General features: G+C 71.8%; 45 protein-coding genes (2 of these 45 cut by a window edge). 25 read left to right on the top strand and 20 right to left on the bottom strand.

Annotated features, from left to right (window positions below; genetic code table 11):
- Positions 1-2,070, top strand: partial view of a polynucleotide kinase-phosphatase gene (locus ACFY9V_RS30980; RefSeq protein WP_391163865.1) — the 3' portion only. The gene continues 474 nt to the left of window position 1, outside the view; the window shows 2,070 of its 2,544 coding nt (coding positions 475-2,544); its start codon lies off the left edge, out of view; it ends in the stop codon at positions 2,068-2,070.
- Between the two features lie 92 nt (positions 2,071-2,162).
- Here the strand turns inward: ACFY9V_RS30980 and ACFY9V_RS30985 are convergent, their stop codons facing one another.
- Positions 2,163-3,059: a hypothetical protein gene (locus ACFY9V_RS30985; protein WP_355338568.1), complete on the bottom strand. Its 897-nt coding sequence runs from the start codon at positions 3,057-3,059 to the stop codon at positions 2,163-2,165.
- Positions 3,056-4,090, bottom strand: coding sequence for an SPFH domain-containing protein (locus tag ACFY9V_RS30990; RefSeq protein WP_391163866.1), 1,035 nt, complete (start codon positions 4,088-4,090; stop codon positions 3,056-3,058). Before ACFY9V_RS30990 ends, ACFY9V_RS30985 begins: the two co-directional genes overlap by 4 nt.
- Before the next feature lie 178 nt (positions 4,091-4,268).
- On the opposite strand from ACFY9V_RS30990, the gene ACFY9V_RS30995 reads away from it, so the two are divergent.
- On the top strand, positions 4,269-5,492 hold the full coding sequence (locus tag ACFY9V_RS30995; protein ID WP_391163867.1) for an arginine deiminase: 1,224 nt from the start codon (positions 4,269-4,271) through the stop codon (positions 5,490-5,492).
- Positions 5,493-5,666: 174 nt separating this feature from the next.
- Positions 5,667-6,665 carry an ornithine carbamoyltransferase gene (argF, locus tag ACFY9V_RS31000; RefSeq protein ID WP_391163868.1) on the top strand — a complete coding sequence of 333 codons (999 nt, stop codon included), beginning with the start codon at positions 5,667-5,669 and terminating at the stop codon, positions 6,663-6,665.
- Between the two features lie 47 nt (positions 6,666-6,712).
- On the opposite strand, the gene ACFY9V_RS31005 is transcribed toward argF, so the two are convergent.
- Positions 6,713-7,162: an ATP-binding protein gene (locus ACFY9V_RS31005; protein WP_355338580.1), complete on the bottom strand. Its 450-nt coding sequence runs from the start codon at positions 7,160-7,162 to the stop codon at positions 6,713-6,715.
- 256 nt (positions 7,163-7,418) lie between these two features.
- On the opposite strand from ACFY9V_RS31005, the gene ACFY9V_RS31010 reads away from it, so the two are divergent.
- Both ACFY9V_RS31010 and ACFY9V_RS31015 read left to right on the top strand, forming a co-directional pair.
- On the top strand, positions 7,419-8,246 hold the full coding sequence (locus ACFY9V_RS31010; protein WP_391163869.1) for an enoyl-CoA hydratase family protein: 828 nt from the start codon (positions 7,419-7,421) through the stop codon (positions 8,244-8,246).
- Between the two features lie 2 nt (positions 8,247-8,248).
- Positions 8,249-10,753, top strand: a complete 2,505-nt coding sequence (locus ACFY9V_RS31015) for an FAD-dependent monooxygenase (protein ID WP_391163870.1) — start codon at positions 8,249-8,251, stop codon at positions 10,751-10,753.
- Positions 10,754-10,768: 15 nt separating this feature from the next.
- Here ACFY9V_RS31015 and ACFY9V_RS31020 read toward each other — a convergent pair whose 3' ends face one another.
- Together ACFY9V_RS31020 and ACFY9V_RS31025 are read right to left on the bottom strand one after the other, a co-directional pair.
- Positions 10,769-11,647 carry a PaaX family transcriptional regulator C-terminal domain-containing protein gene (locus tag ACFY9V_RS31020; RefSeq protein WP_391163872.1) on the bottom strand — a complete coding sequence of 293 codons (879 nt, stop codon included), beginning with the start codon at positions 11,645-11,647 and terminating at the stop codon, positions 10,769-10,771.
- Between the two features lie 19 nt (positions 11,648-11,666).
- Positions 11,667-13,328: an AMP-binding protein gene (locus ACFY9V_RS31025; RefSeq protein WP_391163874.1), complete on the bottom strand. Its 1,662-nt coding sequence runs from the start codon at positions 13,326-13,328 to the stop codon at positions 11,667-11,669.
- Between the two features lie 102 nt (positions 13,329-13,430).
- Here ACFY9V_RS31025 and ACFY9V_RS31030 point away from each other — a divergent pair, with 102 nt between their 5' ends.
- Both ACFY9V_RS31030 and ACFY9V_RS31035 read left to right on the top strand, forming a co-directional pair.
- Entirely contained in the window at positions 13,431-14,708 is a 1,278-nt protein-coding gene (locus tag ACFY9V_RS31030; RefSeq protein WP_391163875.1) for an acyl-CoA dehydrogenase family protein, read from the top strand.
- A complete protein-coding gene (locus tag ACFY9V_RS31035; protein WP_391163876.1) occupies positions 14,705-15,103 on the top strand; it encodes a Rid family hydrolase in 399 nt (132 codons plus the stop codon). Before ACFY9V_RS31030 ends, ACFY9V_RS31035 begins: the two co-directional genes overlap by 4 nt.
- A 64-nt stretch (positions 15,104-15,167) precedes the next feature.
- Here the strand turns inward: ACFY9V_RS31035 and ACFY9V_RS31040 are convergent, their stop codons facing one another.
- Positions 15,168-16,304: an enolase C-terminal domain-like protein gene (locus ACFY9V_RS31040; RefSeq protein WP_391163909.1), complete on the bottom strand. Its 1,137-nt coding sequence runs from the start codon at positions 16,302-16,304 to the stop codon at positions 15,168-15,170.
- 138 nt (positions 16,305-16,442) lie between these two features.
- On the bottom strand, positions 16,443-17,972 hold the full coding sequence (locus ACFY9V_RS31045) for a UDP-N-acetylglucosamine 1-carboxyvinyltransferase (RefSeq protein WP_355338602.1): 1,530 nt from the start codon (positions 17,970-17,972) through the stop codon (positions 16,443-16,445).
- A gap of 294 nt (positions 17,973-18,266) precedes the next feature.
- Here ACFY9V_RS31045 and ACFY9V_RS31050 point away from each other — a divergent pair, with 294 nt between their 5' ends.
- On the top strand, positions 18,267-18,785 hold the full coding sequence (locus ACFY9V_RS31050; RefSeq protein WP_391163877.1) for a hypothetical protein: 519 nt from the start codon (positions 18,267-18,269) through the stop codon (positions 18,783-18,785).
- A 15-nt stretch (positions 18,786-18,800) separates the two neighbouring features.
- Here ACFY9V_RS31050 and ACFY9V_RS31055 read toward each other — a convergent pair whose 3' ends face one another.
- The 3 genes from ACFY9V_RS31055 to ACFY9V_RS31065 all read right to left on the bottom strand — a co-directional run bounded on the left by ACFY9V_RS31055 (position 18,801) and on the right by ACFY9V_RS31065 (position 21,661).
- On the bottom strand, positions 18,801-20,030 hold the full coding sequence (locus tag ACFY9V_RS31055; RefSeq protein WP_391163878.1) for a hypothetical protein: 1,230 nt from the start codon (positions 20,028-20,030) through the stop codon (positions 18,801-18,803).
- Between the two features lie 44 nt (positions 20,031-20,074).
- Positions 20,075-20,932 (bottom strand): class I SAM-dependent methyltransferase, encoded by an 858-nt coding sequence (locus tag ACFY9V_RS31060; protein WP_391163879.1) that lies wholly within the window; start codon positions 20,930-20,932, stop codon positions 20,075-20,077.
- A 102-nt stretch (positions 20,933-21,034) separates the two neighbouring features.
- Positions 21,035-21,661: a hypothetical protein gene (locus ACFY9V_RS31065; RefSeq protein WP_391163880.1), complete on the bottom strand. Its 627-nt coding sequence runs from the start codon at positions 21,659-21,661 to the stop codon at positions 21,035-21,037.
- A 373-nt stretch (positions 21,662-22,034) separates the two neighbouring features.
- On the opposite strand from ACFY9V_RS31065, the gene acnA reads away from it, so the two are divergent.
- The 14 genes from acnA (at position 22,035) to ACFY9V_RS31135 (ending at position 42,497) form a co-directional block, all read left to right on the top strand.
- Positions 22,035-24,749 carry an aconitate hydratase AcnA gene (gene acnA, locus ACFY9V_RS31070; RefSeq protein WP_355338617.1) on the top strand — a complete coding sequence of 905 codons (2,715 nt, stop codon included), beginning with the start codon at positions 22,035-22,037 and terminating at the stop codon, positions 24,747-24,749.
- 485 nt (positions 24,750-25,234) lie between these two features.
- A complete protein-coding gene (gene ngcE, locus ACFY9V_RS31075; RefSeq protein WP_355338620.1) occupies positions 25,235-26,632 on the top strand; it encodes an N-acetylglucosamine/diacetylchitobiose ABC transporter substrate-binding protein in 1,398 nt (465 codons plus the stop codon).
- A gap of 81 nt (positions 26,633-26,713) precedes the next feature.
- A complete protein-coding gene (locus ACFY9V_RS31080; RefSeq protein ID WP_355338623.1) occupies positions 26,714-27,646 on the top strand; it encodes a sugar ABC transporter permease in 933 nt (310 codons plus the stop codon).
- 13 nt (positions 27,647-27,659) lie between these two features.
- A complete protein-coding gene (locus tag ACFY9V_RS31085; protein ID WP_355338626.1) occupies positions 27,660-28,616 on the top strand; it encodes a carbohydrate ABC transporter permease in 957 nt (318 codons plus the stop codon).
- A gap of 261 nt (positions 28,617-28,877) precedes the next feature.
- Positions 28,878-30,092, top strand: coding sequence for an ROK family transcriptional regulator (locus tag ACFY9V_RS31090; protein WP_355338629.1), 1,215 nt, complete (start codon positions 28,878-28,880; stop codon positions 30,090-30,092).
- 139 nt (positions 30,093-30,231) lie between these two features.
- Positions 30,232-31,314 carry a substrate-binding domain-containing protein gene (locus tag ACFY9V_RS31095; RefSeq protein ID WP_355338632.1) on the top strand — a complete coding sequence of 361 codons (1,083 nt, stop codon included), beginning with the start codon at positions 30,232-30,234 and terminating at the stop codon, positions 31,312-31,314.
- Positions 31,315-31,544: 230 nt separating this feature from the next.
- A complete protein-coding gene (locus ACFY9V_RS31100; protein WP_188282659.1) occupies positions 31,545-32,333 on the top strand; it encodes an ATP-binding cassette domain-containing protein in 789 nt (262 codons plus the stop codon).
- Positions 32,330-33,637, top strand: a complete 1,308-nt coding sequence (locus ACFY9V_RS31105; RefSeq protein WP_355338636.1) for a sugar ABC transporter permease — start codon at positions 32,330-32,332, stop codon at positions 33,635-33,637. The genes ACFY9V_RS31100 and ACFY9V_RS31105 overlap by 4 nt, the downstream gene beginning before the upstream one ends.
- A gap of 304 nt (positions 33,638-33,941) precedes the next feature.
- Positions 33,942-35,867 (top strand): 1-deoxy-D-xylulose-5-phosphate synthase, encoded by a 1,926-nt coding sequence (gene dxs / locus ACFY9V_RS31110; RefSeq protein WP_355338639.1) that lies wholly within the window; start codon positions 33,942-33,944, stop codon positions 35,865-35,867.
- Between the two features lie 219 nt (positions 35,868-36,086).
- A complete protein-coding gene (locus ACFY9V_RS31115) occupies positions 36,087-37,592 on the top strand; it encodes an amino acid permease (protein WP_391163881.1) in 1,506 nt (501 codons plus the stop codon).
- On the top strand, positions 37,593-39,152 hold the full coding sequence (locus ACFY9V_RS31120) for a glycosyltransferase (protein WP_391163882.1): 1,560 nt from the start codon (positions 37,593-37,595) through the stop codon (positions 39,150-39,152). It begins immediately after the preceding gene.
- Positions 39,153-39,195: 43 nt separating this feature from the next.
- Positions 39,196-40,062, top strand: a complete 867-nt coding sequence (locus ACFY9V_RS31125) for a thioredoxin domain-containing protein (RefSeq protein ID WP_391048769.1) — start codon at positions 39,196-39,198, stop codon at positions 40,060-40,062.
- 180 nt (positions 40,063-40,242) lie between these two features.
- Positions 40,243-41,508 carry a peptidoglycan-binding protein gene (locus ACFY9V_RS31130; RefSeq protein WP_355338648.1) on the top strand — a complete coding sequence of 422 codons (1,266 nt, stop codon included), beginning with the start codon at positions 40,243-40,245 and terminating at the stop codon, positions 41,506-41,508.
- The gene (locus ACFY9V_RS31135; RefSeq protein ID WP_355338651.1) at positions 41,505-42,497 is read left to right on the top strand and encodes an SPFH domain-containing protein; all 993 of its coding nucleotides are present in this window, start codon (positions 41,505-41,507) and stop codon (positions 42,495-42,497) included. Before ACFY9V_RS31130 ends, ACFY9V_RS31135 begins: the two co-directional genes overlap by 4 nt.
- Before the next feature lie 93 nt (positions 42,498-42,590).
- Here ACFY9V_RS31135 and ACFY9V_RS31140 read toward each other — a convergent pair whose 3' ends face one another.
- From ACFY9V_RS31140 to ACFY9V_RS31160, 5 genes are all read right to left on the bottom strand, one after another.
- Positions 42,591-44,717: a 3-hydroxyacyl-CoA dehydrogenase NAD-binding domain-containing protein gene (locus tag ACFY9V_RS31140; RefSeq protein WP_355338654.1), complete on the bottom strand. Its 2,127-nt coding sequence runs from the start codon at positions 44,715-44,717 to the stop codon at positions 42,591-42,593.
- Positions 44,714-45,934, bottom strand: coding sequence for an acetyl-CoA C-acyltransferase (locus ACFY9V_RS31145; protein ID WP_355338657.1), 1,221 nt, complete (start codon positions 45,932-45,934; stop codon positions 44,714-44,716). Before ACFY9V_RS31145 ends, ACFY9V_RS31140 begins: the two co-directional genes overlap by 4 nt.
- 284 nt (positions 45,935-46,218) lie before the next feature.
- Positions 46,219-47,475: an HRDC domain-containing protein gene (locus ACFY9V_RS31150; protein WP_391163883.1), complete on the bottom strand. Its 1,257-nt coding sequence runs from the start codon at positions 47,473-47,475 to the stop codon at positions 46,219-46,221.
- A 215-nt stretch (positions 47,476-47,690) separates the two neighbouring features.
- A complete protein-coding gene (locus ACFY9V_RS31155; protein WP_188280408.1) occupies positions 47,691-48,356 on the bottom strand; it encodes a LuxR C-terminal-related transcriptional regulator in 666 nt (221 codons plus the stop codon).
- A 247-nt stretch (positions 48,357-48,603) separates the two neighbouring features.
- Positions 48,604-49,236, bottom strand: coding sequence for a DUF3000 domain-containing protein (locus ACFY9V_RS31160; RefSeq protein ID WP_188280407.1), 633 nt, complete (start codon positions 49,234-49,236; stop codon positions 48,604-48,606).
- Positions 49,237-49,831: 595 nt separating this feature from the next.
- Here ACFY9V_RS31160 and hemE point away from each other — a divergent pair.
- Positions 49,832-50,872: a uroporphyrinogen decarboxylase gene (gene hemE / locus ACFY9V_RS31165; RefSeq protein ID WP_355338664.1), complete on the top strand. Its 1,041-nt coding sequence runs from the start codon at positions 49,832-49,834 to the stop codon at positions 50,870-50,872.
- A gap of 4 nt (positions 50,873-50,876) precedes the next feature.
- Here the strand turns inward: hemE and ACFY9V_RS31170 are convergent, their stop codons facing one another.
- Positions 50,877-52,004, bottom strand: coding sequence for a DUF4349 domain-containing protein (locus ACFY9V_RS31170; RefSeq protein WP_391163884.1), 1,128 nt, complete (start codon positions 52,002-52,004; stop codon positions 50,877-50,879).
- 148 nt (positions 52,005-52,152) lie between these two features.
- On the opposite strand from ACFY9V_RS31170, the gene hemG reads away from it, so the two are divergent.
- Positions 52,153-53,565: a protoporphyrinogen oxidase gene (gene hemG, locus ACFY9V_RS31175; RefSeq protein WP_391163885.1), complete on the top strand. Its 1,413-nt coding sequence runs from the start codon at positions 52,153-52,155 to the stop codon at positions 53,563-53,565.
- An 84-nt stretch (positions 53,566-53,649) separates the two neighbouring features.
- On the top strand, positions 53,650-54,402 hold the full coding sequence (gene hemQ / locus ACFY9V_RS31180) for a hydrogen peroxide-dependent heme synthase (RefSeq protein ID WP_355338673.1): 753 nt from the start codon (positions 53,650-53,652) through the stop codon (positions 54,400-54,402).
- Here hemQ and ACFY9V_RS31185 read toward each other — a convergent pair.
- From ACFY9V_RS31185 to murC, 4 genes are all read right to left on the bottom strand, one after another.
- Complete coding sequence (locus tag ACFY9V_RS31185) at positions 54,351-54,860, bottom strand: hypothetical protein (RefSeq protein ID WP_391163886.1); 510 nt, start codon at positions 54,858-54,860, stop codon at positions 54,351-54,353. The two genes, hemQ and ACFY9V_RS31185, sit on opposite strands and share 52 nt — an antisense overlap.
- Before the next feature lie 162 nt (positions 54,861-55,022).
- A complete protein-coding gene (locus ACFY9V_RS31190; RefSeq protein WP_391163910.1) occupies positions 55,023-55,820 on the bottom strand; it encodes a peptidyl-tRNA hydrolase in 798 nt (265 codons plus the stop codon).
- A 360-nt stretch (positions 55,821-56,180) separates the two neighbouring features.
- A complete protein-coding gene (msrB, locus tag ACFY9V_RS31195) occupies positions 56,181-56,585 on the bottom strand; it encodes a peptide-methionine (R)-S-oxide reductase MsrB (RefSeq protein WP_355338679.1) in 405 nt (134 codons plus the stop codon).
- A 10-nt stretch (positions 56,586-56,595) separates the two neighbouring features.
- Positions 56,596-57,671, bottom strand: partial view of a UDP-N-acetylmuramate--L-alanine ligase gene (gene murC / locus ACFY9V_RS31200; protein ID WP_355338682.1) — the 3' portion only. It continues 319 nt past the right edge of the window; the window shows 1,076 of its 1,395 coding nt (coding positions 320-1,395); its start codon lies beyond the right edge, outside the window — the gene reads right to left on this strand; its stop codon occupies positions 56,596-56,598.

The following is a 57,671-nucleotide window of genomic DNA, read 5'->3' on the forward strand; positions in this document are numbered from 1 at the left end:
GTCCTGCGCGGCACCGAGGAGATCGACTCCGCCGAGATCGTCACCGAGCGCCGTTACAACGACCTGACGCACCTCACCGGGCCGTTCGACATCATCGGCGACATCCACGGGTGCAGTTCCGAACTGGAGACGCTGCTGGCCGAGTTGGGCTACGCCGACGGCACGCACCCCGAGGGGCGCACCGCCGTCTTCGTCGGCGACCTCGTCGACCGCGGCCCGGACAGCCCCGGTGTGCTGCGCCGCGTCATGGGCATGGTCGAGGCGGGCACCGCGCTGTGCGTGCCCGGCAACCACGAGAACAAGCTCGGCCGCTACCTCAAGGGCCGCCAGGTGCAGCAGACCCACGGACTGGCCGAGACCATCGAGCAGTTGGAGCGCGAGGACGCCCGCGACCCGGAGTTCCGCAAGCGGGTCGCGGCCTTCATCGACGGTCTGATCAGCCACTACGTGCTGGACGGCGGCAGGCTGGTGGTCTGCCACGCGGGTCTGCCCGAGAAGTACCACGGCCGCACCTCGGGCCGGGTCCGCTCGCACGCGCTGTACGGCGACACGACCGGCGAGACCGACGAGTTCGGCCTGCCGGTGCGCTACCCGTGGGCCGAGGACTACCGCGGGCGCGCCGCCGTGGTCTACGGCCACACCCCGGTTCCGAACACGTCCTGGATCAACAACACCATCTGCCTCGACACCGGGGCGGTCTTCGGCGGCAAGATGACCGCGCTGCGCTGGCCCGAGCGCGAGATCGTGGACGTACCGGCCGAGCGGGTCTGGTACGAGCCGGCCAAGCCGCTCGTGGTCGAGGCGCCCGGTGGCCATGACGGGCGCCCGCTCGACCTCGCCGACGTCACCGGGCGGCGGATCGTGGAGACCGGGCAGATGGGACGGCTCGCCGTCCGCGAGGAGAACGCGGCGGCGGCCCTTGAGGTGATGAGCCGCTTCGCCGTCGACCCGCGCCTGCTCGCCTACCTGCCGCCGACGATGTCGCCCTGCGCGACCTCGCGGCAGGAGGGCTGGCTGGAGCACCCGGCGGACGCCTTCGCCGACTACCGCGAGAGCGGTGTCGCCCAGGTCGTCTGCGAGGAGAAGCACATGGGCTCCCGCGCGGTCGTCCTGGTCTGCCGTGACGAGGCCGCCGCGCGGAGGCGCTTCGACGTGCCCGAGGGCACGACCGGCGCGGTGCACACCCGTACCGGGCGGCCGTTCTTCGACGACGGGGCCGTCACCGAGGAGGTGCTGGCCCGGCTGCGCGCGGCCGTCACGGCGGCCGGACTGTGGGACGAGCTGTCCACGGACTGGCTGCTGCTCGACGCCGAACTGCTGCCCTGGTCGCTGAAGGCGTCCGGCCTGCTGCGCAAGCAGTACGCGGCCGTCGGCGCCGCGGGCGGCGCGGTCTTCCCCGCCGCCCTGAGCGCACTCGAAGCCGCGGCGGCTCGCGGCACCGACGTCGCGGACCTGCTGGGCAGACAGCGCGAACGGGCGTCGGACGCGGCGGCGTTCACCGACGCCTACCGCCGGTACTGCTGGACCACCGACGGGCTCGACGGCGTACGGCTGGCGCCGTTCCAGCTCCTCGCCGTCCAGGGCCGCAGCCTCGCCGCGCTCCCGCACGACGAGCAGTTGGCGCTCATCGACCGGCTGGTCGAGGCCGACCCCACCGGGCTGCTCAGGACCACCGGGCGGCTGCTGGTCGACACCACGGACGAGGAGTCGGTCGCGGCCGGAGTGCGCTGGTGGCTCGAACTGACCGGCGCGGGCGGCGAAGGCATGGTCGTCAAGCCGCTCGCCGCGCTGGTCCGCACCGAGAAGGGGCGGCTGGTGCAGCCGGGCATCAAGTGCCGCGGCCGGGAGTATCTGCGGATCATCTACGGTCCCGAGTACACCCGTCCGGAGCACCTGGAGCGGCTGCGGTCCCGTTTCCTCGGCCACAAGCGCTCCCTCGCCCTGCGCGAGTACGCGCTCGGCCTGGAGGCGCTGGACCGGCTGGCGGCCGGCGAACCGCTCTGGCGCGTCCACGAGGCGGTCTTCGCCGTACTGGCGTTGGAGTCGGAGCCGGTCGACCCCCGGCTGTGACGCCGTGAGTCGTGCCCGTCGAACGGTCGGGCCGCCCACACCCCTCCGGTGGGCGGTCCGACCGGGCTCGATCCCCGTGTGCCGAACCGGTCCTACCCCAGCAGCCGCAGCGCCGTCGCCGACCGGCCGAGGCGTACGGTCTGACCCCAGGTCAGCTCCAGCGCGTCGGACTCCATGCCGTCGCCGAAGGCGACCAGACGGTCGGACTCGACGGTCAGCCGGAGCCGGTCGGCCGCGGCCAGCACGCCCGCGACCTGCGAAGTGCCGGTCGCGGGGGAGGGCCAGGCCTCGCGGACGAACCACAGCAGCCGCGGCTCCGCGGGACCCGGCAGCGGAAGGCCGCTGCCGCGTTCCTGCCACAGCGACCGCAGCCAACCCGTGGCACCCGTGCCTGTACCCACCAGAACGCCCGATGACGCCTGGGCTTCCGCGGGCGCGGCGTCGTCGTCGGGACCGAGCCGGTAGCGGGCGGTCTGATGTCCCGGCGGTCCGAGGTAGATCTCGTTGAGCGCCAGCAGCCGCTGTGTGTCGTCGGCGACGGCCTCCACCATGGTCAGTTCGTCGGCCCGGCCGCCGCGCGCGGCGGAGTCGAGCAGCTTGCCCGCGTCGCCCGCCCGGTGCCGGACGAGCACGCCCGGATTACGGCCGGGATCGGTGTCGATCCCCACCACCGGCTGCCCCGACAGGTACTTGGCGGCGTTGGCGACCAGCCCGTCCTGGCCGATCACCACGACCACGTCCTCCGGCGCGAAGAGGAAACGGTCCAGATCGGCCCGCTCCACCCGCGCCTGCCGCCACCGCAACGGCACCGCCGCGGCCACCTCGGCGAGCGCGGCCCGCCCGCGCTGATGGCGTTCGCGCACCTCCTGGATGCTCCGGCCGCGCGAGGAGAGGAAGAACGCCGCCTGGCCGTGGGTGCCGTGCCGGGCCAGCAACTCCTCGTACTCGCTGACCCGGTGCACCAGCACCGCGCGCGGGGCGAGGCTCACCGCCGCTCACCACCGGAGCCCGGGACCGCGCCGCCGCCGGGGCGCCCGAGCCGTTCCACCAGGCCGGTGAGCATGTCGGGGGTGAGCGTGAGGCTGTCGATCCGCGGCAGATTCTCCGCGACCCGGTTGAGCGCCAGCGCGTGCAGCGTCGCCGGATCCACGTCGCCGTGCACCCGCAGCCACCCGGCCTGTGCCTCGGCGCGCGCCGTACCCGCCTCGCGCGCCGCCTCGGCCTTCGCGCGGGCGAGGCGGACGAGCCGGGCGGCCTCGGCCTCGGCGCGCACGGCGTCGGCCGCCGCGTTCTCCTCCGCCTCGCGGCGCGCGTTCGTACCGTGCTGCTCGACCAACTGCTCCTCGCGCCGGGCCAGTTCGATCCGGCTGGCCAACTCGTTCTCGGCGATGGCCCGTTCGCGCTCGACGGCGACGGCCCGCCGCTCGTACGTGGCCCGGTCCGCCTCCTGCTGGATCTGCTCGCGGGCGGGCGTCCGCAGCGCGCGCTCCACCTCGGGCTCCGGCCGGATCGCCACCACGCGTACGGCGACGACCTCGATGCCGGTGGTGGCCAGTCGCGGCTCGTCGGCGAGCCCGTCGGCGATCCGCTGCCGTACCGCCGCCACGCCGTCGACCAGCGCGGACGCCAGCGCGGTACGGGCCAGGACGTCGAGCGCGTGCTGCTGGGCGGTCTCGGTGAGCAGGGTGGCGAGCTGTTCCAGCGGGGCGCCGCGCCAGATCCCGGTGTCGGGGTCGATGGAGAAGTCCAGGCGCTCGGCGGCGGTGGCCGGGGCGCTGATCCGGTACGTCACGGTCGACTGCACGCTGACGTCCTGGAAGTCGGAGGTCCTGGCATGGAAGGACATCGCCAACTCGCGGTCGTCGACCGGCACTTCGGAGAGGGCCGCGGTCAGCGACCGGTACCAGAAGCTGAGGCCGGGCCCGTCGTGCACGAGCGCGCCGCGCGAGTGGTGGCAGATGTGCGCGGTGGGCGCCGAACGCAGATGGCGCCAGCCGAAGCGCCTGGTGATGTCGGCCATGGTGGACCCCTCCTTCTCGTCAGTGCGACGATATCGAGCGATCCGCTTATCGTCAAGAGGACGAGATGGGGAGTTCGGCGTACCCGCCGGGGTGCGCTGGCGCGGGCTGACGGGGCGCGCGCGGCGCGTCCTGCCGCCGGGGCGCGTGAATCGCGGGCGCGGTGGTCAGGATGGAGGCATGGGATTCCACGTCGACTCCGAGACCGGGCGGCTGCGCCGCGTCATACTGCACCGCCCCGACCTCGAACTGAAGCGCCTGACCCCCAGCAACAAGGACGCGCTGCTCTTCGACGACGTCCTGTGGGTGCGCAGGGCCCGCGCCGAGCACGACGGCTTCGCGGACGTGCTGCGCGACCGGGGTGTCGAGGTCCACCTCTTCGGCGACCTGCTGCGCGAGTCGATGCTGGTGCCCGAGGCCAAGAAGCTGGTCCTCGACCGGGTCTTCGACGCCAAGGAGTACGGACCGCTGGCCACGCCCCATCTGCGGGAGGCGTTCGACCGGTTGGGCGTCGTGGAGCTGACCGAGGCGCTGATCGGCGGCATGACCAAGCGCGAATTCCTGGAGCGCTTCGCCGAACCCGTCTCCGTCCGCTTCCACGCCATGGACCTGGACGACTTCCTGCTCGCCCCGCTGCCCAACCACATCTTCACCCGCGACACCTCGGCCTGGGTCTACGACGGCGTCAGCATCAACGCCATGCGGTGGCCCGCCCGGCAGCGCGAGACGGTGCACTTCGAGGCGATCTACCGGCACCATCCGCTGTTCTCCGGCGGCGGCTTCCACGTCTGGTCCGAGGGGCAGGCCGACTACCCGTCCACCATCGAGGGCGGCGACGTCCTGGTCATCGGCAGCGGCGCCGTGCTGATCGGGATGAGCGAGCGCACCACCCCGCAGGCCGTGGAGATGCTGGCGCAGGGGCTGTTCGAGGCCGGCTCCGCGCATACCATCGTGGCCCTGGACATGCCGAAGCGGCGGGCCTTCATGCACCTCGACACGGTGATGACGATGGTCGACGGCGACACGTTCACGCAGTACGCGGGGCTGGGGATGCTGCCCTCGTACACCATCGAGCCGGGCTCGGGCGCGGGCGACCTCAAGGTCACCGACCACTCGCCCGAGCACATGCACCGGGCCATCGCGGCGGCCCTCGGCCTGGACTCCATCGACGTGCTCACCGCGACGCAGGACGTGCACGCCGCCGAGCGCGAGCAGTGGGACGACGGCTGCAACGTCCTGGCCGTGGAGCCGGGCGTGGTCGTCGCCTACGAGCGCAACGCGACCACCAACACGTTTCTGCGCAAGCGCGGCGTCGAGGTGATCGAGATCCCGGGCAGCGAGCTGGGCCGGGGCAGGGGCGGCCCGCGCTGCATGAGCTGCCCGATCGAGCGGGACGCGGTCTGAACGCCCGACCGGAGCTGAGGGGCGGCCCGAACGCCTGGTCGGGGGCGGGCGGGGTCTGAACGCCTGATCTCGGCGGGGCGCGTGTGCGGCGCGGGAGGGGTCTGTATAAGAATGCCGATCTACGTATAGACTTCCAGTCTTGTTCGTCCCGCACCCCGACCTAGGAGTCCCCGCATGGCCGTCGACCTCAAGGGCCGCCACTTCCTCAAGGAGCTGGACTTCACGCCCGAGGAGTTCCGCCACCTGGTGGAGCTGGCCGCGGAGCTGAAGGCGGCGAAGAAGGCGGGCGCGGAGGAGCAGCGGCTGCGCGGCCGTAACATCGCGCTGGTCTTCGAGAAGACCTCCACCCGTACCCGGTGCTCCTTCGAGGTCGCCGCCGCCGACCAGGGCGCGTCCACCACCTACCTCGACCCGTCCGGCTCGCAGATCGGACACAAGGAGTCGGTCAAGGACACCGCCCGCGTGCTGGGCCGGATGTTCGACGGCATCGAGTACCGGGGCAGCGGCCAGGACGTCGTCGAGGAGCTGGCCGCCCACGCGGGCGTCCCCGTGTGGAACGGCCTCACCGACGACTGGCACCCCACCCAGATGCTCGCCGACGTCCTCACCATGACCGAGCACAGCGCGAAGCCGCTCACCGGCATCGCATACGCCTACCTCGGCGACGCCCGCTCCAACATGGGCAATTCGCTGCTGGTCACGGGCGCGCTGCTGGGCATGGACGTACGTGTCGCCGCGCCCGCCAATCTGTGGCCGCGGGAGGCCGTGGTCGCCGAGGCCCGCCGCCTCGCCGAGATCTCCGGCGCCCGCCTCACCCTCACCGAGGACGTCACCGAGGCCGTGCGCGGCGCCGACTTCGTCCACACCGACGTGTGGGTGTCGATGGGCGAGCCGAAGGAGGTCTGGGACGAGCGGATCGCGCTGCTCGCGCCGTACGCCGTCACCGCCGACGTCCTCGCCGCCACCGGCAACCCGGACGTGCGCTTCATGCACTGCCTGCCCGCGTACCACGACCTGGGCACCGCGATCGGCCGCGAGATCCACCAGCGCACCGGGCTGACCTCGCTGGAGGTCACCGACGAGGTCTTCGAATCCGACCGGTCGGTCGTCTTCGACCAGGCGGAGAACCGTATGCACACCATCAAGGCGGTCCTGGTGGCGACGCTGGCCTGAGCCCGGTGCCGCCCCGGTCCTGAGGCCGCGCCCGGCCGCCCCGGCGGTCAGTGCAGGGTGAACCAGACGGCCTTGCCGGTGCCGGTCAGCCGGCAGCCGGAGTCCGCGCTCAGCGCGCGGATCAGGATCAGGCCGCGGCCGTGCTCGGCCAGCTCGTCGTGGCACGGGGGGTCGGGCTGGGCGGGGATCAGGAGATTGAGGCCGACGGGGAAGTCCAGGCCCTGGTCGTGGACCTCGACCTGGAAGCCGTGCGGAAGCAGCTCCACGAACAGCTCGATCGCGCCCGGCGGGGTGTGCTCCACGGCGTTGGCCACGACCTCGGCGGTGAGGAGCTCCGCGGTGTCGGTGTCGGGGCCGGTGTCCTGACCGAGTTCGACCAGGACAGTACGGACCATGGCGCGCGCCAGCGGGACGGCGGCGGGGGAGTGCGGCAGGTCGATCCGCCAGACCGTCGGCCGGTCGGGGAACTCGCCTGCGGTGCGGGTGGGGCTGGTCATCGCTACTCCGATCCGGACGGGGCGGGGGCTCGCTCACCCCGATGTCCTCCACCTTAGGAATCGGACAATACGGTCAGCAGAGGCGTCCGGAAGGAGGTCGTAGGGACCAAAGGCCCGCGAGCGGACGGACCTCCTGCCCGTACCCGGCGCGGGCGCCGCTCTCGTTCCGCCCGTGTTCGCGCCCCGCCCCCTCCTTGTCTCGCTCTCCTGACGACAGTCACAAACAGGTGATAACGTCGGGGCGAGGAGGCCGCGCATGAGTCCGTATCCCAGCTCCGCGAGCCCCACCGGCCACTGGCGCCATCTGCGCGTCGACCGGGCCGAGGGCGTCGTCACCGTCACCTTCGACCGGCCCGAGCGGCTCAACGCACTGACCTTCGGTGCCTACGCCGACCTGCGCGACCTGCTGGCCGAGCTGGCCAGGGAGGGCGGGACCCGCGCCCTGGTCCTCGGCGGCGCGGGCCGCGGTTTCTGCTCGGGCGGCGACGTGGACGAGATCATCGGCGCCACCCTGGCCATGGGCACCGGCGAGCTGCTGGAGTTCAACCGGATGACCGGACAGGTCGTCCGGGCGATCCGCGAGGCGCCCTTCCCGGTGATCGCCGCCGTGCACGGCGTCGCCGCGGGCGCGGGCGCGGTGCTCGCCCTCGCCGCCGACTTCCGGATCGTGGAGCCCTCCGCGCGCTTCGCCTTCCTGTTCACCCGCGTCGGCCTGTCGGGCGCCGACATGGGCGCCGCGTATCTGCTGCCCCGGCTCGTCGGGCTCGGCCACGCCACCCGGCTGCTGATGCTCGGCGACAGCGTCGACGCGGCGGAGGCGGAACGGATCGGCCTCGTCAGCCAGCCGGCACCGGAGGGCGGCGCCGACGAGGCCGCCGCCGCGCTCGCCCGCAGGCTGGCGGCGGGCCCGGCGCTGGCCCACCAGCAGACCAAGGCGCTGCTCACCGCCGAGTTGGACATGCCGCTGGGCGCCGCCGTCGAAATGGACGCCGCGGCCCAGGCGTTGCTCATGACCAGCGGCGACTACGCCGAATTCCACGCCGCCTTCACCGCGAAGCGCGAGCCGACGTGGGAAGGCCACTAGCGATGCCGGGCGTTCACCGGACCGCGGGCGCCCGCCGTCCCGAGCGCGTCGCCGTCATCGGCGGCGGCCCCGGCGGCCTCTACGCCGCCGCGCTCCTCAAGCGCCTCGACCCGGACCGCACGGTCACGGTGTGGGAACGCGGCGCGCCCGAGGACACCTTCGGCTTCGGCGTCGTCTTCTCCGACGAGACCGTGGGCGGCATCGAGAACGCCGACCCGGCCGTCTACGCCGCCATGCGCGAGGAGTTCGTCCGCTGGGAAGCGATCGACATCCGGCACCGCGACCGCCTCACCCGCTCCGGCGGCCACGGTTTCGCGGCCCTCGACCGGCGCCGGCTGCTCGCGCTGCTGTACGAGCGCTGCCGCGACCTCGGCGTGGACGTCCGCGTCCGCACCCCGGCCCCCTCCGCCGACCGGCTCGCCCTCGACCACGACCTCGTGGTGGCCGCCGACGGCGCCCACAGCGCCACCCGCGCCGCGCACGCCGACGTCTTCCGCCCCCGCCTGACCACCCACGGCTGCCGCTACATCTGGCTCTCCGCCGACCTCCCGCTCGACGCCTTCCGCTTCGAGATCCTGGAGACCCCGCACGGCGTGATGCAGGCCCACGCCTACCCGTACCGGCCGGGCGCCAGCACCTTCGTCGTCGAGATGACCGAGGACGTCTGGCGGCGCGCGGGCTTCGACCGCGAGGCCGCCGAAGCCGCCGAAGCCGCTGAGGGCGCTGAGGGTGCTGTCGGCGCCGTCGGCGCGGAGGGCGCAGCGAACGGGTCCGATACGGAAGCCGCCACCGCCGCCACCATCGCCGCCTGCGAAAAGCTCTTCGCCCGCCTCCTCGACGGCCGCGCCCTGCACGCCAACCGCTCCCGCTGGCAGCCCTTCACCACCGTGGTCAACGAGCGCTGGCGGCACGGCCGTACGGTCCTGCTCGGCGACGCCGCCCACACCGCGCACTTCTCCATCGGCTCCGGCACCAAGCTCGCCATGGAGGACGCGCTGGCGCTCGCCGCCTCCCTGCGCGAACAGCCCGACACCGAAACGGCGTTGGCCGCCTACGAGAGCGAGCGGCGGCCGGTGGTGGAGAGCACGCAGCGGGCGGCGCTGGCCAGTCTGGAGTGGTTCGAACGGCTCGGCAGCTACGTGGACCAGCCGCCGACACAGTTCGCGTTCAATCTGCTGACCCGCAGCCGCCGCGTCACGCACGGCAATCTGCGGCTGCGCGACCGGGAGTTCACCGACCGCGTCGAGCGCGACTTCGGGGCGCCGCCCGGCACACCGCCGATGTTCACCCCTTTCCGGCTGCGCGGCCTGACGCTGCGCAACCGCGTCGTCGTGTCACCGATGGACATGTACGTGGCGCGGGACGGTGTGCCCGGCGACTTCCACCTCGTCCACCTGGGCGCGCGGGCGCTCGGCGGGGCCGGTCTGGTGATGACCGAGATGGTCTGCGTCAGCCCGCGCGGCCGGATCACCCCCGGCTGCACCGGCCTGTGGAACGGCCAACAGGAAGCCGCCTGGCGGCGGATCACCGACTTCGTCCACCAGCAGGGCGGCGCGGGCGGGACCGGCGCGGGCGGGACCGGCGCGGGTGCGAGCGGCCCGGACGGAACCGGCCCGGACGAAAGCGGCGCTGGTGGGACCGGCGTCGGCGGAACCGGAACCGCCATCGGCCTCCAGCTCGGCCACAGCGGCCGCAAAGGCTCCACCCGCCTCATGTGGGACGGCATCGACCAGCCGCTCCCCGACGGCAACTGGCCGCTGGTCGCCCCCTCGCCGCTGCCGTACCGCGAAGGCGTCAACCAGGTGCCGCACGCCCTGCGCGCGGACGAACTCGCGCAGATCCGCGACCAGTTCGCGGCGGCGGCCGAGCGCGGCGCCCGCGCCGGTTTCGACCTGCTCGAACTGCACTGCGCCCACGGCTACTTGCTCTCCTCCTTCCTGTCCCCGCTGACCAATCACCGCACCGACCGCTACGGCGGCGACCTCGCGGGGCGGCTCCGCTTCCCGCTCGAAGTCCTGGACGCGGTACGGGAGTCGTGGCCGTCCGACCGGCCGCTGACGGTACGGATCTCCGCCACCGACTGGGCACCAGGCGGTGCCACGGGAGACGACGCCGTCACCGTCGCCCGCGCGCTGGCCGAGCACGGCGCCGACGCCGTGGACGTCTCCACCGGCCAGGTCGTCGCCGACGAGCGGCCCGCCTTCGGCCGCTCCTACCAGACGCCGTACGCCGACCGGATCCGTAACGAGACGGGCCTGCCGGTGATCGCGGTCGGCGCCATCTCCTCCTGGGACGACGTCAATTCCCTGCTGCTCGCGGGCCGCGCCGACCTCTGCGCGCTGGCCCGCCCGCACCTGTACGACCCGCACTGGACACTGCACGCCGCCGCCGACCAGTCCTACGAAGGCCCCGGCGCGCCCTGGCCCACCCCGTACCTCGCGGGCCGCCGCCCGCCGCCCACCGGCCGTACGGACGCGCCGAAACCCCGGCTGGCGCTGGACTCCTGAGCGCAAGGGGCCGGGCTACTGGTCCGCCACGAAGCGCGCCCCCTGGTCGCGCAGCAGCACATGCAGGGCCGTGAACACCGCCGCCGAGCGGATGCCCGGCCAGTCCGCGGGCAGCAGCGCCGGGGGCAGGCCGGGGTCGGCGTACGGCAGGCGGCGCCAGGTGTCGAGCGCGCGCAGATAGTCTCCGAAGGCCCGCTCGGGCGAGGGCTCACCGGCCCCGACCTCGGACTCAGCCTCGGCCCCGGTCTCAGCTTCGGACTCAGCCCCGGCCCCGGACTCGGCCGACCACCTCCCCAGCACCGGCTCGTGCGCCGCCAGGAACGTGTGGTGCAGCGCGGCCAGCGCGTCCAGATCCCACCAGCGCCGTACCGCCTCCTCGGTCGCGGTGAAACCGAGGTGCGCGCCGCGGAACAGGTCGACGTACGGGGCCAGTTCGAGCCGCCGCAGCACGTGCCGGGTCTCCTCGTGCAGCGCGCCGGGCGCCACCCACACACCGGGCGCGGCCGTACCGAAGCCGAGACCGGCCAGCCGGGACCGCAGCAGATGCCGCTTGTGCCGCTCGGACTCCGGCACCGAGAAGACGGCGAGCAGCCAGTCCTCCGGGTCGGGATCGGGCGCGGCGCCGACCCCGTAGATCCGCCCGTCGCCGTCCGCGAGCAGCAGCCGCGCGTCGTCGGACAGCGCGTACGCGGCGGCCCCGCCGACCCGGTCGGGCACGAGGAGGCCGCGCCGCTTGAGCCGGGAGACCGCGGACCGGACCGACGGCGGGTCCACGCCCACCGCCCCCATCAGCCGGATGAGCGCGGCCACCGGCACCCGGCCCGCCAACTCCGCGCGCCCGTAGGCACCGTAGAAGGTGAGGATCAGGGAACTCGGTGTGTGCTGCTCGGTCACATGATCACCCTAGGGCGTCTCAGTCCAGGTCGCGCAGCCGGAAGCGCTGGAGCTTGCCGGTGGGCGTACGGGGGAGCGCGGGCACGAAACGGATCTCGCGCGGCGCCTTGTACGGCACGATCACACTCTTGGCGAAGTCCCGCAGCGCGCCCGCCGCCCGGTCCCCGCCGTCCACGCCCTCGTGCAGGACGACGAACGCCCGGACGATCTGCCCGCGCTCCTCGTCCGGCACCCCGATCACCGCAGCCTCCCGCACGTCCGGGTGCCGCAGCAGCGCCTCCTCGACCTCGGGCCCCGCGATGTTGTACCCGGCCGAGATGATCATGTCATCGGCGCGCGCCACGTAGCGGAAGTAGCCGTCGGCGTCCCGGACGTAGGTGTCGCCGGTCAGATTCCAGCCGTCGCGTACGTACTCCGTCTGGCGTTCGTCGGCCAGATACCGGCAGCCGGTCGGTCCGCGCACGGCCAGCAGCCCCGGCTCGCCGTCCGGCACCGGCCGCAGGCGCTCGTCCACGATCCGCGCGGTGTAGCCGGGCACCGGCAGCCCGGTCGCGCCGGGCCGGGCCGCGTCGTCGGCGGCGGAGATGAAGATGTGCAGCAGCTCCGTCGCCCCGATCCCGTTGATCAGCCGCAGTCCGGTCCGCTCGTGCCAGCCCATCCAGGTCGCGGCGGGCAGATTCTCCCCCGCGGACACGCAGCGGCGCAGCGACGAGACGTCGTACGACGGCAGGTCGCCGAGCATCGCGCGGTACGCGGTCGGCGCGGTGAACAGCACGCTGACCCGGTGCTTCTCGACCGCTGCCAGCAGCTCCTCCGGTCCGGCCCGCTCCAGCAGCAGCGAGGACGCGCCCGCGCGCAGCGGGAAGACCACCAGGCCGCCGAGTCCGAAGGTGAAGCCCAGCGGCGGGCTGCCGGTGAAGACGTCCTCGGGCACCGGGCGCAGCACCCGCGCGGAGAAGGTGTCCGCTATGGCCAGCACATCGCGGTGGAAGTGCATGCAGCCCTTGGGGTGCCCGGTCGTGCCCGAGGTGAAGGCGATCAGCGCCACGTCGTCCGCCGAGGTCGGCACCGCCTCGTACGTCTCGGCGCGCCCCTCGGCCAGCCGCAGCAGATCGTCGTCGCCGGTACCGCCGTACGGGGTGATGCGCAGCCCCGGCACGCGCGCCGCCGTCAGCTCCTCCAGAAACGCGGCGTCGCACAGCGCGTGCGAGACGCGGGCGATCCGGCCCACCTCCGCCAGCTCGTGCGCGCGCTGCGCGGCCAGGACGGTGACGGCCACCGCGCCCGCCTCCAGCACGGCGAGCCAGCAGGCGACCAGCCAGGGGGTGGTCGGGCCGCGCAGCAGCACGCGGTTGCCGGGGACGACGCCCAGCTCGTCGGTGAGGACGTGCGCGATCCTGGCGGTCGTCGCGCGCAGCTCGGCGTACGTCCACTCCGAGCCGTCGGGCAGCCGGAGGCAGGGGGCGTCGGGGCGTCCGGTGGCGAGGAGTTCGGCGGCGCAGTTGAGCCGATCGGGGTAGCGGAGACCGCCGTCGGCTCCGGGGCCTTCACCGAGGGCGTCGCGGTCGTCGCGGTCGTCGTCGCCGTCGCCGTCCAGGCCGTCGAGGTGCGGCCACTGGTCGGACGGCGGAAGGTGATCGCGCGCGAAGGTGTCCACATGGGCTGACGGCAGCAGGTCCATGGCGACAGTGCCCCTCGACGAGTAAGCATCCAGCGGACGATTTCAGCGTAACGTGTTGATGACGGCAGTCAACAGGACGCGATAAAGCTGGGAGGCGGGGCGATGGAGGACGGGGTTTCCCGCGGTACGGATTCCGACGGTCCGGCGGCCGGGGAAGGAGCCGGGGGCCGCGCCGGTGGGGGCGGCGGCGCCGGTGGCGGTGGCATCGGTGGGGGCGGCGGCGCCGGTGGCGCCGGTGGCACCCGTGTGGCGTTCACCCTCGACCCGGCACGGGCGGCCTGGGCGGACCGGATCAGGGCGCTCGCGGCGGAACGCCTGAAACCGCTGGCCGAGGCCGGTGAGCCGGGCCGCGTCAACCGGCCGCTGCTGGCCGAACTCGGCGCCCTCGGACTCCTGGCCCGCGTCCTGCCGGGAGACGGCGCCCCGGTCTCCGCCCTCGATCTCTGTGTACTGCGGGAATCGCTGGCGCGCGAGTGCACCGAGGCCGAGACCGCCCTCGCCCTCCAGGGCCTGGGCGCCCACCCGCTGCTCACCGCGCCCGCCGTCGCCGCGCGCTGGCTGCCCGAGATGACCTCGGGCCGGGCCGTCGCCGCCTTCGCGCTCACCGAGCCGGGCGCGGGCTCCGACGCGGCGGCGCTGTCCCTGGCCGCCGAGCCGGACGGCGCGGGCCGCTGGCGGCTGACCGGCGAGAAGTGCTGGATCTCCAACGCGCCCGAGGCCGACATCCTCACCGTCTTCGCCCGGACGGCCCCCGGGCCGGGCCCCGGCGGCAGCGGCGCGCGCGGTGTCACCGCCTTCGCCGTCCCCGCCGACCGCCCCGGCCTGACCGGCGAACACCTCGACATGCTCTCGCCGCACCCCATCGGACGGCTGGTCTTCGACGGCGTCCCGGTCGGCGCCGACGACCTCCTCGGCGTGCCCGACCACGGCTTCCGTACCGCCATGGCCACCCTCGACCTCTTCCGGCCCAGCGTCGGCGCCTTCGCGGTCGGCATGGCGCAGGCCGCACTCGACGCGGCCGTCGCGCACGCGGGTGAACGCACCGCGTTCGGCGGCCCGTTGAAGGACCTCCAGGCCGTCGCGCACCCGCTCGCCGAGATGGCCACTCGCACCGAGGCCGCCCGGCTGCTGGTCCACGCGGCGGCCACCGCGTACGACACCGGCGCCGCCGACCTGACCGCCCGCGCGGCGATGGCCAAGCTCTACGCCACCGAGACCGCGCAGTACGTGGTCGACGCCGCCCTCCAGATCCACGGCGCCCGCGCACTGCGCCGCGGCCACCTGCTCGAACACCTCTACCGCGAGGTGCGCGCCCCGCGGATCTACGAGGGTGCCACCGAGGTCCAACGGACCATCATCGCCAGGGAGTTGTACCGATGAGCCTGCGCCGTATCAACCCCGCCGAACTCTCGCCGCCCACCGGCTTCTCGCACGCCGTCACCGCCACCGGCCGCAGTCTGGTGATGCTCGCGGGCCAGACCGCGCTGGACTCCTCCGGCGTGGTCGTCGGCGACGGCCTGCCCGCTCAGTTCGAGCGCGCCCTCGCCAATCTGCTGACCGCCCTGCGCGCGGCGGGCGGCACCCCGGCCGATCTCGCCCGGCTCACCGTGCACACCACCGACGTCGCCGCGTATCGCGCGTGCGCCGCCGAACTGGGCCGGATCTGGCGGGAGTCGGCGGGCCGGGACTATCCGGCGATGGCGGTGATCGGGGTGGTCGGACTCTGGGACGAACAGGCCCTGGTGGAACTGGACGGCATCGCGGTGCTGCCGTAACGCCCTTCCTCGCGTAACCCCCTTCCTCGCCTAACCCCCTTCCTGGGCTGCGGACTTGGCGGCACTACGCGTCCACGCCGGTCCGATAGCTCTCGCGCGTCCACGCGCGGGCCCGGTCGGTGAGGGTGAAGCCGAGGCCGGGGCGGTCGGACAGGTGCATACGGCCGTCCCGGATCTCCAGCCGCTCGTTGAACAGCGGTTCGAGCCACTCGAAGTGCTCGACCCACGGCTCGTGCGGGTAGGCGGCGGCCAGGTGGAGATGGATCTCCATGGCGAAGTGCGGGGCGAGTTGCAGCCGGTGGTGGTCGGCCAGCGCGGCCAGCTTGAGGAACTGCGTGATCCCGCCGACGCGCGGCGCGTCCGGCTGGATGATGTCGCAGGCCCGCGCGTCGATCAGCGCCACGTGCTCCGCGACACTGGCCAGCATCTCCCCGGTGGCGATCGGCGTGTCCAGCGCGGCGGCCAGCGCGGCGTGCCCCTCCGCGTCGTACGCGTCCAGCGGCTCCTCGATCCAGGTGAGCCCGAACGACTCCAGCGCCCGCCCCAGCCGCGCCGCCGTCGGCCGGTCCCACTGCTGGTTGGCGTCCACCATCAGCGGTACGCCGTCGCCGAGATGGGCCCGTACCGCTGCGAGCCGCTTGAGGTCCTCGGCGCTGTCCGGCTGCCCCACCTTGATCTTGACGCCGCCGATCCCGCGCTCCAGCGAGGCCGTCGCGTTCTCCATCACCTGCTCGACGGGCGTGTGCAGAAAGCCGCCGGAGGTGTTGTAGCACCGCACCGAATCCCGGTGCGCGCCCAGCAGTTTGGCCAGCGGCAGCCCCGCCCGCTTCGCCTTCAGATCCCACAGCGCGATGTCGAACGCGGCGATCGCCTGCGTGGCCAGGCCACTTCGGCCCACCGAGGCGCCCGCCCACACCAGCTTCCCCCACAGCCGCCCGATGTCGTTGGGGTCCTCGCCCACCAACTCCCCGGCCACCTCCCGCGCGTGCGCGAACTGCCCCGGACCGCCGGCCCGCTTGGAGTAACCGAACCCGATCCCCTCGTGCCCGTCATCCGTCCCGATCTCCGCGAAGAGCAGCGCGACCTCCGTCATCGCCTTCTGCACCCCCGTCAGCACCTTGGCGTCGCTCACCGGCACCGCCAGCGGCAGATAGACGGACGACAATCTGACCGACCGGAACCGGTCACCGGCGGGCGGCATCGACACCACGGAAATCCTCCCGATCACATATCTAAACGCCAAGCGCATCCCTGAACGCGCCCAGCATACGACCAGCCGCCGCACCCCGCACCGACCCGCTCAACAGCAGGTCAGACGGGGTGCGGTGGCATCCGTGTGTCAGATGTCGCGGAAGATCTCGATCTGGGCGCCGATGGAGTTGAGACGCTCGGCGAGGTCTTCGTAGCCGCGGTTGATGACGTAGACGTTGCGGAGGACGGAGGTGCCTTCGGCGGCCATCATGGCGAGCAGGACGACGACGGCGGGGCGCAGGGCCGGGGGACACATCATCTCGGCGGCGCGCCAGCGGGTGGGGCCCTCGACCAGGACGCGGTGCGGGTCGAGGAGCTTGACGGCCGCGCCGAGGCGGGTCAGCTCGGTGAGGTAGATGGCGCGGTTGTCGTAGACCCAGTCGTGGATGAGGGTCGAGCCCTGGGCGGTGGCGGCGATGGCCGCGAAGAAGGGGACGTTGTCGATGTTGAGCCCGGGGAACGGCATCGGGTGGATCTTGTCGATAGGGGAGCGCAGCTTGGACGGGCGGACGGTGAGGTCCACCAGCCGGGTGCGGCCGTTGTCGGCGCGGTACTCGGGAGTCAGCTCGTGGTCGAGCCCCATCTCCTCCAGCACGGCCAGCTCGATCTCCATGAACTCGATCGGCACCCGCCGGATCGTCAGCTCCGACTCGGTGACGACGGCCGCGGCCAGCAGGCTCATCGCCTCGACCGGGTCCTCGGACGGCGCGTAGTCCACGTCGCGGTCGATCGAGGAGACGCCGTGCACGGTGAGCGTCGTCGTACCGATGCCGTCGACGCGGACGCCCAGCTCCTCCAGGAAGAAGCAGAGGTCCTGGACCATGTAGTTGGAGCTGGCGTTGCGGATGACGGTGACGCCGTCGTGCCGGGCGGCGGCCAGCAGCGCGTTCTCGGTCACCGTGTCGCCGCGCTCGGTCAGCACGATCGGCCGGGTCGGGGTGACGCTCCGGTCGACCTCCGCGTGGTACGTGCCGTCCGTCGCGGTGATGTCCAGGCCGAAGTGGCGCAGCGCGTTCATGTGCGGCTGGACCGTACGGGTGCCGAGGTCGCAGCCGCCCGCGTACGGGATGCGGAAGCGGTCGGTGCGGTGCAGCAGCGGCCCGAGGAACATGATCACACTGCGGGTGCGCCGCGCGGCCTCGGTGTCCATCGAGTCCAGGTCGAGGCTGGCGGGCGGCACGATCTCCAGGTCGTTGCCGTCGTTGATCCAGCGGGCGCGGACGCCGATGCTGCCCAGCACCTCCAGGATCCGGTAGACCTCCTCGATCCTGGCCACCCGGCGCAGCGTGGTGCGCCCGGCGTTCAGCAGGGTCGCGCACAGCAGGGCCACGCAGGCGTTCTTGCTCGTCTTGACGTCTATGGCGCCGGACAGGCGACGCCCGCCGACCACCCGCAGATGCATGGGGCCCGCGTAGCCGAGGGAGACGATCTCGCTGTCCAGCGCCTCGCCGATGCGGGCGATCATCTCAAGACTGATGTTCTGGTTGCCGCGCTCGATACGGTTGACTGCGCTCTGGCTGGTCCCGAGAGCCTCGGCGAGCTGGGACTGTGTCCAGCCTCTGTGCTGCCTGGCGTCTCGGATGAGCCTGCCGATACGTACGAGGTAGTCGTCGGTCATATCGCCGAGGCTATCTCACATATGAGATGCGGCAACCGCAGATCGGCCGTCCGTGACGGACCCCACTCCCGCCGCGTGCCATCCGGCGTACGCCAGCGCGTGCCGCCCGTGCCCGCACCCGCGACCGCCATCACCGTACTCGCGGGTCACGGCCGCGCAACCCGAAGCGCCGCCCGGCCCACCATCCGACCGCGGAACCCGGCCCCGCAACCCGACCGCGCGGCCCCGGCCCCCGCGACCCGATGCGCACGCCCCGGCCACGCGCCGCCGCGGGCGTACGGCACACTTCCGATCATGCTCACGCGCATACGTTCCCCACGGCCCACGCGGCCCCGGCCCGCGCGCCGCGCGGCCGGTGCGGGACTGGCCGTCGCCGTACTCGCCCTGGCCGGAGCGCTCGCCGGGTGCGGCGGCGGCGCGGGCCCCTCGCGGGACCAGCCGAAGCTGCCCTTCGGCTGGTCGCCGAGCGGACCCTCCCGGACACCCCCGACCCGGGCGGAGACGACGGGCGCCGCGGCCACGCGGGGTACCGGATCGCCCTCGGCCGGCTCGACGTTCGCCCTCACGGCGCCGCCGGCGCGCGCGGGCGCGACCGCGGTGACGCCCGGCGTGAGCGGGAACGCGCGCACGTGCCCGACCCCCGGACACCCGTATCGCGTGTGCGGCCACTACACGCTGGTCCGGCCGACGATCGACCCGTCCGCGCCGTGCGTCGACAGCGATCAGGGGGTCCACGGCGGCACGACGTATGTGTGCCTCTACGGCTCCTGGGTGGAGCTCCCGAAGGTCCCGACACCGGCCACGCCGACGTAGCGCGGCCGGTGCCCGCTACCGCCCGTGCGGTACGAAGATCCGCTCGTCGTCGGCCGCGGCCCGCGGCGCCGGAATCCGGCGGCGCGCCACCCACCGCGGCGTACGCGGCAGGACCACGGCCAGCAGACAGCACACCGCCATGCCGAGCAGCCCGGTGACGACGCCGAGCTTCGTGGCCAGGGAGACCTGCGGCAGGACGAACACGGCGATGTCGAGGCCGAAGGACGCGGCGCTCACCACCGTCAGCGCCGCCGCGACACGGTTCAGCCGGGCGTCCAGCGCCTCCGCGCGCTGCGAGGACGCGGCCAGCAGGGAGTTGCTGACGTAACCGAGGAGCTTGTCGGCGCGCTCCTGGGTGTCGTCGAGCCCGATCACCTGGCGCGCGGAGAGATAACTGGCCCGGTGCGCCTGCGTCGACTCGATCCGGTAGCCGTCGAGATGGTGGAAGTCGGCCCACAGGCCGTCGAGGAACCGCCGGAAGGCGTGCACATCGGTGGTCTCGGGGTGGCCGTGCGCCAGGTCGGCCAGCACCCACCGCCCGGCGACGAGCGCGCCCACCAGCAGCGACTGCTGCGCCACCGCGATGTCCGTGGGCTCGGTCATGGTCAGCAGATCGTGCAGCGGCGTCGCCGGATCGCGGTCCCAGGCGTAGGTGTACGGCAGCAGGATCCGGCAGTCGGGGCCCGATATCAGCGCGGGCACCCGTGCGTCGGCCGCCCACGGCGGGTCCCGCGTCACGAAGTGGCAGTTGTAGCGCGCCGATTGACGGTCGATCGGCGAACCCGCCCCGGTCAGCGCGAGATCGGGCCGCAGTGCGATCTCCTGGACTAGACCACTGGCGACGGCCGCGGCCAGCACCGCCGTCAGGATCGGCGCGTCCGCCTCGCGCAGCGCCTGGTTGACGGTCGCGTCGAGCGCGTCGAGGTCGTGCAGCGCCATCCGCCGCAGATCGGCCTCGTGCCGCAGCGCGTAGACCACCAGCACCGTGCCCGCGGTCAGGATGCGCGCGTGGCAGGCCACGATCTCCGTGCCCGGCAGGCTGATCGCCGGTCCGACCATGCCGGTCAGGTCCATCTCGATGGTGGTGTCCGGGTTGTACGCCAGCGACCGCAGGCCCCCGACCACCGGCCGTAACTCGCCGTGGCCCGGCACCGCGACCAGCTCCAACGAGCTGACGGGGGAGCGGTGGTGCAGCGGATACGCCCGGCTCTGGAGATGCAGCACCTCGCTCGCGCCGAAGCTCATGCCGCCGCTCGTGCCGCCGCTTGTGCCGCTTCTCGCGCCGCCGCTCATGCCGCCGCGCCCGCGCGGCCGGTGCTGGAGCCGGGGGTCCAGGAGACCGCCACGTACTCCGGGATCAGGTCGGACTCGCTCACCGACACCCCGCCCAGATAACGGCGTTGCAGATCCTCGGGGCCCCGGTCCTCGATCGCCGTGCCCAGCAGCGACTCCAGCTCGTCGTGCGTGAGATGGCTCGCGTCCGCGGGCACCGACCTGCGCAGGAACCAGTCGCGCTGCTCGGCCAGGACACGGCAGCCCGCCGCCGCCGCGGGCCAGTAGCTGACCGCGGTCACCGCCGTCGTACCGAAACCGGCGCCCAGCGTCACCACCGACCGTGCCGCGTCCCCCGGCAGATAGAAGACGACGCCCTCCGCGACGTACGCGACCGGCCGACCGGCCGCCAACTCGCGTGCGGCGGAGGTCACTTCGGCGCGGCCCTGCGCGCTGTTCAGATCGGCCGCGAGATGCCGCACCTCACGCTCCGGCGCGACACCGGACGCCGTCAGCTCCGCCGCCCGCCGCCGCTTGGCCGCCGCCATCTCCGGCAGGTCCACCTCCAGCGCCGCGGGGAACGGCAACAGCCAGGGATACGAGGAGAAACCGGCCCCGCACACCACGAGCACCGTGTCCGGGTCGGCGCGCAGCGCCCGCGCGAGGGTGTCGGCGATGTAGCGTCCGCGCAGCGACACCACCAGGTCGTCGTGCGGGTACACCTCGTCGGCGAACTCCCGCCACAACTCCCTCACCGCGGGCCGGTCACCGTCCGGAATCCACGCGCCCGCCAGAGGATCCTCGGCGAGGTCGGGCTTGCGCGCCCGCGACTCGTTGACCAGATACGCGGTCAGTTCGACCCCACCGTGCTGCATGACCGTTGACCCCCGAGTGTGTGACGTTGCGTCACCCACCTTGGTATCACGTCCCGTTGCCGTTGTGGATCTCCCCGTCGGCCGCACGACGGGTCCCGCGGGTCAGGTCCGCAGTCGCGCCAACTCCGCTTCCCTGGCGTCGATGTACGGTCCGAGGTCGGTCACGGTCGCCAACCGGACCTGTCCGATGGGCACGTGGTGCCCGACGACGGTGACCGTGACGGATTCCGCGTCAGCGTCAGCGTCCGCATCCGCATCCGCGTCCGCATCCGCATCCGCGTCGGCGTCCGTCACCGCCTCGATCCGCGCCGCCCACCACGTCCCTTCCGTCAGGACATCGGCCGCCCGCGGCGCACCGTCCACGACGACCTCCGCCCGCGACGTACGGCCTGCCCCGGCCTCCCGCGCCGAAGGGTCCTCGTCCGCCCGCGGGTACCCGTCCCGCTCCAGCCGCAGCGACTCGGCCAGGCTCACCGGCTCGGCGGCACGCACCGCGCTGGTCACCCAGACCGCCGCCTCGTCCTGCCCCAGCCGTCCGTGCCGCACGGTGATCCGCTGCCATACGTCGTCTCTTCTGTGGCCCTCGGCGAACCACGCCGGTTCCGGCGCGGGACCGGTCACCGCGCACACCCGGAAAGGCGGCGCCCCGCGCAGCGCGGCCATCCGCCGCGCCGCCTCGGCCAGGACCGCCGCGACCCTCGCGCCCTCGTCCTCCGTCGCATACCGCATGAGGGCATTGTCCCGGCACCCGTCAAGCGGGCACACCCCCGCGCCCCGTCCCGCGTCCGACCCGCGGCACGGCACACCCGTCGGTCACGCCGTCGGTCACGCCCGTCCGACCCGCCCGTCCGACCCGGCGCGCGCCACGCCGCCGTCCCCGGGTGGGCCGGGCATGACCCAGCGGCGGTCATGTACTAGAGTTATCTCGACATCGAGATATCTGCTGAGGCGTACGACGACCGCACCGCACGAGGTAAGGGTTACCTAACCAGAGCCCACCTTAGCGGACCGGCCGGCGGGCATGTCACCGACATGCGGCCGGACCGGGGGACCGCGGTGGTACGCGCGCAATGACGCAAGACGACGCATGAAGGAGACTGTCGTGTCGGCGAACAGCTTCGACGCCCGCAGCACGCTGCGCGTGGGCGACGAGTCGTACGAGATCTTCCGGCTGGACAAGGTGGCGGGCGCGGCCCGGCTGCCGTACAGCCTGAAGGTGCTGCTGGAGAACCTGCTGCGTACCGAGGACGGCGCGAACATCACCGCCGACCACATCCGGGCGCTGGGCGGCTGGGACTCCCAGGCCCAGCCGAGCCAGGAGATCCAGTTCACGCCGGCCCGCGTGATCATGCAGGACTTCACGGGTGTGCCCTGCGTCGTGGACCTGGCCACCATGCGCGAGGCCGTCAAGGAGCTCGGCGGCGACGCCGCCCGGATCAACCCGCTCGCCCCTGCCGAGCTGGTCATCGACCACTCGGTGATCGCCGACCGCTTCGGCACCGCCGACTCCTTCGCGCAGAATGTGGAGCTGGAGTACGGCCGCAACAAGGAGCGCTACCAGTTCCTGCGCTGGGGCCAGACCGCGTTCGACGAGTTCAAGGTCGTCCCGCCCGGCACCGGCATCGTTCACCAGGTGAACATCGAGCACCTGGCCCGTACCGTCATGGTCCGCGGCGGCCAGGCGTACCCGGACACCCTGGTCGGCACCGACTCGCACACCACCATGGTCAACGGCCTCGGCGTGCTCGGCTGGGGCGTCGGCGGCATCGAGGCCGAGGCCGCGATGCTGGGCCAGCCGGTGTCCATGCTGATCCCGCGGGTCGTCGGATTCAAGCTGACCGGCGAGCTGCCCACCGGCACCACCGCCACCGACCTGGTGCTGACCATCACCGAGATGCTGCGCAAGCACGGCGTGGTCGGCAAGTTCGTGGAGTTCTACGGCGAGGGCGTCGGCGCCACGTCGCTGGCCAACCGCGCCACCATCGGCAACATGTCGCCGGAGTTCGGCTCCACCGCGGCGATCTTCCCGATCGACGAGGAGACGCTGAAGTACCTGCGGCTGACCGGCCGGGACGCGCAGCAGGTCGCGCTGGTCGAGGCGTACGCCAAGGAGCAGGGCCTGTGGCTGGACCCGGCCGCCGAGCCGGACTTCTCCGAGAAGCTGGAGCTGGACCTCGCCACCGTCGTCCCGTCGATCGCCGGGCCCAAGCGCCCGCAGGACCGTATCGTCCTGGCGAACGCCTCCCAGCAGTTCGCCCGCGACGTGCGCAACTACGTGACCGACGACGAGGAGGCGGGCAAGGAGTCCTTCCCGGCCTCCGACTCCCCGGCCACCCACAACGGCGTGCCGACCAAGCCGACCGTGGTGACCGCCCCCGACGGCAGCACGTACGAGATCGACCACGGCGCCGTCACCGTCGCCGCGATCACCTCGTGCACCAACACCTCGAACCCGTACGTGATGGTCGCCGCCGCCCTGGTCGCCAAGAAGGCGGTCGAGCGCGGTCTGACCCGCAAGCCGTGGGTGAAGACGACGCTGGCGCCCGGCTCCAAGGTCGTCACGGACTACTTCGACAAGGCGGGCCTGACCCCGTACCTGGACAAGCTCGGCTTCAACCTGGTCGGTTACGGCTGCACCACCTGCATCGGCAACTCGGGCCCGCTGCCCGAGGAGGTCTCCAAGGCGGTCAACGAGGCGGACCTCGCGGTCGCCGCGGTGCTCTCGGGCAACCGCAACTTCGAGGGCCGGATCAACCCGGACGTCAAGATGAACTACCTGGCGTCGCCGCCGCTGGTCGTCGCGTACGCCATCGCGGGCTCGATGAAGGTGAACATCACCGAGGACGTCCTCGGCACCGACACCGACGGCAAGCCGGTCCGCCTCCAGGACATCTGGCCGACCGAGGCCGAGGTCAACGACGTGGTCGCGTCCGCGATCGGCCAGGACATGTTCAACGAGTCCTACCGCGACGTCTTCGCGGGCGACGCGCAGTGGCAGGCGCTGTCGATCCCGACCGGCGACACCTTCGAGTGGGACCCGCAGTCCACCTACGTCCGCAAGCCCCCGTACTTCGAGGGCATGACGATGGAGACCACCCCGGTCACCGACATCGAGGGCGCCCGCGTCCTGGCCAAGCTCGGCGACTCGGTCACCACCGACCACATCTCGCCGGCCGGCGCGATCAAGGCCGACACCCCGGCGGGCAAGTACCTCACCGGACACGGCGTCGACCGCCGCGACTTCAACAGCTACGGCTCGCGCCGCGGCAACCACGAGGTCATGATCCGCGGCACCTTCGCCAACATCCGGCTGCGCAACCAGATCGCGCCGGGCACCGAGGGCGGCTACACCCGCGACTTCACCCAGGCGGACGGCCCGGTCGCCTTCATCTACGACGCCTCGCGCAACTACATCGAGCAGGGCGTGCCGCTGGTCGTCCTGGCGGGCAAGGAGTACGGCTCCGGCTCGTCCCGCGACTGGGCGGCCAAGGGCACCGCGCTGCTCGGCGTCAAGGCGGTCGTCGCGGAGTCCTACGAGCGCATCCACCGCTCCAACCTGATCGGCATGGGCGTGCTGCCGCTCCAGTACCCCGAGGGCGCCTCCGCGGCCTCCCTGGGGCTCACGGGCGAGGAGACGTTCGCCATCTCCGGCGTGACCGAGCTGAACGACGGCACGACCCCGCGCACGGTGAAGGTCACCACCGACACCGGCGTGGAGTTCGACGCCGTTGTCCGGATCGACACCCCCGGAGAGGCCGACTACTACCGCAACGGCGGCATCATGCAGTACGTATTGCGGTCGCTGATCCGCAAGTAACGATCAAGTGACGTTCCGCTACGGCGGATACGCAGAAGAAACCGCAGGCGGGCCGCGCTCCTCTCAGGGGAGTGCGGCCCGTCCGCTTATGTCCGTACATGCAGACCGGCTCGGCCCGGTTCGGTCTTCACTACTTGAACGCACTTCCGTGACAGTCGTGTTGACTAGTGAATACAAGATCCGGCGCGCTCGGGATCGGTGAGACATCCCACGTTTCGCGGAGGTCTCAACTCGGGAAAGCTTGCCGCCCAAACCATCATTCGATCTTGCCCTGCCGACTGCAAGTGGACTATACCTGTCGGCGTCCAAGGAACCCGCTCACAGCGGGGCGGGGCGGGGGGGAACGTCGGGCAGAAACACCCGGCGGCCTACGGTGACGTACCCCTCCTCGATGGATGCACGGCATCACTCAAGCTTCAACTGTTCGCGGTCGTCGGCGGATTCCGCTGCACCGCATGAGTCCTGATGAGAGCGAGGACTTGAGCATGGGATCCGAAATGAACCGCCGGGATCTGGTCAAGCGTTCCGCGGCGCTTGGCCTCGTAGCCATTCCGTCGGCCGGTCTGCTGAGCGCCTGCGCGTCCAGCGGCGGTGACAGCAGTAGCGACAAGCCCACCAAGAGCGCGACTGCGGCCTCGAAGGACAACCCCTTCGGCGTGAACGACTCCACGGCCCTCGACATCGTCATCTTCGACGGTGGTTACGGCCACGACTACGCCACCGCGCTCGGCAAGCTGTACGAGTCCAAGCACCCGGGCTCCAAGTCCAGCGTCCTGCCCACGCAGGACATCGCCGGCAAGCTCCAGCCGCGCTTCAACGCCGGCAGCCCGCCGGACGTCATCGACGACTCGGGCGCCCAGCAGATCAAGCTGGACGTCCTGCAGAAGAGCGGTCAGCTCGCGGACCTCACCCCGCTGCTCGACGCGCCCTACATCGACGACCCGAGCAAGAAGATCCGCGACGTGCTCCAGCCCGGCACGATCGAGACCGGCACGCTCGACGGCAAGATGTACTCGCTGAGCTACATCTACACCGTGTTCGGCCTGTGGTACTCCGGCAAGCTGTTCAAGGACAAGGGCTGGACCGAGCCCAAGACGTGGGCCGACTTCATCTCCCTTTCCGCGGAGATCAAGAAGGAGAAGATCGCGCCCTTCTGTCACCAGGGCAAGTACCCGTACTACATCAACGTCGCGATCATGGACCTCATCGCCAAGAACGGCGGCCTGGAGCTCCAGAAGCGCATCGACACGATGGACCCGACGGCCTGGGACGACCCGGCCGTCAAGGCGGGCATCGAGGCGGTCTACGAGATCGTGGACAAGAACTACCTGCTGCCCGGCACCAACGGTCTGACCCACATCGAGTCGCAGACCGCGTGGAACCAGTACAAGGCCGCCTTCATCCCGTGCGGCTCCTGGCTGGAGAACGAGCAGATGAAGGCCACCCCGAGCGACTTCGACATGAAGTTCATGCCGATGCCGTCGCTCACGGGCGACAAGCTGCCCTTCGAGGCGATCCGGGCGGGCGCGGGCGAGCCGTTCATCGTCCCGGAGAAGGCCAAGAACAAGGCCGGCGGCCTGGAGTTCCTGCGCATGATGCTGACGAAGGAGGGCTCCGGCAAGTTCGCCGCCGCCGCCAACTCCCTCACCGTCCTCAAGGACGGCGTCGGCTCCGACGTCCAGCTCCGTCCGGGTACCGCGTCGACCGTGACCGCGCTGAGCGCTGCCGGTGCGAACACGTTCAACTACAACTACCCGAACACCAACAGCGAGTTCGATGTCGCCCTGCAGAACCTGAGCGGTGAGCTGATGGCCAAGCGCCTCACCCCCGCCCAGTGGATCTCGAAGGCCAAGGCGCTCGCGGCCAAGGCCAAGAAGGCCTGACCCAGCGACGTCGTGCGGTGCGGGGGCCGGAATCCGTCCGGCCCCCGCACCGGCATAGCCCCTCGATCAGGAGCAGGATCCATGCAGCATCGCAAATACCCCTTCATTGTGGGCTTCCTCATCGTCCCGATCGTCCTGTATGTGACGTTCGTGATCTGGCCGTATCTTCAGACGATCGGCTACTCGCTCACGGACTGGAAGGGCGAGTCCCAGACCTTCAACTTCGTGGGCCTGGACAACTACACGACCCTGTTCCACGACTCCGTCTTCAGAACCGCGTTGTGGCACAACATCCTGCTGCTGATCTTCCTGCCGGTGATCACCATCCTGCTGGCGCTGTTCTTCGCCTTCATGGTGAACGTGGGCGGTCGCAGCACGGCGGGCGGTGTCCAGGGCGTCCGCGGCGCCGGGATCTACAAGGTCGTCTACTTCTTCCCGCAGGTCCTGTCGGTCGCGATCCTGATCGTGCTGTTCGGCGCGGTCTACCGCAGTGACTCGGCCGGTCTGCTCAACGGCGTCCTGGTGAAGCTGCACCTGGAGGACGCCAACAACCCCATCGAGTGGCTGAACGACCCCAACCTCGTGCTCTGGTGCCTGCTGGCGATCCAGGTCTGGGCGGGCGTCGGCTTCTACCTCGTGCTGTTCTCCGCGGCGATGCAGTCCATCCCCAAGGACATCTACGAGGCCGCGCTGCTCGACGGCGCGGGCCGCTCGCAGACCTTCTTCAAGGTCACCCTCCCGCTGCTGTGGGACAGCGTGCAGACCTCGTGGGTGTACATCTCGATCTTCGCGATGGACTTCTTCGCCCTGGTCTCCGGACTGACCCCCGGAACCGGCTACGGCGGTGGTCCCGACCACCACAGCGAGGTCATGGCGACCTACCTGATGCGCAACTTCCTGTCCTTCGGCAAGAGCGGTTACGCCTGCGCACAGGGCGTGATCATCATGCTGGTGACCTTGATCGTTTCCGCTGTCACGCTGCGGGTCTCCCGCCGTGACCGCATCGAGTTCTGAGCGGGGAAGCACCATGACCTCACCCATCACCGAGGCGCAGTCCGGCGGACTGCTGGGCCAGGTACCCGCTCAGGGCGGGCCCGGCAAGAAGCGCAAGGGCAAGGGAGCGGAGGAGGCCGGCTACGACGGAGCCGGCGGCCGGGTGCTCAACGTCTTCTCGCACGGCTTCCTTGCGGTCTGGGCGATCATGATCATCCTGCCACTGGCATGGATCATCCTCAGCTCGTTCAAGAACAACAGCGAGATCGGCTCCAGCGCGTGGTCCTGGCCCTCGCACTTCACCTTCGGCGCGTTCAGCCGCGCCTGGGACAAGGGCATCGGCGACTTCTTCCTGAACACCGTGATCGTGATGGTGTTCTCGGTGCCGCTGACCATGCTCTTCGGCTCGATGGTCGCCTACGTGCTGGCCCGGTACGAGTTCCCCGGCAACAGGTTCATCTACTTCCTGTTCGTCGGCGGCGCGATGTTCCCGTACTTCCTCGCGCTGGTCCCGCTGTTCTTCATGGTGAAGAACCTCGGCATGCTGAACACGTACCAGGGTCTGATCCTGGTGTACGTCGCCTACTCGCTGCCGTTCACGACCTTCTTCATGCACTCGTTCTTCAAGACGCTGCCAACGGCCATCCATGAGGCGGCGGTGCTCGACGGCGCCTCGCACACCCGGACGTTCTTCCAGGTGATGGTGCCGATGGCCAAGCCCGGTCTGCTGAGCGTCGGCATCTTCAACGTGCTCGGGCAGTGGAATCAGTACATCCTGCCGGTCACGCTGATGCAGCCGCAGACCAGCACCGACAAGGACCACTCCATGCTGGCCCAGGGCCTGGTGAACCTCGCGCTGTCGCAGGGGTACTCGGGCGACTACCCGGCGCTGTTCGCCGGCATGGTGATCGCGATGCTGCCGGTGCTGGTGGTGTACCTGTCCTTCCAGCGCCAGGTCCAGGCCGGACTCACCGCGGGCACCCTGAAGTAGCCCACGGCGGCGCCCCCGAGCGCCGTTGAGCAGGCCGTACGCCGCGAGGAGCGGCTCCGCGAGGGCGCGGAGCCGCTCCTCGGCGTTCGCGACCGATTCGCATAACGGTGTGGCTCTCCCCCTTGACGGGACATCACCCCAAACACTCAACTTAGAGTTCACATGTTGTAGACGACGGGGTCTCACCGATGTGGCAGGTACGACATCGGTCCGGGTCCCCGTCCGTGCGGGCAGCCGGGACGCTCCGGCTGCCGGGCAGGAGTGGATGTCGTGGTCGAGACTCCGGGATCGCAGTCGTCGCTGCACCGGGCCAACCTGGAACGCGTCGTGCGTGCCGTACGGCTGGCCGGGTCACTCACCCAGGCGGAGATCGCGCGCAGCACCGGCCTGTCGGCCGCGACGGTCTCCAACATCGTCCGCGAACTGCGGGACAACGGCACGGTGCAGGTGACGTCGACCTCCTCGGGTGGTCGGCGGGCCCGCAGCGTGGCGCTGTCCGGTGACGCCGGCATCGTCGTAGGAGTCGATTTCGGCCATTCGCATCTCCGGGTCGCGGTCGGCAATCTGGCCCATCAGGTGCTGGCCGAGCAGTCCGAGCCGATCGACGTGGACGCCTCCGCCTCCCAGGGCTTCGACCGCGCCGAGCAACTCGTCGCGCGGCTGGTGGAGTCCACCGGGATCAACCCCGACAAGGTGCTCGGGGTGGGTCTGGGCGTGCCGGGGCCGATCGACGTGGAGTCCGGGACGCTCGGTTCGACCGCGATCCTGCCCGGCTGGAGCGGTATCAACCCCCGCCAGGAGTTGACCGACCGGCTCGGTGTGCCGGTCCAGGTGGACAACGACGCGAATCTGGGCGCACTGGGCGAGTTGGTCTGGGGCGGCGGCCGGGGCGTGAAGGACCTGGCGTACATCAAGGTCGCCAGCGGCGTCGGCGCGGGCCTGGTGATCGACGGCAGGATCTACCGCGGACCGGGGGGCACGGCGGGTGAAATCGGCCACATCACCCTCGACGAGTCGGGTCCGGTGTGCCGGTGCGGCAACCGCGGCTGCCTGGAGACCTTCACCGCCGCGCGCTATGTGCTCGAACTCCTGCGCGGCAGCCACGGAGATGGCCTAACGGTCCCGAAGATGGTGCAGCTCGCACGCGAGGGCGACCCCGGCTGCCGTCGCGTGATCGGGGACGTGGGCCGCCACATAGGCATGGGCGTGGCCAGTCTGTGCAACCTCTTGAACCCCAGCAGGGTCGTGCTGGGCGGGGACTTGGCCGAGGCGGGGGAGCTGGTGCTCGGCCCGATAAGGGAGTCCGTGTCGCGGTACGCGATCCCCAGTGCCGCCCAACGGCTGTCCGTGGTGCCCGGGTCGCTGGGTGCCCGTGCGGAGGTTTTGGGGGCACTTGCCCTGGTGCTGAGTGAGATGGGTGATTCTACACTGTTGGATGGTAATACTCCGGTTGATACACCCGCCTTTTCGGCATAACTGAGCGTTCACACAGCTAACGAAACGGGTCGTTGCCATCTCGTTAAGTGTTTACTTCTTGACGGCATGGCGTCAGCCGGAGTTGACTCACGAGCACCTCGGCCGCGGTGTTGCGGCCCTGTCAGGGAGGCAACCTCACATGAACGCAATGACGCGTCGAATCGCCGTCGGGACGGTCGCTGTTTCGATCGCGCTCACGATGGCCGCTTGTGGCAAGGCGGGCGACAAGTCGTCCGACAGCAGCAAGGACAAGACCATCGGCCTGCTGCTCCCGGAGAACGCGACCACCCGGTACGAGAAGTTCGACCGGCCCCTGATCGAGGCGAAGGTCAAGGAGCTGTGCTCCGACTGCAAGGTCGACTACGCCAACGCCGCCGGTGACCCCGCCAAGCAGGCGCAGCAGGTCAGCAGCATGATCGCCAAGGGCGTCAAGGTTCTCATCCTGGACGCGCAGGACTCGGTCGGCATCCAGTCCTCGGTCCAGGCCGCGGTCGACAAGGGCATCAAGGTCGTCGCGTACGACCGCCTCGCGCAGGGCCCGGTCTCGGCCTACGTCTCCTACGACAACGAGAAGATCGGCGAGCTCCAGGGCCAGGCGCTGCTCAACGCCATGGGCGCCGACGCCAAGCCGACCTCGAAGATCGTCATGATCGACGGCGACCCGGCCGACCCGAACGCCGCCTCCTTCAAGGCCGGCGCCCACAAGATCCTCGACGGCAAGGTGAACATCGCCTACGAGCAGTCGGGTCTGTGGAAGGACACCGTCGCCAACCAGAAGGTCACCGCGGCGATCACCCAGCTCGGCAAGGCCAACATCAAGGGCGTCTACTCGGCCAACGACGGCATGGCCGGCGGTATCGCCACCGCCCTCAAGGGCGCCGGCATCAACCCGCCGCTGACCGGCCAGGACGCCGAACTGCCCGGCATCCAGCGGATCCTCGCGGGCACCCAGGCCGCGACGATCTACAAGGCGTACCAGCCGGAGGCCGACGCCACCGCCCAGATCGCGGTCGCGCTGCTCGAGGGCAAGGACTTCAAGGACGTCGCCGACACCACCGCCAAGAGCGGCTCGGGCCAGACGGTCCCCGCCCACCTCATCGGCGCCGTCGCGGTGACCAAGGAGAACATCAAGGACACGGTCATCAAGGACAAGCTGTACACCGTGGCCCAGATCTGCACCGCTGAGTTCGCCCAGGCGTGCAAGGACGCGGGCATCCAGTAGTACCCAGGGCCTCGGCCCGCCCCCGAAAGACCTGTCCGGTGCCCCGCCCCCACCATTCCACCCCGCTGCCGGGGCGGGGCACCGGACGGAAACGCTTCCGGGGTAGAGCGTTCGGGGAAGGGGTATGAGCCCGTTCCCCGTTGACTGATGTCATCCCAGTGCTTTATTGCACGTCCCCCGCGGCTGTCCCCCCAGTACGCGGCATCCCCGCCGGTCAGGCGGCGAAGGAGATGGTTCACGTGTCCGCTACGCCCGTGCTGGCGTTGCGCGGAGTCTCCAAGCGATTCGGTGCGGTTCAGGCCCTCACCGATGTCGAGTTGGAGGTCCACGCCGGAGAGGTTGTCGCCCTGGTGGGCGACAACGGAGCCGGTAAGTCCACACTGGTCAAGACGATCGCCGGTGTGCACCCCATCGACGAAGGCGTCATCGAATGGGAGGGCAAGGCGGTCAGCATCAACCGGCCGCAGGACGCCCAGAGCCTCGGCATCGCCACCACGTACCAGGACCTCGCGCTCTGCGACAACCTCGACGTGGTCGGCAACCTCTATCTCGGACGGGAGATCCTCCGGGTCGGAGTGCTCGACGAGGTCACGATGGAAAGGCGTGCGCGCGAGCTGCTCAACACGCTGTCCATCCGGATCCCCAGCGTGCGGATCCCGATCGCCAGCCTCTCCGGCGGTCAGCGGCAGGTCGTGGCCATCGCCCGCGCCCTGATCGGCGAGCCGAAGGTCGTCATCCTCGACGAGCCCACCGCCGCCCTCGGCGTCGAGCAGACCGCCCAAGTCCTCGACCTGGTCGAGCGGCTGCGCGAGCGCGGCCTCGGCGTGATTCTGATCAGCCACAACATGGCTGACGTGACGGCGGTCGCGGACACCGTCCACGTGCTGCGCCTGGGCAGGAACAACGGGTCCTTCCCGGTCAAGGGCACCACGAACGAGCAGATCATCGCGGCCATCACCGGAGCCACGGACAACGCCGTGACCCGCCGTCAGTCGCGCAATGTGGAGGCGGCGAAGTGAGCGACAAGACCACCCTGTCGAAGGCCGACGAGGAGCCGCCGGCCGCTCCGGTCGACGAAATGGCGCCGGCCGCGGTCGAGGTCATCGACCCCCGGCTGCTGGTCCGCCAAGAGGGCTTCAAGGGCTACATCACCGAGTTCAAGCGCAAGCTCAAGGGCGGTGAACTGGGCTCGCTGCCCGTCATCGTCGGCCTGATCATCATCTGGACCGTGTTCCAGCTGAAGGACAGCCTGTTCCTCAGCTCGACCAACATGGTCAACATCAGCTACTTCCTGGCCGCCACCGGCATGATCGCGGTCGGCCTGGTCTTCGTGCTGCTGCTCGGCGAGATCGACCTGTCGGTCGCCTCCGTCAGCGGTCTGTCGGCCGCGATCTTCGCGATCTTCTCCACCACACACGGCATGAACATGTGGCTGGCGATGATCCTCACGGTCCTCACCGGCATCGGCATCGGCGCGATCCACGGCTTCTTCTTCGCCAAGATCGGCGTCCCCGCCTTCGTGGTCACCCTCGCGGGCAACCTCGGCTGGAACGGCCTGATGCTGTGGCTGCTCGGCTCCACCGGCTCGCTGTCCATCCAGGACAAGGGCCCGATGCACATCCTGGGCCAGCGCTCCTTCTTCATGGACCAGGACATCGCCGGCGCCTACATCCTGGCGACCGTCGGTGTCGTCGCGCTGCTCGCCGGTTCGCTGATCGAGCAGACCCGCCGCCGCAAGGCGGGCGTCCCGTTCCGCCCCACCAGCGAGATCGCGCTGCGCACCGTCGCCCTGGCCGTCGTGGCCTACGTGGCCGCGTACGTGCTCAACAAGTCCGCCGGTGTGCCGAACGCCCTGGTGATCTTCCTGGTCGCCCTGGTGATCTGCGACTTCGTCCTGCGCCGCACGCCCTTCGGCCGCAAGGTCTTCGCGGTCGGCGGCAGCATCGAGGCCGCCCGCCGCGCCGGTATCAACGTGGCGCTGATCCGGATCGCGGTCTTCGCGATCTCCGGCGGCTTCGCCGCCATCGGCGGTCTCTTCCTGGCCGCCCAGACCTACACCGCGACGCTCGCCGCCGGTACCGGCAACCTGCTGATGCTGGCGATCGCCGCCGCGGTCATCGGCGGCACCAGCCTCTTCGGCGGTCGCGGCAACGTCTGGTCGGCGCTGCTCGGCATGCTGGTCATCCAGTCCATCCAGACCGGACTCGACCTGCTCAACATGAACACCTCGATCCAGTACATGATCACCGGCGCCGTTCTGCTCGCCGCCGTGGTCATCGACTCGGTCTCGCGCCGTACGCAGAAGACCTCCGGCCGCGCGTAGCGCCGCCGCGTACGACGGCGGCGCGCGTAACGGCTCGTAACAACGCGGGCGGACACGCGCGCCGCGGCAGCACCTCGAACCGCCGGGCGGACCTGGAAATCCAGGTCCGCCCGGCGGTTCGCCGTTGCCGTGCCGTGACATACATCGCACAGGGCGGCCGACAGCCTTGGAACCGGAAGATTAGACTCGTCGGATCGGCCGTATCGAAGCGATCCGGCCGTGTCGGCGTCCACGTCGGCAAAACCGTGGGACAGACCTTCGACAGGTGCCGACAGGTACCGACAGGCAGCAGAGGGAGGAACGGGTGGCAGTGCTGACCCGTATCAACGGACCGCGCGACCTCGACCGGCTCAGCCAGCAGCAGCTCGTGGAGCTGGCGGGCGAGATCCGTGCCTTCCTCGTCGACGCGGTGTCCAAGACCGGCGGGCACCTCGGCCCCAACCTCGGTGTGGTCGAGCTGACCATCGCCCTGCACCGCACCTTCCACTCGCCCGTCGACCGGATCCTCTTCGACACCGGCCACCAGGCGTACGTGCACAAACTGCTCACCGGACGCAAGGACTTCGCGAAGCTCAAGAGCAAGGGCGGCCTGTCCGGCTACCCGTCGCGCGCCGAGTCCGAGCACGACGTGATCGAGAACAGCCACGCCTCCACCGTCCTCGGCTGGGCCGACGGTCTCGCCAAGGCCAACGAGGTGCTGGGCCGCACCGACCACGTGGTCGCCGTGATCGGCGACGGCGCGCTCACCGGCGGCATGGCCTGGGAGGCGCTGAACAACATCGCCGCCGCCCAGGACCGCCCGCTGATCATCGTCGTCAACGACAACGAGCGGTCCTACGCGCCCACCATCGGCGGCCTCGCGGACCACCTGGCGACCCTGCGCACCACCGACGGCTACGAGCGCTTCCTGTCCCGTACCAAGGACCTCCTGGAGCGCACCCCGCTGATCGGCCAGCCGCTCTACGAGACGCTGCACGGCGCGAAGAAGGGCCTGAAGGACTTCATCGCCCCGCAGGGCATGTTCGAGGACCTCGGCCTGAAGTACGTCGGCCCGATCGACGGCCACGACGTGGAGGCGCTGGAGTCCGCGCTGCTGCGCGCCAAGCGGTTCGGCGGCCCGGTCATCGTGCACTGCATCACCGAGAAGGGCCGCGGCTACAAGCCCGCCGAGCAGGACGAGGCCGACCGCTTCCACGGCATCGGCCCGATCCACCCCGACACCGGTCTGCCGGTCGCCGCCGCGGGCGCCGACTGGACGTCCGTCTTCGGTGACGAGATGGTCGCGCTCGGCAAGGAGCGCGACGACATCGTCGCCATCACCGCCGCGATGCTCCAGCCGGTCGGCCTGGAGAAGTTCGCCAAGGCGTTCCCCGACCGCGTCTACGACGTCGGCATCGCGGAACAGCACGGCGCGACCTCGGCCGCGGGTCTGGCCACCGGCGGACTGCACCCGGTCTTCGCGGTCTACGCGACCTTCCTCAACCGCGCCTTCGACCAGGTCCTGATGGACGTGGCCCTGCACAAGTGCGGTGTCACCTTCGTCCTGGACCGGGCGGGCGTCACCGGCAGCGACGGCGCCTCGCACAACGGCATGTGGGACATGTCCATCCTCCAGGTCGTGCCGGGACTGCGGATCGCCGCCCCGCGCGACGCCGACCAGGTACGCGCCCAGCTCCGCGAGGCCGTCGCGGTGGACGACGCGCCGACCGTGGTGCGCTACTCCAAGGGCGCGGTCGGCCCGGCCGTCGCCGCCGTCGGCCGGATCGGCGGCATGGACGTGCTGCGCGAGCCGTCCGAGGGCGAGCGCCCCGACGTCCTGCTGGTCTCGGTCGGCGCCCTCGCGCCGATGTGCCTGGAGATCGCCGGGCTGCTGGACGCGCAGGGCATCACCACCACCGTGGTCGACCCGCGCTGGGTCAAGCCGGTGGACGAGGCGCTGCCCGGCCTGGCCGCCAAGCACCGCGTCGTGGTCACCGTCGAGGACAACGGGCGGGTGGGCGGCGTCGGTTCCGCCGTCGCGCAGGCGCTGCGCGACGCGGAGGTGGACGTGCCGCTGCGCGACTTCGGCATCCCGCAGCGCTTCCTCGACCACGGATCGCGCAAGGACGTGATGGCCGACATCGGGCTCACCGCACCGGACATCGCCCGCCAGGTGACCGGCCTGGTCGCCACCATCGACGGCCGCTTCGCGGACGACGCGGACCACGCGCGCGAGATCGCCCGCGACTGATCCCACCGCCCGCCCGCCCCTCGCCGGGGACACGGCGGCGCACCCGTACGACGCGGGGGTCCACCCATACGGGTGGACCCCCTCTTCCATCGGCGTACGCGTAGGCGCGCCTATTCGGGTGAGACGGACCTCCGGAGTGCAGTAACGCAGTAGCGGCTGCCGACCGACGGAATCGACCGGCCGAACCGACCGGCCGCCGGACGATCTGGAGGTGTGACGGTGGACACCGACACGCGTGACGACACGGCCCCCCGACCCCGGGGGGTGTTCCGCACCAAGAGCATCGAACAGTCGATCGCGGACACCGAGGAGCCGGAACACGGCCTGCGCAAGGAGCTGTCCGCGCTCGACCTGATCGTCTACGGGGTCGGCGTCATCGTCGGCACCGGCATCTTCGTGGTCACCGGCTCGGTCGCCAAGGACTACGCGGGGCCCGCCGTCGCGCTCGCCTTCATCGTCTCCGCGATCGTCTGCGGCCTGGCCGGGCTCTGCTACGCCGAGTTCGCCTCGACCGTGCCGGTGGCCGGATCGGCGTACACCTTCAGCTACGCCTCCATCGGCGAACTGCCCGCCTGGATCATCGGCTGGGACCTGATCCTCGAACTGGCGCTGGGCGCGGGCGTGGTGGCGGGCGGCTGGTCCGGCTACATGGCCAATCTGCTGTCGCACTTCGGCATCGACATCCCCAAGGTCCTCACCCACGACGGCGGCGGCTTCGGCTTCGACCTGCTGGCCGCGGTGCTGGTACTGGTGCTCACCGGCATCGTGATGGCCGGAATGAAGCTGTCCGCGCGGGTCACCACGCTGATCGTCGCCGTCAAGGTGACCGTGGTGCTGCTGGTGATCTTCGCCGGGCTCTTCTTCGTCACCGGCAGCAACTACCACCCGTTCCTCCCGGCGTCGAAGGCCAACACCGGCAGCGGCTCCGACCTGCACGCGCCGCTGGTGCAGATGATCTTCGGCTTCACCCCGTCCTCGTTCGGCGTGATGGGCATCTTCTCCGCCGCCGCCGTGGTCTTCTTCGCCTTCATCGGCTTCGACATCGTCGCCACCGCCGCCGAGGAGACCAAGAAGCCGCAGCGGGACATGCCGCGCGGCATCCTCGGCTCGCTGGTCATCTGCACCGTGCTGTACGTGGCGGTCTCGCTCGTCGTCACCGGCATGCAGAAGTACTCGGACCTGGACACCACCGCGCCGCTGGCGTCCGCCTTCAAGTCGGTCGGCGCGCCCTTCTGGTCCGGCCTGATCAGCTTCGGCGCGGCCGTCGGCCTGACCTCCGTGGTGATGATCCTGCTGATGGGCCAGACCCGGGTGTTCTTCGCGATGAGCCGCGACGGGCTGCTGCCGCGCGCCTTCTCCCAGGTGCACCCGAAGTTCGGCACCCCCTACCGGACCACGGTGCTGCTCGGCGTGATCGTCGCGCTGATCGCCGGATTCTTCACCGTCGGCGAACTGGAGGAGATGGTCAACGTCGGGACGCTCTTCGCGTTCGTCGTCGTCGCCATCGGCGTCGTCGTGCTCCGCCGCACGCGCCCCGACCTGCCGCGCGCCTTCCGCGCCCCCTGGGTGCCCGTCCTGCCGGTGGCCTCGGTGTGCGCGTCCCTGTGGCTGATGCTCAACCTCAGCGTGGAGACCTGGCTCCGGTTCGCCGTATGGATGGTGATCGGCCTCGTCATCTACTTCGGCTACGGCCGCTCCCACAGCAGGCTGGGCCGCGGGCGCTAAGTGCAGCCGACGAGCGCGGTACTGCCGGCGCGGCCGGCCGTACCGGTGGCCGTACCCGCGGGTGCCCCCGGCCGCCGCGACCGGCGCTACTGGTCGCGGCTGGCCGCCCTGCTCGCGGCGCTCACCGTCCTGCTGCGCCTGCCGTCCTTCGCCCGCCCGGTGTGGAATCCCGACGAGGGCTATCTGGCCGTCCAGGCGCGGCTGCTGGCGCACGGCGGGGTGCTGTACGACACGGTGGTCGACCGCAAGCCGCCGCTGCTGCCGTGGCTGTACCAGGGGCTCTTCGCGGTCTTCGGCGACGGCTCGCTGTGGCCGCCGCGCACGGCCGCGCTGCTGGCGCACCTGGCGACCGCGCTGCTGCTGGCCGCGGTCGCCCGCCGCCGCTGGGGCGACCGGTCGGGGGCGGCGGCGGGCGCGGGATATCTGCTGCTGTCGGTCGGCCTCGCGCCCGAGGACACCCTGGCGGCCACCTTCGAGGTCTTCATACTCCCGTGGACCGCCGCCGCCGTCTGGTGCGCCGACCGCTCCCGCTGGGGACTGGCGGGCGTGGCCGTGGCGGGCGCGGCCCTGACCAAGCAGACCGGCGCGGTGATGCTGCTCCCGGTGGCCTGGACGCTGTGGCGGGCGGCGCGGGCCGGACGCGCCCCGGCGCTCGCGGGCGCGCTGCGGCTCTGCCTCGGCTTCGCGCTGCCGGTCGGCGCGGTGGCCCTGCTGACCGGACCCGGCCGCTTCCTGTTCTGGACGGTCACCGGCTCCGCCGAGTACGTCTCGCCGCGCGGCGCCTGGCTGACCGGGCTGAGCCGGGCGGCGGGCGGCGCCAGCGTCCTGGCGGTGGCCGCCGCCGGAATGCTGCTGGCCGCGGGCGCCGCCTGGGCGCTGCGGCGCCGCCCGGTCCCCGCCGACCTGTGGGTGTGGCTGGCCGCCTCCGGGGTCGCCGTGGTCTCCGGCTTCCAGTTCTACGGCCACTACTTCCTCCAGATGGTGCCCCCGCTGGTGCTGATCGGCGTGGCCGCCGTCCGCGCGCTGCCCCGGCTGCGCGCCGCCGTCACCTGCTGGACGGTCCTGGCCTGCGCCGGATTCCTGGTCTGGGACCTGGCCGCGCCGAGCCGCGAGCTGGACCACGCGGTCGCCGTCGCCGCCGCGGTCCGCGCGCACACCGCGCCCGACGACCGCGTCCTGGTGTGGGGCATACACCCCGAGACGTACTGGTTCGCCGACCGGCGGCCCGCCAGCCGCTATCTGACCGCGGGCTTCCTCACCAACTTCAGCGGCGGGCGCGGCGGGGTCCGGGTGGGGGAGCGGTACGCGGTCCCCGGCGCCTGGCGTGCCTTCGGCGCGGAATTCTCCGCGCACCCGCCCGCGCTGGTGGTCGACGACTCCCGCGGCGACCCGTACGCGATCTCGCGCACGCCGACCCTGCGTGACCTGCTGGGTTCCGGCTACCGGCGGGTGGCGAGGGTCGACGGCGCGGTCGTCTGGGCGCGCGAGGCCGCAGGACCGGCCGGGCGCGGCGGCGCCCATGGGGGACCGGCTGGACGTGGCGCATGGGGGCGATGGTAAAAAGGCGCGAGAGCTGGTGCGGCAATATCGAGGTGGCGTTGTCATGACGGAGTCCAAGGGACCCGGGAACCAGGACCGTGCGAAGGACGGGGGGAGCAAGCCCAAGCGCAAGTCCCTCCTGGACCGGGTACGGCCCTACGCGGTCGGCACGACCGCGATCGTGGTGGTCTTCGGCGGGTCCGCGCTGATCGGCCAGCACGTACGCAGCACCAAGGACGACAAGGTGCGCGAGCCCTCGGGCGTCATCGCCGCGCCCATCGTGCCCACGGGCCCGGTGGACACCGCGTCGCCCAGCCCCAGCGCCGCCCCCACGGGCCCCAAGCTCGGCCTGCCGGTGCGGCCGTCCGTGCCGGTCACGGTCACGATCTTCGTGGACCTGCGCAGCCCCGACTCCAAGGCGTTCGCCGACGAGTACCAGGCCACGCTGACGCAGTTGCTGACGACCGGCCAGGCGGAGCTCCAGTACCGCCTGGTGACCGCCTCCGACCAGCAGTACGGCGGCGAGGGCTCCAAGACCGCGGCCAACGCGGCGGCGTGCGCGCAGGACCAGAGCCGCTTCACGCAGTTCATGAAGGAGGTCTGGAAGCACCAGCCGGACCCGAAGAGCGACACGCTGACCCACCTGAACTTCCTGAAGGAACTGGCCGTCAAGGCCGGGAAGATCAAGCTCAGCACCTTCGAGCCGTGCCTGGAGCAGGGCGACCACAACGGCTGGGTGCAGCAGTCGCAGAACGACTTCGCGAAGTCCGACCTCGGCTCGATCCCGGTGGTGGAGATCAACGGCACGCCGGTCAAGGACGTGCACTCCACGCTGACCCCGCAGAAGCTGCGCAAGATGGTGCTCGCCGAGGCCAAGCGCGTGATCGCGGTGCAGGCCACGCCGTCGGACACGCCCGCGCTGCTGGGCTGACGGACTGTCGGATTTCTCCGGCCGCTCCGTCTTCCGCACCGCGGTAGCTCCGCTGTCCCGCCGCTCCCCGCGGTCGGGTGTTTCGTGCCCTTGAATCATCGGTATGTCAGATTTCGTCAACTTTTAGGCGAAATCGGGTACTGAAGGCATGTGACACCCGATCACGGAGGAGTGGTGCGCATGTCCATACCGGTGTTCGATGACGTCGAACCGCTGCCCGCCTGCGGTTGCGAGGAGTGCGCCCGACGGCGCCTCACCGACTCGATGGCGCGCGACACCGGTGGACCGGCCACCGGCGCGACGACCCGTGTGGTGGTCGTGGCCGCCGCCGCGGGCACCGCGCTGGGCAGCGCCGCCGGAGCGGTCGCCGCCGTGCCGCTGCCGTCGGAGGCCACCGCCTTCACCACGGGCCACGCCGCGCTCGCCGCCGCCCCCGCCACGGTCCCGGCCGCCACCCCCCTGCGGCTCACCCGCGACCAGATCATCCAGCGCGCCCGCACCTGGGCGGACGCCAAGGTGCCGTACAGCATGACCGCGTACTGGAAGGACGGGTACCGGCAGGACTGCTCCGGCTTCGTCTCCATGGCCTGGGGTCTGGGCAGCAGCGCCTGGACCGGCAGTCTGGCCGGCTACGGCGTCCGGATCACCAAGGACGAGCTGATGCCCGGTGACATCCTGCTCTTCCACAACGCCGCCGACCCCGAACACGGGTCGCACACGGTCATCTTCGACGGCTGGGTGGACGACGCGCACACCGCGTACACCGGCTACGAGCAGACGGTCCCGGCCACCCGGGTCCAGACCACGCCGTACGCATACTGGTCCAATTCCGGGAAATACATTCCCTACCGGTACAAGTATCTGGCGGGTGGCAGCAGTTCGGGATCGGGGTCCGGTGGGTCGTCGTCGGGTTCCACGGCCTTCCCCGGCACGTCCGCCTTCGGCCCCGGCGCCGACAACGCCAACGTCACCCGGCTCGGCACCATGCTGGTCGGCCGCGGCGCCAGCTCGTACTACAAGGTCGGTCCCGGACCGAAGTGGAGCGAGTCCGACCGCGGCGCGACCAGCGCCTTCCAGCGCGCCCAGGGCTGGTCGGGCAGCGACGCGGACGGGCTGCCCGGCCCCACGACCTGGTCGTACCTCGTCCAGGACAAGGGCCGCGACATCTCCGGCGCCCCGCGGGCCTCCGGCGGCACCCCCGCCAAGGTCCCGGCCTACCCCGGCGCGGGCGCCTTCCGGCCCGGCCAGACCAACGACTCGGTACTCGCCCTCGGCAAACGGCTCGTCGCCAAGGGCTTCGGCAAGAACTACACGGTGGGCCCCAGCCGTACATGGGGCGAGGCAGACCGGCGCAATGTCGAGGCGTTCCAGCGGTCCCTGGGCTGGACCGGGCGCGACGCGGACGGCTACCCCGGCCCCGAGACCTGGAGACGACTGTTCACGTGACGACATCTTCCACCGCCGCTGGCACGGGGCTGCCGGAGCAGACCCGCCCGGCCGCCCACAGCGGCGGCACCGAAGTCCACCCCGCCCCCGCCGCCCCGCCGGAGCTCGTCGAACGGCCGGGGCCCTGCCTGCCCGGCTGGACCGCGACCGCCGTCGTGCTCGCCGCGACCGTCGGCGTCTGCTGGCTGCTGTGGCGCGCGGGCGTCCTGCCCGCCGACGTGGCCGGCCGCCCCCTGCTGCCGCCCCCGCCCGGCGGCGGCTCCGCCAGCGGCCTGTGGAGCGGCGTCCTGCTGCTCGCCGCGGTCGCCGCCTTCGCCGCGGGCGGCCTCACCAGAGGCCGCAACGGCAGCGTCTGGGTGCTCACCCGGCACGGCTCCTACCGCGGCACGGTCCGCCGTACCGGCCTGCTCTGGATCAGCCCGCTGCTCACCCGCCGCAGGCTCGACGTGTCCCTGCGGCACTGGCGCAGCCGCCCGATCGACGCGGTCGACGCCAACGGCACCCCGCTCCAGCTCAGCGTCCTGCTGGTGTGGCGGGTCAGGGACACCGCCAAGGCGGCCTTCGCCGTCGACGACCACAACCTCTTCCTGCGCGAGCAGGTCGAGGCCGCCGTCGCGCTGGCCGTCTCCCGGCACCCGGCCGACGACTTCCGGGGCGCCGCGCCCACCCTGCGCGACAGCGAACGGCTCGGCGACCACCTCACCAAGCTGATCGCCGCCGACCAGCGGCCGGTCGGCATCGAGGTCTTCTCGGCCACCCCGGTCCGCCTCGACTACGCCCCCGAGGTCGCCGCGGCCATGCGGCGCGCCCAGATCGCCGCGCTGGACGCCAAACACCGCAGAGCCGTACTCGACGACGTCCTGGCCACCGTCGCCGAGACCGTCCGCGGCATCACCGAGCGCGGCCTCGTCCAGCTCGACGACTACGAACGCAAGGCGCTGGTACGGGACCTGACGGTGGCGCTGTGCACGACCGTGCCGAAGAAGTGAGCCGCGCCGGGACCCGCGTGAGCTGAGCCGGAACGGCGAAGCGCCGGACGGCCCCCTGACATCGGGGCCGTCCGGCGCTTCGCCGCGTCCGTCCTAGGCCGGGACGCTCGCCACGCCAGGCGCCAGGAACGGCTTGCCGTTCACCCGCTGGGACACGCCCTCGCGGTCCAGGTACGGGGTGACGCCGCCCAGGTGGAAGGGCCAGCCCGCGCCGGTGATCAGGCACAGGTCGATGTCCTGCGCCTCGGCCACCACGCCCTCGTCCAGCATCAGGCCGATCTCCTGCGCGACGGCGTCCAGCACCCGGTCGCGCACCTGCGCCTCGGTGAGCACCGAGTCGCCCTGCTTGAGCAGCGCGGCGACCTCGGGGTCCAGCTCCGGCACGCCGGAGTCGTAGACGTAGAAGCCGCGCTTGCCCGCCTTGACCACGGCCGCCAGATTCTCCGAGACGGTGAAGCGGTCGGGGAAGGCGCCGTGCAGCGTCTCGGAGACGTGCAGACCGATGGCCGGGCCGACCAGTTCGAGCAGCACCAGCGGCGACATCGGCAGGCCGAGCGGCTCGACGGCCTTCTCCGCGACGGCGACCGGCGTGCCCTCGTCGATGACGTTCTGGATCTCGCCCATGAAGCGGGTCAGGATGCGGTTGACGACGAACGCCGGGGCGTCCTTGACCAGCACCGCGGTCTTCTTCAGCTTCTTCGCCACGCCGAAGGCGGTGGCCAGCGACGCGTCGTCGGTCCGCTCGGCGCGGACGATCTCCAGCAGCGGCAGCACCGCGACCGGGTTGAAGAAGTGGAAGCCGACGACCCGCTCCGGGTGCTCCAGCTTCGAGGCCATCTCGGAGACCGACAGCGAGGAGGTGTTGGTGGCCAGGATCGCGTCCGGGCGCACCACCGCCTCCAGCTCCGCGAAGACCTGCTGCTTGACGCCCATCTCCTCGAAGACGGCCTCGATGACGAAGTCCGCGTCGCCGAAGGCGGTCGCCTTGTCCAGGTGACCGGAGACCAGCGCCTTGAGGCGGTTGGCCTTGTCCTGGCCGACGCGGCCCTTGGCGAGCAGCTTGTCGATCTCGCCGTGGACGTAACCCACGCCCTTGTCGATCCGCGCCTGGTCGATGTCGGTCAGCACGACCGGCACCTCCAGGCGGCGGGCGAAGAGCAGCGCGAGCTGCGAGGCCATCAGGCCCGCGCCGACCACGCCGACCTTGGACACCGGGCGGGCCAGCGACTTGTCGGGCGCGCCCGCCGGGCGCTTGCCGCGCTTCTGCACCAGGTTGAAGGCGTAGATGCCGCTGCGCAGTTCGCCGCCCATGATGAGGTCGGCCAGCGCCGCGTCCTCGGCGTCGAAGCCCTGCCGCAGATCGCCGTTCTTCGCCGCGGCGATGATGTCCAGCGCGCGGTACGCGGCAGGGGCCGCCCCGTGCACCTTGCTGTCCGCGACGGCCCGGCCGCGGGCCACGGCCTGGTCCCACGCCTCGCCGCGGTCCACCTCGGCCCGGTCCACCTCCAGCTCGCCCTTGAGGACGGCCGCGGTCCAGGCCAGCGACTGCTCCAGGAAGTCCGCCGCCTCGAACAGCGCGTCGGCGATGCCCAGTTCGTACACCTGGGCGCCCTTGAGCTGACGGTTCTGGTTGAGCGAGTTCTCGATGATGACGGTGACCGCGCGGTCCGCGCCGATCAGGTTCGGCAGCAGTACGCAGCCGCCCCAGCCGGGCACCAGGCCGAGGAAGACCTCGGGGAGCGAGAAGGCGGGCAGCGAGGCCGACACCGTGCGGTAGGTGCAGTGCAGACCGACCTCGACACCGCCGCCCATGGCCGCGCCGTTGTAGTACGCGAAGGTCGGCACGGCCAGCGACTGGAGCCGCTTGAAGACCTCGTGGCCGCTCCTGCCGATGGTCAGCGCCTCGTCGCGCGTCCTGAGCACCTCGACGCCCTTGAGGTCGGCGCCGACCGCGAAGATGAACGGCTTGCCCGTGATGCCGACGCCGGTGATCGCGCCCTCCGCCGCCTCCTTCTCCACCTGGTCGAGCGCCGCGTCCAGGTGGGCCAGCGACTGCGGGCCGAAGGTGGTCGGCTTGGTGTGGTCCAGGCCGTTGTCCAGCGTGATCAGCGCGAAACGGCCCGCGCCCGGCAGCTCCAGGTGCCGCACCTGGGCCTGGGTGACGACCTCGCCGGGGAACCGCTCGGCCGCCCCCTTCAACAGCTCGGTGGTGCTGCTCACTTGGTGCCTCCGTCGAAGTGGGGGTTCTCCCAGATGACCGTGCCGCCCATGCCGAAGCCGACGCACATGGTGGTGATGCCGTAGCGCACGTGCGGCTGCTCCTCGAACTGCCGGGCGAGCTGCGTCATCAGCCGCACACCGGAGGAGGCCAGCGGGTGGCCGTAGGCGATGGCGCCGCCGTACTGGTTGACCCGCGGGTCGTCGTCGGCGATGCCGTAGTGGTCGAGCAGCGAGAGCACCTGGACGGCGAACGCCTCGTTGATCTCGAACAGGCCGATGTCGCCGATCGACAGACCGGCCTTGGCCAGCGCCTTCTCGGTCGCCGGGATCGGGCCGATGCCCATCACCTCGGGCTCGACGCCCGCGAAGGCGTACGAGACCAGGCGCATCCGTACCGGCAGGTCCAGCTCCCTGGCGACGTCCTCCGCGGCGAGCAGCGAGGCGGTGGCGCCGTCGTTGAGACCGGCCGCGTTGCCCGCGGTGACCCGGCCGTGCGGGCGGAAGGGGGTCTTCAGACCCGCGAGCTGCTCCAGCGTGGTGCCCGGCCGCATCGGCTCGTCCGCCGTCGCCAGGCCCCAGCCGGTCTCCCCGGCCTCGGGGGTGGTGCGGCGGATCGCGATCGGCACCAGGTCCTGCTGGATCCGGCCGTTGGCGTACGCCTTCGCGGCCTTCTCCTGGCTGCGGACGGCGAATTCGTCGGCGCGCGCCTTGGTGAGCTGCGGGAAGCGGTCGTGCAGATTCTCCGCGGTCATGCCCATGAACATCGCCGACTCGTCGACGAGCTTCTCCGAGACGAACCGCGGGTTGGGGTCGACGCCCTCGCCCATCGGGTGCCGTCCCATGTGCTCGACGCCGCCGGCCACCACGACGTCGTACGCGCCGAAGGCGATGCCGCCGGCCGTGGTCGTCACGGCGGTCATCGCGCCCGCGCACATCCGGTCGACGGAGAAACCGGGCACGGTGGTCGGCAGCCCGGCGAGGATGCCCGCCGTCCGGCCCAGGGTGAGGCCCTGGTCGCCGATCTGCGTGGTCGCGGCGACCGCGACCTCGTCGATCCGCGCCGGGTCCAGATCCGGGTTGCGCCGCAGCAGCTCCCGGATGCACTTGATCACCAGGTCGTCGGCCCGGGTCTCGTGATACATGCCCTTCGGGCCCGCTTTGCCGAACGGGGTGCGGACGCCGTCAACGAATACGACGTCCCTTCCGGTACGAGGCACGGTGGGTCTCCCTCTTCGACGATGTGGAACGCGGCGCTGAAGCACGCTTCCTACGGCTCGCCTCACATGCTACTCGTCGGTAACTCATGTGCACAGCTTCCCTCGCGGAAGCGGCGCAGCTCACATCGCACGGATGTTACCGAAGGTTACCCCTGTAGGGGAGACCATGAGGGAGCGCCGCGGGCGGGTCGGCCGTTCGACACGGAACCACCGGCGGCGGACCACCGACGCAGGACCACGGACGGGGAACCGCCGACTGCGGACGGGCCACCGGCCCCGGCGGGCTATTCGCCCGGGGGCGGGTCCGCCGGGCGGGCGGTCAGCGCGACCGTCAGCAGCGGGGTGGTCAGCTCGACCTGCCACGGGCGGGCGCCCATCTCCGCGAGCTGGGCGGCCACGACCTCCTCGCTCGCGTTCGCCGGAGGCGCCCAGCACAGCCGTCGCACCGTGTCCGGGGTGATCAGATTCTCCTGGGGGAGATTCAGCTCCTCGGCCAGCGCGCTCACCGCGGCGCGCGCCGCGGAGAGCCGGGCGGCGGCGACCGGGTCCTTGTCCGCCCAGGCGCGCGGCGGCGGGGGGCCGGTGTACGCGGCGGCGGGCTGCGGCAGCTCCCGCTCGGGCAGCGCGCGCGCCCGGTCGATCGCGGACTGCCACTGGTCGAGCTGGCGGCGGCCCATCCGGTGCCCGAAACCGGGCAGGGCGGCCAGCGCGTGCGCGTTCGGCGGGCTCTCCAGCGCCGCCGTCACGATCGCGGCGTCGCTGAGCACCCGGCCCGGGGAGACGTCCCGCTCACGGGCGGTACGGTCGCGCGCCAGCCACAGCTCGCGCACCACGGCGATCTGCCGACGCCGCCGCACCTTGTGCATGCCCGAGGTCCTGCGCCAGGGGTCGACGCGCGGCGCGGCCGGCGGGGCGGCGGCGATGGCCGCGAATTCCTGGAGCGCCCACTCCAGCTTCCCCTGGGTGCGCAGCTCCTCCTCCAGCGCGTCGCGCAGATCCACCAGCAGCTCGACGTCGAGCGCGGCGTACCGCAGCCACGGGTCGGGCAGCGGGCGGGTGGACCAGTCCACCGCCGAGTGGCCCTTCTCCAGTGCGAAGCCCAGCACGTTCTCCACCATCGCGCCGAGGCCGACCCGGGCGAACCCGGCCAGCCGCCCGGCCAGTTCGGTGTCGAACAGCGAGGTGGGGTGCATGCCGATCTCGGACAGGCACGGCAGATCCTGGGTGGCGGCGTGCAGCACCCACTCGGTGCCGGTCAGGGCGTCGCCCAGGGTGGACAGGTCGGGGCATCCCGTGGGGTCGATCAGCGCGGTCCCTGCTCCGGCGCGGCGCAACTGGACCAGATAGGCCCGCTGCCCGTAGCGGTAGCCGGAGGCGCGCTCGGCATCGACGGCGACCGGACCGGAACCCGCGGCGAAAGCCGCGACGACATCTGCGAGAGCCTCCGGGCTGGCGGTCACCGGCGGGATTCCCTCGCGCGGGTCCAGCAGCGGGACCGGCGCCGGGCCTGCTTGGGTTGCGGTCTCTCTGGCGTCGGTCACTTGTTAAGGGTAGCCGGGTACGGCGTGTCAGGTGGAGATCCAACGGACAGGGCGTACGGTACGTCGCCGCCGGGTCCGTGAGCGCCGGGGCCGCGGCACCGCCCCGACGGCCGACGCGCGCGCGTATACGGCGGGCGTACGCGCGGACACGGGCGCGCGTATACGAAACGACCCCCGGCGGAACGTTCCGCCGGGGGTCGCTCACGGCCGGGGCCTCAGTGGATGATTCCGGTGCGCAGGGCCACCGCGACCATGCCGGCGCGGTCCCCGGTGCCCAGCTTCCTGGCGATCCGGGCGAGGTGGCTCTTGACGGTCAGCGCCGAAAGGCCCATGGAGACGCCGATCGCCTTGTTCGACTGGCCTTCCGCGACCAGCCGCAGGACCTCGACCTCGCGGCCGGACAGCTCGCGGTAGCCGCTGGGGTGGCCGGGGGCGCCCGGCGGGCGGCGCTGCATACGGGCCGCGGTGGCGCCCAGCGGCGCCAGTCCCGGCCGGGTGGCGAGACCGCCGGGGCTGTTGCGGGTGCCGGTCACGACATAGCCCTTCACCCCCCCGGCAAGCGCGTTGCGCACGGCGCCGATGTCGTCGGCGGCGGAGAGTGCGAGGCCGTTGGGCCAGCCTGCCGCGCGGGTCTCGGCGAGCAGGGTGAGGCCGGAGCCGTCGGGGAGATGGACATCGGCGACGCAGATGTCGCGGGGGTTACCGACCCGGGGACGGGCCTCGGCGATGGACGAGGCCTCGATCACGTCGCGAACCCCGAGAGCCCACAGGTGTCGGGTGACAGTGGAGCGGACGCGGGGGTCGGCTACGACGACCATGGCCGTCGGCTTGCTGGGGCGGTAGGCGACCAGGCTCGTGGGCTGCTCGAGAAGAACGGACACCGGGCCTCCTGTGGCAAAGGGGACTGAAACGGTCACAATCTCCTTCGGCAGCAATTGCTCCGGCCTTTAGGGAAAGATCACGATTTATTGAGGATCATTTCCGGCAATTCGGACGAGAAATCGAACATGCGAGAAGTGAGTGCGCCGCGCGATACGCCGGGGAGTGCGCGGGGGCGCGTCATCGGGGGCGCGCGACGTCACCGCAGGCCGGGGCGGTACGCCGGGCTACGGAAGCGGTCTGACGGACTCAGGTGCGGCGCTTCGGCATCGGCACCACGCCGCTGCCCCCGCGCACCAACGGCTCCGGGCCCTCCGACGGCGGCAGACCCGCGCACGCGCACAGCAGATCGCACCAGGCCGCCAGGTGCGCCGCCACCTCGGGCGCGCCCCCCGCCCGCTCCCTCGGCGTCCAGGACGCCCGGATCTCGATCTGCGTGTCGTCCACCCGGTCGGCCAGCGCGCCGAAGTAGTGCGACGACGCCCGCGAGACCGTACCGCTCGGGTCGTTGTACGCCGCTCCGCGCGCCGCCAGCGCCCCGGTCAGCCAGGACCAGCTCACCTCGGGCAACAGCGGATCCCCCGCCATCTCCGGCTCCAACTCGGCCCGCACCAACGTCACCAGGCGGAACGCGCCGTGCCACGCCTCGTGCCCGTCCGGCTCGTGCAGCAGCACCAACCGCCCGTCGGCCAGCTCCTCGCCGTCCGCCAGCACCGTCGCCTCCAGCGCGTACGCGTACGACGCCAGCCGCTTCGGCGCGGCCGTCTCCTCGATCCTGACCTCCGGCCTCACCCGCACCGAGCGCAGGGTGTCCACCGAGCGCCGAAAGGGGAGGGGGACGTCGTCACTGCCGTCGCCGAGGTGCCCGTGAACCGCTGCCATGCCCGGAAGACTAAGCCGCCGATGCCCTCCGGGCTCGGAACAACACCCTTATTGCCCTTCGGGGCGCCTTCCCGCTCCCCGCGAGGAGCACCCTTGCGCCTGCCGCGCGCCCCCAACCCCCCGACTGCGCGGCGGGGTTCGCCGCTGGGGTGGCTGTGGGGGGTGAACGTCAAGGGGGGCGCTCTTGTGTGGGGTCAGCGGTACGGGGGAGCGGGGGTGGGAGGGGGTGAACGTCAAGGGGGGCGCTCTTGTGTCGGCTCAGCGTCACGGCGGACCGTGCGTGGGAGCCGTCTTTTCTATGCTCACCGCGATTCCCTTTTTTTGCCGCCCTCTCGCCTCCGGCGGCTTAGATCCGGTGTCGACGGTCGATCGTGCTCGCTCCCTCGTTCCTCGGTCGCTGTGCGCGTTCTCCCTTTCGACACCGGCGCCGCCTTCGGCTCGCTGGCTACCGGCGAACCCCACCGCGCAGCGGTGCCGTAGGGGCGCAGCCCCTCGCGTAGACGCACCCTGGGGGCGAACCCCAGCGCGCGGACGTGTGCTAGGGGCGCAGCCCCCTTGGTGGGGGTGGTGGGGGAGACGTGGGAGGATTCTCGGCGTGAGTGCGCACCAGCAGACCGCTGCTTCCCCGTTCATCCGCGCCTGTCGGCGCGAGCCCGTGCCGCATACGCCGGTGTGGTTCATGCGGCAGGCCGGGCGTTCGCTGCCCGAGTACCTGAAGATTCGCGAGGGCATCGCGATGCTGGACTCGTGCACGCGGCCCGACCTCATCGCCGAGATCACGATGCAGCCGGTGCGGCGGCACAAGGTCGACGCGGCGGTCTACTTCAGCGACATCGTGGTGCCGCTCAAGGCGATCGGGATCGATCTCGACATCAAGCCCGGCGTGGGCCCGGTGGTGGCGGACCCGATCCGCACGCGGGAGGACCTGAAGCGGCTGCGGGCGCTGGAGCCCGAGGACGTCGGTTACGTCACCGAGGCGATCGGCCTGCTGACGGCCGAACTCGGCGAGACGCCACTGATCGGATTCGCGGGCGCGCCCTTCACGCTGGCCAGCTACCTCGTGGAGGGCGGACCGTCGCGCAACCACGAGCGGACCAAGGCGCTGATGTACGGCGACCCCGAGCTGTGGCGTGACCTGCTGGACCTGCTCGCCGACATCACCGTGGGCTTCCTGAAGGTGCAGATCGAGGCGGGCGCGAGCGCCGTCCAGGTCTTCGACTCGTGGGTGGGGGCGCTCGCGCCCGTCGACTACCGGCGCTACGCGATGCCCGCGTCGGTGAAGGTCTTCGACGCGGTCGAGGACTACGGCGTCCCGCGCATTCACTTCGGCGTCGGCACCGGCGAACTGCTCGGTCTGATGGGCGAGGCGGGCGCGGACGTCGTCGGCGTCGACTGGCGGGTGCCGCTGGACGAGGCGGGCCGTCGGGTCGGTCCCGGCAAGGCGCTCCAGGGCAACCTCGACCCGTCGGTGCTCTTCGCCCCGACGGCGGCCGTCGAGGCGAAGGCCCGGGAGGTGCTGGACGCGGCCCCGGCCACCGGCCATGTGTTCAACCTCGGCCACGGTGTCCTGCCCAGCACCGACCCGGACGCTCTCACCCGTCTCGTCGACTTCGTGCACACCTCGACCGAGGTGTGACGGCTCAGTCCGTCGGCGGCTCCTCCGCACGCTCCGGCGCGTCCGTACCCGCCGGAGCCGTGGAGGGCGTGCGCTGCGGGTGGATCGGCGCGTGCGAGGACGGGCTCCAGGGGCGCGGCGCCATCGTCGGCGGCTCCTGCCGGGGCCAGCGGCGGCGCACCAGCCGGTAGCCGATGAAGCCGGCCAGCGCGACCACCAGGAACGGCAGCACGGCCGACAGGACGACCAGCACACCGCGGATCGTCACGTAGAAGGCGTGCCAGCCGCCGCCCAGCGCGTGGCCGACCTGCGTCCAGAAACCGTCCTCGTGCTTCGGCTTCGGCTTCGCCGCGACGTGCTTCACCGGCGGCTCGACCAGCCGCAGCGTCACCGTGGCCAGATCCGTCCGCTCCCGCAGTGCCGCCTGCTGCGCCTGGAGGGACTCCAAGTCGGCCTCGCGCGTGCTCAGTTCGCGCTCCAGCGACACCACGTCGCTGAGCGAGCCCGCCTGGTCCATCAGCTTGCGCACCCGCGCCACACTGGCCTGCTGCGACTTGATCCGGCTCTGCACGTCGACCACCTGGCCGGTGACGTCCTCGACGCCGACCTTGCGCTCCATCAGCGTGCCGAGCCCGGCCAGCCGGGTCAGCAGACCGTCGTACGCCGCGGGCGGCACCCGGAGCTGGATCGTCGACTGCTCGTGGCCCCCGGCGTCGACCGAGGTGTCCTCGGTGCCCGCGTAACCGCCCGCGTCGGCGACCATCGCGCGGGCCTTGTCGAGCGCGTCGCCCACCTTCGGGGTGCGGACGGTCAGGTGGGCCGTACGGACGAGGTAGCTGGGCGCGGACGGCTTGGCGTTGTTGCCGGTGGTGGCGGCCTTGTCCGACGCGGAACCGGGCGTACCGGAAGGCGCGTTCCCGGCGTCCGTACCGCTGCCGCCGTTCTTCATCGAGTCGCTGCCGCTGTCGTCCTGACCGCGGGCAGCCGGGGCGGCGGCCTTGTCGGAAGCGCCGCCGCTTTCGCTGCTGCACCCGGCGACCGCGAGTGAGGCGGCCAGCAGCAGCGCGGCAGGGACGGCGGCCAGCCGCCGTCCGCGCCGGCCGGCGTGGTGCGCGCGCCCGGTGCGCGGCGCTCCGGGTCTGTGTGTCCTCACGTCAATTCCCCCCAGGTGCGAGCCTCGTGAGGCCCGCCTAGTGACCTGTAATGACAGTTGGACGTGGACGGTCCGCGCCGGGTTGCGGTCCCGCGGTAGCGATGGGATCACGTTCGGAACTCGGAACGGAGTCTGAGACAGTGGACGCATGAGCCAGACGCACAACGGCACGGGCGCTCCTGAACACGCGATCGTCATCGGCGGCGGAATCTCCGGACTCGCCGCGGCGCACCGGCTGGCGGGCGCGGGCGTCCGCGTCACGCTGCTGGAGGCGTCGTCGCGGCTGGGCGGCAAGCTGTACGCCGACGAGATCGCCGGGGTGCCGGTCGACCTCGGCGCCGAGTCGATGCTGGCCCGCCGCCCCGAGGCGATCGCCCTGGCCCGCGAGGTCGGGCTCGGCGACGACCTGGAGCCGCCCGCGGTGCTCGGCGCCGCGCTGTGGACGCGCGGCAAGCTGCGGCCCATGCCCAAGGGACACGTCATGGGCGTGCCCGGCGACCTCGGGCCGCTCGCCTCGTCCGGTGTGCTGTCCGCCGCCGGTCTCGCCAGGCTCCCGCTGGACCACGTACTGCCGCGCACCGAACTCGGCGACGATGTCGCGGTCGGCGCCTTCGTCGCCGCCCGGCTCGGCCACGAGGTCGTGGACCGGCTCGTCGAACCACTGCTCGGCGGCGTCTACGCGGGCAACGCCTACGAGATCTCGCTGCGTGCCGCGGTGCCGCAGCTCTTCGAGGCCATGCGCACTGGGCGCTCCCTGATCGAGGCGGCCCGCGACATCCAGCGCCGGGCCGCGGTCAGGGCGGGCGGCGCGGGACCGGTCTTCAACGGCATCCGCGGCGGCGTCGGACGGCTGCCGCTCGCGGTCGCCGAGGCGTGCCGCGCCGCGGGCGTCACCATCGAGACGGACGCGCCCGTACGCGAGCTGCGGCGCACCCCGCACGGCTGGCAGGTCGGCCTCGACGGCCGCGCGCTGGAGGCCGACGCCGTGGTGCTCGCCGTGCCCGCGCCGACCGCGGCCCGGCTGCTCGACGCCGAGTCGCCCGCCGCCGCGGCCGAACTGGACACCGTCGAATACGCGGGCATGGCGCTGGTCACCATGGCCTTCCGCCGCCGTGAGATGACACGGCTGCCCAACAGCAGCGGCTTCCTCGTCCCGCCGGTCGACGGCCGCACCATCAAGGCGTCCACCTTCTCCAGCCGCAAATGGGGCTGGCTCGGCGAGGCAGGCGGCGACACCGTCGTCCTGCGCACCTCCATCGGCCGCCACGGCGACGAGGCGGACCTCGCCTGGGACGACACCGACCTCGTCCGCCTCTCCCGCGACGACCTGGAGGCCGCCGTGGGCCTGCGCGCCGCCCCGATCGCCGCCCGCGTCACCCGCTGGACCGCGGGTCTGCCCCAGTACCCGGTCGGCCACCTCGCCCGCGTCGCCCGCGTCCGCGAACACCTCACCAAGCTCCCCGCCCTGGCCGCCTGCGGCGCCGCGTACGACGGCGTCGGCATCCCCGCCTGCATCGCCGGCGCCCACCGCGCCGCGGCCGAGCTGCTGCCGCGGGGCTGAACGGCTCCGCGCCGGGCGGCCCCGCGGGGCGTCGTGGGGGACCCTGGTGCCGGGAGCGTCGGGGGGCGCGGGAGAATGGGGGGTATGACCGACTCGACTGCCGACCGCGCTTCCGATTCCGCCGACGCCACGTCGGCGAAGGCCCCCAACGCGGGGAAGAAGGCCAAGGACCTCAACGAGGTCATTCGCTACACGCTCTGGTCGGTGTTCCGACTGCGCGACACCCTGCCCGAGGACCGCGGCGGGTACGCGGACGAGGTCGAGGAGCTGTTCGCGCAGCTCGCCGCCAAGGACATCACGATCCGCGGGACCTATGACGTCTCGGGGCTGCGGGCCGACGCCGATCTGATGATCTGGTGGCACGCGGAGACGGCCGAGGAGTTGCAGGAGGCGTACAACCTCTTCCGCCGCACCAAGCTGGGGCGCGCGGTGGAGCCGGTGTGGTCCAACATGGCGCTGCACCGCCCGGCGGAGTTCAACAAGTCGCATGTTCCGGCCTTCCTCGCCGATGAGACGCCGCGCGAGTGGGTCAGCGTCTATCCCTTCGTGCGCTCCTACGACTGGTACCTGCTGCCGGACGAGGACCGCCGCCGGATGCTCGCCGACCACGGCAAGATGGCCCGTGGCTACCCCGACGTGCGGGCGAACACCGTCGCGTCCTTCTCGCTCGGCGACTACGAGTGGATCCTGGCCTTCGAGGCCGACGAGCTGTACCGGATCGTCGACCTCATGCGGCACCTGCGCGCCTCCGAGGCCCGCCTGCACGTCCGCGAGGAAGTCCCCTTCTACACCGGCCGGCGCCGCGAGATCGCCGACCTGGTCGCGGGCCTGGCCTGACGCAGCAGCGCCCGTATCGCGGGGTCGCGCGGCGTGCGCGGCCCACGGGCGGCCAGGGCCGACAGCGGCGGCGCGTCCCGGGGTATCCCCCGGAGCGCCTCCTGCCCGGCCGGGGCCGCCCACCGCGTGTACGGATAGACCTCGACGCGCGCCACCGCCCAGCACGCCCCCGTTAGCAGCAGCGGCAGCACGTACCAGAGCAGCGCGGGCGTGCCGTCCGGCGCACGGACCGACCCGTTCAGGGCGACGGTGGCCACCGCCATCGCCAACGTCAGCCCGGTGGCGCCGCGCACCTGCCGCACCCCCGCCGCGAGCCGTTCGCGTGCCGCCGCCGGAACCCCGAGCCCGGCGGCCACCAGCCGCTCGCCGAGCGCGCGTACGGCCTCCGGCCAGGAACGCCGTTTCGTACAGACCGAGTTCGACGCCGTCCGTGGGCCGCCGCTCTCCGGGCGCTCCACTGGCCGCGGCGACCCCGGCCAGGCACAGGCGCGCACCGGCGGCGGTCGCCGCGGCGAACGCGACGAGCAGCAGAAGAATCCACATGAGGGATTTCTACCGGACTCCGCCGACACCGCGTTCTCGGCCTGTGGATAACTCCGCGATCGGGCTGGCGGGGCCCGTCAGAGCGTGCCGGGGGCGGGATGCGCGCGCAGGGACGGGTGGTCGGCGACGACGGTGGCGGAGCCCGGGGCGACCTCGGTGAAGCCCGCGTCGCGGACGACGGGGAGTGAGGACGCGCTCAGGCGGGTCCACAGGGCGGGGGAGGGGGTGCGGACGGCCAGGGGGAAACCGGCGGCGCGCCAGGCGTCGCGGTCGGCGTCCGACAGCTCCCACCAGGCGAGTTGGGCGCCGTGTCCGGCCTGGGCCATGGCCTTCCCGGCCGACATGGTGACGTCGGGATTCATCCACAGCGCGGGGCGCGGGTCGCCGGGTTCGAGGGGTGACGGCGGTTCCGGGTCGTCCAACTCCGTGCCGGAGACCTGGAGTTTGGCCAGTTCCTTCGGCCAGCCGTCGAGCGGCACGGGCGGGTAGACCCGCACTTCGGCGGGCGGCACATCGGCCGTACCCGCTTCCGTGTTCGCCCCCGGCACCGATCCCGACGCGGACCCCGATCCCGATCCCGATCCCGTCACCGTGATGCCCGGCAGGGCCGCCGCCCGCCGCCACTCCGCTCCGCGCGCCCGCCGTACGACCTTGCGGATCCTGGCGTCCTGCCAGTTCCGTACGGCCTGCGCCCACTCGCCGTCGTCGGCCGTCGCGCGCTCGTCGCAGAGCAGGGTGAGGACGGCGCGCGCCGCCGTCTCCAGGGCGTCGGTACGGGCCGGGGGCGCGTCGCGCTCGATCCGGACGACGAGCGGGAGGACGAACTGGGGTGCCGCGTCGCGGTCGGCGGCCTGGTGCTGGAAGGGGCTGCTCACCGCCCCAGTCTGCCACCCGCTGCTGGACGCCGATCCGCCGTGGCGTGCGGCGTCGGTGCGTACGGAAGCGGCGGCGGCTGCGGCGGCCGCGGCGGCCACGCCGGAACCGGTGGCGCCCGCCGATGTCGTCGTGCCAGCCACGACGCTCCCGCAGGGCACCGCCCGCCCCGGCGGGGCGGTTCGGTTGTCTCCGGACCACCGGCCGGTGGGGGCTGATCGCGCAGTTCCTCCCCCAGCCTTCGGCCGGGAGGTGCCCCCAGCGCCCCTTCGGGGCCCGTCCCGCCGTGGGGGCTGGTCGCGCAGTCCCCGCGGCGCTGAACGGCTGCCCCCCGCCGGAGGCGCACCGCACCCCCGGAGGGGTTACTCCGTGGGGGTCAAGGTCAGGGAGATGGAGTTGATGCAGTAGCGCTGGTCGGTCGGTGTGCCGTAGCCCTCGCCTTCGAAGACGTGGCCCAGGTGGGAGCCGCAGCGGGCGCAGCGGACCTCGACGCGGGTCATCCCGAGGGTGCGGTCCTCGATGAGTTCGACGGCGTCGGTGTCGGCAGGGTCGTAGAAGGAGGGCCAGCCGCAGTGGGACTCGAATTTGGTGTCGGAGCGGAAGAGCTCGGCGCCGCACGCACGGCAGGCGTAGACGCCGGTCGTCTTCGTGTCGGTGTACTCGCCGACGAAGGGCCGCTCGGTACCGGCTTTGCGCAGGACCGCGTACTCCTCCGGCGACAGCTCGGCGCGCCACTGCTCGTCGGACTTGCTGACTTCGTAGGACATGGAGGTCTCCTCAGCTGCCGAGGCGGGCGAGAATCAGGGGACCGAGGTCGGTCACGTCGCCCGCGCCCATGGTGAGAACGAGATCACCCGGCTTCGCCATTCCTGCGACCACGTCCGGTACCGCCTGCTTGTCGTGTTCCGCGGTCACGTCGGCGCCCGCCGCGCGGGCCGCGTCGATGATGAGTGCGCTGGTCACACCGGGGATCGGGTCCTCGCGGGCCGGGTAGATGTCGAGGACGACGGAGGCGTCGGCGAGGGCGAGGGCGGCGCCCATCTCGGTGGCCAGCTCGCGGGTGCGGCTGAAGAGGTGCGGCTGGAAGACGACCAGGACGCGGGCGTCCCCGGCGGCGCCGCGGATCGCCTCCAGGTCGGCGGCCATCTCGGTCGGGTGGTGGGCGTAGGAGTCGATGACCTGGACGCCCGCCGCCTCGCCCTTGAGCTGGAGGCGCCGCTTGACGCCGGTGTACTTCGCGAGGGCCGAGGCCAGATTCCGGGTCGGGGCGCCGATCGCGGTGCCCGCGGCGAGCGCGGCGACGGCGTTGTGCGCGTAGTGGCGGCCCGGCACGGAGACGGTGAAGGTCAGCGGGCGGCCGTCGATGACGACGGTGACCTCGCTGGTCAGCCCGCGCGGGTTGATCTTCGTGATGCGTACGTCGGCGGTCTCGGCCTCGCCGACCGTCACGATGGTCAGACCGCCGATGTCCCGTACCCGCTTCGTCAGCTCGACGGCGCCCGGCTGGTCGGCGGAGATCACCAGCGTGCCGCCGGGGCGGATCTTGCCGACGAAGGTCTCGAAGGAGTCGTAGATCTCGTCCATCGAGGCGTAGTTGGCGTGGTGGTCGAGCTCCACGTTGAGGATGATCGCGACCTCGGGCGCGTACGTGTGGAAGCTGCGGTCGCTCTCGTCGGCCTCCGCGACGAAGATTTCGCCGCCGCCGTGGTGCGCGTTCGAGCCGGGCGCGTCCAGGTCGCCGCCGATCGCGTACGACGGCTCGCTGCCGAGCGCCGTCAGCGCGACCGCCAGCATCGAGGTGGTGGTGGTCTTGCCGTGGGTGCCCGCGACCGCGATCGGCCGGGTGCCCTCCA

It is taken from the genome of Streptomyces sp. NPDC008317 (genome assembly GCF_042955955.1).
Lineage (GTDB): Bacteria > Actinomycetota > Actinomycetes > Streptomycetales > Streptomycetaceae > Actinacidiphila.

Excerpts from the sequence above, each read along its gene's own strand:
- ACFY9V_RS31130 (WP_355338648.1), top strand. The coding sequence starts at position 40,243 with ATGTCCATACCGGTGTTCGATGACGTCGAACCGCTGCCCGCCTGCGGT.
- ACFY9V_RS31035 (WP_391163876.1), top strand. The coding sequence starts at position 14,705 with ATGAGCCTGCGCCGTATCAACCCCGCCGAACTCTCGCCGCCCACCGGC.
- ACFY9V_RS31045 (WP_355338602.1), bottom strand. The coding sequence starts at position 17,972 with ATGACCGACGACTACCTCGTACGTATCGGCAGGCTCATCCGAGACGCC.
- ACFY9V_RS31060 (WP_391163879.1), bottom strand. The coding sequence starts at position 20,932 with ATGCAGCACGGTGGGGTCGAACTGACCGCGTATCTGGTCAACGAGTCG.
- ACFY9V_RS31080 (WP_355338623.1), top strand. The coding sequence starts at position 26,714 with ATGCAGCATCGCAAATACCCCTTCATTGTGGGCTTCCTCATCGTCCCG.
- ACFY9V_RS31065 (WP_391163880.1), bottom strand. The coding sequence starts at position 21,661 with ATGCGGTATGCGACGGAGGACGAGGGCGCGAGGGTCGCGGCGGTCCTG.
- ACFY9V_RS30995 (WP_391163867.1), top strand. The coding sequence starts at position 4,269 with ATGGGATTCCACGTCGACTCCGAGACCGGGCGGCTGCGCCGCGTCATA.
- ACFY9V_RS31095 (WP_355338632.1), top strand. The coding sequence starts at position 30,232 with ATGAACGCAATGACGCGTCGAATCGCCGTCGGGACGGTCGCTGTTTCG.
- ACFY9V_RS31085 (WP_355338626.1), top strand. The coding sequence starts at position 27,660 with ATGACCTCACCCATCACCGAGGCGCAGTCCGGCGGACTGCTGGGCCAG.
- ACFY9V_RS31005 (WP_355338580.1), bottom strand. The coding sequence starts at position 7,162 with ATGACCAGCCCCACCCGCACCGCAGGCGAGTTCCCCGACCGGCCGACG.
- hemG (WP_391163885.1), top strand. The coding sequence starts at position 52,153 with ATGAGCCAGACGCACAACGGCACGGGCGCTCCTGAACACGCGATCGTC.
- argF (WP_391163868.1), top strand. The coding sequence starts at position 5,667 with ATGGCCGTCGACCTCAAGGGCCGCCACTTCCTCAAGGAGCTGGACTTC.
- msrB (WP_355338679.1), bottom strand. The coding sequence starts at position 56,585 with ATGTCCTACGAAGTCAGCAAGTCCGACGAGCAGTGGCGCGCCGAGCTG.
- ACFY9V_RS31025 (WP_391163874.1), bottom strand. The coding sequence starts at position 13,328 with ATGGACCTGCTGCCGTCAGCCCATGTGGACACCTTCGCGCGCGATCAC.
- ACFY9V_RS31100 (WP_188282659.1), top strand. The coding sequence starts at position 31,545 with ATGGTTCACGTGTCCGCTACGCCCGTGCTGGCGTTGCGCGGAGTCTCC.
- ACFY9V_RS31125 (WP_391048769.1), top strand. The coding sequence starts at position 39,196 with ATGACGGAGTCCAAGGGACCCGGGAACCAGGACCGTGCGAAGGACGGG.
- ACFY9V_RS31055 (WP_391163878.1), bottom strand. The coding sequence starts at position 20,030 with ATGAGCTTCGGCGCGAGCGAGGTGCTGCATCTCCAGAGCCGGGCGTAT.
- ACFY9V_RS31050 (WP_391163877.1), top strand. The coding sequence starts at position 18,267 with ATGCTCACGCGCATACGTTCCCCACGGCCCACGCGGCCCCGGCCCGCG.
- ACFY9V_RS31010 (WP_391163869.1), top strand. The coding sequence starts at position 7,419 with ATGAGTCCGTATCCCAGCTCCGCGAGCCCCACCGGCCACTGGCGCCAT.
- ngcE (WP_355338620.1), top strand. The coding sequence starts at position 25,235 with ATGGGATCCGAAATGAACCGCCGGGATCTGGTCAAGCGTTCCGCGGCG.
- ACFY9V_RS30990 (WP_391163866.1), bottom strand. The coding sequence starts at position 4,090 with ATGGCCGACATCACCAGGCGCTTCGGCTGGCGCCATCTGCGTTCGGCG.
- ACFY9V_RS31030 (WP_391163875.1), top strand. The coding sequence starts at position 13,431 with ATGGAGGACGGGGTTTCCCGCGGTACGGATTCCGACGGTCCGGCGGCC.
- ACFY9V_RS31015 (WP_391163870.1), top strand. The coding sequence starts at position 8,249 with ATGCCGGGCGTTCACCGGACCGCGGGCGCCCGCCGTCCCGAGCGCGTC.
- ACFY9V_RS31040 (WP_391163909.1), bottom strand. The coding sequence starts at position 16,304 with ATGCCGCCCGCCGGTGACCGGTTCCGGTCGGTCAGATTGTCGTCCGTC.
- hemQ (WP_355338673.1), top strand. The coding sequence starts at position 53,650 with ATGACCGACTCGACTGCCGACCGCGCTTCCGATTCCGCCGACGCCACG.
- ACFY9V_RS31160 (WP_188280407.1), bottom strand. The coding sequence starts at position 49,236 with ATGGCAGCGGTTCACGGGCACCTCGGCGACGGCAGTGACGACGTCCCC.